General features: G+C 40.9%; 41 protein-coding genes, 2 tRNA genes and 1 pseudogene. 30 read left to right on the top strand and 14 right to left on the bottom strand.

Annotation, left to right across the window (positions count from 1 at the left end; translation table 11 throughout):
• The 14 genes from FTU12_RS13875 to FTU12_RS13810 form a co-directional block, all read left to right on the top strand.
• Window positions 1-248: phage tail tube protein (locus tag FTU12_RS13875; protein WP_306670102.1), on the top strand; the 248-nt coding region annotated here is incomplete at its 5' end.
• A complete protein-coding gene (locus tag FTU12_RS13870; RefSeq protein WP_180114612.1) occupies window positions 248-589 on the top strand; it encodes a phage tail assembly chaperone family protein, TAC in 342 nt (113 codons plus the stop codon). The genes FTU12_RS13875 and FTU12_RS13870, both read left to right, overlap by 1 nt.
• 77 nt (window positions 590-666) lie before the next feature.
• Entirely contained in the window at window positions 667-888 is a 222-nt protein-coding gene (locus FTU12_RS13865) for a hypothetical protein (protein ID WP_180114611.1), read from the top strand.
• A 73-nt stretch (window positions 889-961) separates the two neighbouring features.
• Entirely contained in the window at window positions 962-1486 is a 525-nt protein-coding gene (locus tag FTU12_RS13860; RefSeq protein ID WP_180114610.1) for a DUF4468 domain-containing protein, read from the top strand.
• A gap of 55 nt (window positions 1487-1541) precedes the next feature.
• The gene (locus FTU12_RS13855; RefSeq protein WP_180114609.1) at window positions 1542-1904 is read left to right on the top strand and encodes a hypothetical protein; all 363 of its coding nucleotides are present in this window, start codon (window positions 1542-1544) and stop codon (window positions 1902-1904) included.
• Window positions 1905-1962: 58 nt separating this feature from the next.
• Complete coding sequence (locus tag FTU12_RS13850) at window positions 1963-4857, top strand: hypothetical protein (protein WP_180114608.1); 2895 nt, start codon at window positions 1963-1965, stop codon at window positions 4855-4857.
• Window positions 4857-5336 (top strand): hypothetical protein, encoded by a 480-nt coding sequence (locus FTU12_RS13845; RefSeq protein WP_373684166.1) that lies wholly within the window; start codon window positions 4857-4859, stop codon window positions 5334-5336. The genes FTU12_RS13850 and FTU12_RS13845 overlap by 1 nt, the downstream gene beginning before the upstream one ends.
• Window positions 5333-5857, top strand: coding sequence for a DUF1833 family protein (locus FTU12_RS13840; RefSeq protein ID WP_180114607.1), 525 nt, complete (start codon window positions 5333-5335; stop codon window positions 5855-5857). The genes FTU12_RS13845 and FTU12_RS13840 overlap by 4 nt, the downstream gene beginning before the upstream one ends.
• Window positions 5854-6228 (top strand): hypothetical protein, encoded by a 375-nt coding sequence (locus FTU12_RS13835; RefSeq protein WP_180114606.1) that lies wholly within the window; start codon window positions 5854-5856, stop codon window positions 6226-6228. Before FTU12_RS13840 ends, FTU12_RS13835 begins: the two co-directional genes overlap by 4 nt.
• Window positions 6203-9079 carry a host specificity factor TipJ family phage tail protein gene (locus FTU12_RS13830; protein WP_180114605.1) on the top strand — a complete coding sequence of 959 codons (2877 nt, stop codon included), beginning with the start codon at window positions 6203-6205 and terminating at the stop codon, window positions 9077-9079. Before FTU12_RS13835 ends, FTU12_RS13830 begins: the two co-directional genes overlap by 26 nt.
• A gap of 40 nt (window positions 9080-9119) precedes the next feature.
• Entirely contained in the window at window positions 9120-11795 is a 2676-nt protein-coding gene (locus FTU12_RS13825) for a hypothetical protein (RefSeq protein ID WP_180114604.1), read from the top strand.
• Window positions 11796-11869: 74 nt separating this feature from the next.
• A complete protein-coding gene (locus FTU12_RS13820; protein ID WP_180114603.1) occupies window positions 11870-12133 on the top strand; it encodes a hypothetical protein in 264 nt (87 codons plus the stop codon).
• On the top strand, window positions 12117-12623 hold the full coding sequence (locus FTU12_RS13815; RefSeq protein ID WP_180114602.1) for a lysozyme: 507 nt from the start codon (window positions 12117-12119) through the stop codon (window positions 12621-12623). Before FTU12_RS13820 ends, FTU12_RS13815 begins: the two co-directional genes overlap by 17 nt.
• Complete coding sequence (locus FTU12_RS13810) at window positions 12623-12994, top strand: hypothetical protein (protein ID WP_373684165.1); 372 nt, start codon at window positions 12623-12625, stop codon at window positions 12992-12994. The genes FTU12_RS13815 and FTU12_RS13810 overlap by 1 nt, the downstream gene beginning before the upstream one ends.
• A 215-nt stretch (window positions 12995-13209) precedes the next feature.
• On the opposite strand, the gene FTU12_RS13805 is transcribed toward FTU12_RS13810, so the two are convergent.
• A complete protein-coding gene (locus tag FTU12_RS13805; protein WP_180114601.1) occupies window positions 13210-14196 on the bottom strand; it encodes a site-specific integrase in 987 nt (328 codons plus the stop codon).
• A gap of 662 nt (window positions 14197-14858) precedes the next feature.
• Between FTU12_RS13805 and atzF the strand changes: the two genes are divergently transcribed.
• The 5 genes and pseudogenes from atzF (at window position 14859) to FTU12_RS13780 (ending at window position 22217) form a co-directional block, all read left to right on the top strand.
• Window positions 14859-16673, top strand: a complete 1815-nt coding sequence (atzF, locus tag FTU12_RS13800) for an allophanate hydrolase (protein ID WP_180114600.1) — start codon at window positions 14859-14861, stop codon at window positions 16671-16673.
• Window positions 16674-16693: 20 nt separating this feature from the next.
• Window positions 16694-20293: an urea carboxylase gene (gene uca, locus FTU12_RS13795; RefSeq protein ID WP_180114599.1), complete on the top strand. Its 3600-nt coding sequence runs from the start codon at window positions 16694-16696 to the stop codon at window positions 20291-20293.
• Window positions 20294-20295: 2 nt separating this feature from the next.
• Window positions 20296-20985, top strand: a complete 690-nt coding sequence (locus FTU12_RS13790; protein ID WP_180114598.1) for a GntR family transcriptional regulator — start codon at window positions 20296-20298, stop codon at window positions 20983-20985.
• Between the two features lie 156 nt (window positions 20986-21141).
• A pseudogene (locus FTU12_RS16550) lies at window positions 21142-21543 on the top strand (guanosine-3',5'-bis(diphosphate) 3'-pyrophosphohydrolase); the annotation flags it as partial.
• Between the two features lie 536 nt (window positions 21544-22079).
• The gene (locus tag FTU12_RS13780) at window positions 22080-22217 is read left to right on the top strand and encodes a hypothetical protein (protein WP_180040818.1); all 138 of its coding nucleotides are present in this window, start codon (window positions 22080-22082) and stop codon (window positions 22215-22217) included.
• 29 nt (window positions 22218-22246) lie between these two features.
• Here FTU12_RS13780 and FTU12_RS13775 read toward each other — a convergent pair whose 3' ends face one another.
• Window positions 22247-22942 (bottom strand): pirin-like bicupin family protein, encoded by a 696-nt coding sequence (locus FTU12_RS13775; RefSeq protein WP_180088025.1) that lies wholly within the window; start codon window positions 22940-22942, stop codon window positions 22247-22249.
• Between the two features lie 192 nt (window positions 22943-23134).
• On the bottom strand, window positions 23135-24355 hold the full coding sequence (locus FTU12_RS13770) for a L,D-transpeptidase (protein ID WP_180066393.1): 1221 nt from the start codon (window positions 24353-24355) through the stop codon (window positions 23135-23137).
• A 205-nt stretch (window positions 24356-24560) separates the two neighbouring features.
• Here FTU12_RS13770 and hemE point away from each other — a divergent pair, with 205 nt between their 5' ends.
• From hemE to FTU12_RS13745, 5 genes are all read left to right on the top strand, one after another.
• Window positions 24561-25631 (top strand): uroporphyrinogen decarboxylase, encoded by a 1071-nt coding sequence (hemE, locus tag FTU12_RS13765; protein WP_078191978.1) that lies wholly within the window; start codon window positions 24561-24563, stop codon window positions 25629-25631.
• Window positions 25632-25671: 40 nt separating this feature from the next.
• Window positions 25672-26463 carry a DUF817 domain-containing protein gene (locus tag FTU12_RS13760; protein WP_180109405.1) on the top strand — a complete coding sequence of 264 codons (792 nt, stop codon included), beginning with the start codon at window positions 25672-25674 and terminating at the stop codon, window positions 26461-26463.
• Between the two features lie 150 nt (window positions 26464-26613).
• Window positions 26614-27084, top strand: coding sequence for a DUF3015 family protein (locus FTU12_RS13755; RefSeq protein ID WP_180114597.1), 471 nt, complete (start codon window positions 26614-26616; stop codon window positions 27082-27084).
• Window positions 27085-27193: 109 nt separating this feature from the next.
• A complete protein-coding gene (locus tag FTU12_RS13750; RefSeq protein ID WP_257227321.1) occupies window positions 27194-29068 on the top strand; it encodes a DUF4105 domain-containing protein in 1875 nt (624 codons plus the stop codon).
• Window positions 29069-29174: 106 nt separating this feature from the next.
• Window positions 29175-30551: a diguanylate cyclase gene (locus tag FTU12_RS13745; RefSeq protein ID WP_168379157.1), complete on the top strand. Its 1377-nt coding sequence runs from the start codon at window positions 29175-29177 to the stop codon at window positions 30549-30551.
• A gap of 80 nt (window positions 30552-30631) precedes the next feature.
• Here FTU12_RS13745 and FTU12_RS13740 read toward each other — a convergent pair whose 3' ends face one another.
• The 7 genes from FTU12_RS13740 to FTU12_RS13710 form a co-directional block, all read right to left on the bottom strand.
• A complete protein-coding gene (locus tag FTU12_RS13740) occupies window positions 30632-30988 on the bottom strand; it encodes a cupin domain-containing protein (protein WP_180003198.1) in 357 nt (118 codons plus the stop codon).
• A gap of 118 nt (window positions 30989-31106) precedes the next feature.
• The gene (gene folE / locus FTU12_RS13735; protein WP_171262632.1) at window positions 31107-31655 is read right to left on the bottom strand and encodes a GTP cyclohydrolase I FolE; all 549 of its coding nucleotides are present in this window, start codon (window positions 31653-31655) and stop codon (window positions 31107-31109) included.
• Window positions 31656-31750: 95 nt separating this feature from the next.
• Complete coding sequence (locus FTU12_RS13730) at window positions 31751-32440, bottom strand: Smr/MutS family protein (protein WP_078190270.1); 690 nt, start codon at window positions 32438-32440, stop codon at window positions 31751-31753.
• Between the two features lie 111 nt (window positions 32441-32551).
• Complete coding sequence (locus FTU12_RS13725) at window positions 32552-33535, bottom strand: hypothetical protein (RefSeq protein WP_180114595.1); 984 nt, start codon at window positions 33533-33535, stop codon at window positions 32552-32554.
• A 107-nt stretch (window positions 33536-33642) separates the two neighbouring features.
• Entirely contained in the window at window positions 33643-34449 is an 807-nt protein-coding gene (trpC, locus tag FTU12_RS13720) for an indole-3-glycerol phosphate synthase TrpC (RefSeq protein ID WP_180107231.1), read from the bottom strand.
• 16 nt (window positions 34450-34465) lie between these two features.
• A complete protein-coding gene (gene trpD, locus FTU12_RS13715; RefSeq protein ID WP_078191968.1) occupies window positions 34466-35512 on the bottom strand; it encodes an anthranilate phosphoribosyltransferase in 1047 nt (348 codons plus the stop codon).
• A gap of 18 nt (window positions 35513-35530) precedes the next feature.
• The gene (locus FTU12_RS13710; protein ID WP_218945838.1) at window positions 35531-36115 is read right to left on the bottom strand and encodes an aminodeoxychorismate/anthranilate synthase component II; all 585 of its coding nucleotides are present in this window, start codon (window positions 36113-36115) and stop codon (window positions 35531-35533) included.
• Between the two features lie 888 nt (window positions 36116-37003).
• Here FTU12_RS13710 and glnA point away from each other — a divergent pair.
• Both glnA and FTU12_RS13700 read left to right on the top strand, forming a co-directional pair.
• Window positions 37004-38419 (top strand): type I glutamate--ammonia ligase, encoded by a 1416-nt coding sequence (glnA, locus tag FTU12_RS13705; RefSeq protein WP_171262625.1) that lies wholly within the window; start codon window positions 37004-37006, stop codon window positions 38417-38419.
• A gap of 96 nt (window positions 38420-38515) precedes the next feature.
• Window positions 38516-38794 (top strand): hypothetical protein, encoded by a 279-nt coding sequence (locus tag FTU12_RS13700; RefSeq protein ID WP_180114594.1) that lies wholly within the window; start codon window positions 38516-38518, stop codon window positions 38792-38794.
• An 84-nt stretch (window positions 38795-38878) separates the two neighbouring features.
• Here FTU12_RS13700 and FTU12_RS13695 read toward each other — a convergent pair whose 3' ends face one another.
• Window positions 38879-39793 (bottom strand): polysaccharide deacetylase family protein, encoded by a 915-nt coding sequence (locus FTU12_RS13695; RefSeq protein ID WP_180114593.1) that lies wholly within the window; start codon window positions 39791-39793, stop codon window positions 38879-38881.
• A 203-nt stretch (window positions 39794-39996) separates the two neighbouring features.
• On the opposite strand from FTU12_RS13695, the gene FTU12_RS13690 reads away from it, so the two are divergent.
• From FTU12_RS13690 to FTU12_RS13675, 4 genes are all read left to right on the top strand, one after another.
• Complete coding sequence (locus FTU12_RS13690) at window positions 39997-40482, top strand: chorismate lyase (RefSeq protein ID WP_111884531.1); 486 nt, start codon at window positions 39997-39999, stop codon at window positions 40480-40482.
• Between the two features lie 22 nt (window positions 40483-40504).
• Entirely contained in the window at window positions 40505-41386 is an 882-nt protein-coding gene (ubiA, locus tag FTU12_RS13685; RefSeq protein WP_180114592.1) for a 4-hydroxybenzoate octaprenyltransferase, read from the top strand.
• Between the two features lie 122 nt (window positions 41387-41508).
• On the top strand, window positions 41509-42969 hold the full coding sequence (locus FTU12_RS13680; protein WP_180114591.1) for a S9 family peptidase: 1461 nt from the start codon (window positions 41509-41511) through the stop codon (window positions 42967-42969).
• A gap of 183 nt (window positions 42970-43152) precedes the next feature.
• Window positions 43153-43413, top strand: a complete 261-nt coding sequence (locus FTU12_RS13675; protein ID WP_168379169.1) for a hypothetical protein — start codon at window positions 43153-43155, stop codon at window positions 43411-43413.
• Window positions 43414-43488: 75 nt separating this feature from the next.
• Here FTU12_RS13675 and FTU12_RS13670 read toward each other — a convergent pair whose 3' ends face one another.
• From FTU12_RS13670 to FTU12_RS13660, 3 genes are all read right to left on the bottom strand, one after another.
• Window positions 43489-43971: a DUF2726 domain-containing protein gene (locus FTU12_RS13670; RefSeq protein WP_218955956.1), complete on the bottom strand. Its 483-nt coding sequence runs from the start codon at window positions 43969-43971 to the stop codon at window positions 43489-43491.
• Between the two features lie 22 nt (window positions 43972-43993).
• Window positions 43994-44069 (bottom strand) — tRNA-Asn (locus FTU12_RS13665).
• 257 nt (window positions 44070-44326) lie between these two features.
• Window positions 44327-44402: transfer RNA gene (locus FTU12_RS13660), tRNA-Asn, on the bottom strand.
• Window positions 44403-44467 lie beyond the last annotated feature (65 nt).

Below are 44467 nucleotides of genomic sequence, written 5' to 3'. Positions count from 1 at the left end.
AGCTAATTGCGCTTGCTGATTCAGGTGAAAAAGTGGATTGGTATGTAGGCTCAAGCCATTCTAAGACTGCACCAACTTATGAGACGGTTGCAGGTATCGACCTACCAAAAGATCGTATTTGGTGGTCGTTTGAAGGCTATATTAACCCAGCCGCACCAACGATTGAGCAAGACACCTTAGTTGGTTATACATTCACCCTTGTTCGTACTTCAGCAGTCGTAATTACTCCACGATCGGTGACTCCATAATGGCTAAATTAAATCTAAATGAAATCATCCAAGGCTCTTTGGTAAATTCAACCCATCCAAAGACTATTGAATTTAAGCATAATGGAAAAACTGAAACAGTCGATATTGTGATTAAGCAGCTGCCTTATGCTGTGACTGAGCCGCTATTTGCTCGTTTAAATAAGGGCGAAGATGTTGTCGCTGATTGGATTGCTGCCGCCTTGGTGGATGATGATGGGAAAACCTACTTAACAAAAAAACAGGTTGCTACCAACTTTACTCAAGCTCTTGCTGCCGCTGTGTTCAATACAATTCTGGGTATCGAAAAGGCCCCGCAAGATGATGAGGGAAAGTCCGATTAACGCCAGATGATGAATTCTGGTGTGAATTGGTTCTTAATGGGGTTGGTGGGCGCACAATTGCTGAAGCTAAATCCAATATGACTAATGCGGAGGTTTCTCAATGGGCTGCGTTTAGAAATAAGCGCGGCTCTTTTTTTACTGGCAGACGCATAGAACAAGGATTTGGCAGCCTAATGGCGACCTATTTAGGCTCTAAAGGCGCCAAAGATGTAAAAGCACAGTCATTTATGCCGCATGAGGATCAGCCCCAAGAAATGTCGCTTGAGGAATACATGCTTCAAACATACGGTGGCGAGTAAGAAATCAACTTAGGTTGGTTTCTTTTTGCTCTAAAAATTAGTATCTTGTGATTTCTTATAAGAGGGAAATCACATGAAAAAGATATTGGTTGCGGGGATGATGGGGGTTGGATTGGTTGGGTGTGCGACGACACCACAACAACCAGTAGAGCCCGTAAAATTTGAAAAAGTTTATCAGATGGGTGAATTAAAACAGGCCCAAGTCTATGATGGTGCCAGACAGTGGTTTGCAACCGCTTTTAGGTCAGCCAATGCTGTAATTCAGTATGAAGATAAGGCTACAGGATCAATTATTGGTAAGGGCAATATGCAGTACCGCTGCGCAGGATTTGCTGACTGCATGACTATGACAGGATCTGATCGTGTCGATTTTACTGTACGTGTAGATACAAAAGATGGTCGTATGCGTGTTGGCTATGACAACCTTACCCACTACAAGCCAGCGCAGGTGATTAGTGGTGTTCGGTATGCTGAAACAAATAGACCTATCACTGCTAACTATCCATCAGCCAAGGTAATTGTTGATGAGCTAAATAAATTATCTGATGAGATGGCCGAAAAGATCAAAACACAACAAAAAGTCAATAGCGACTGGTAATAGCATCAACCTCCTTCGGGAGGTTTCTTTTTACTCAGTAAATTAGTATCTTGTCTTGAATAATAAATATTTGGGGTGGGATGTGCGCGGACTATTGGCTTTATTTTTAGTAATGTTTTCAGCTATGGTTTTAGCTGGCAAAAATGTTAGCGATCTAACCGATTTGGAGAAATGCAGCATTATTGCGGATGGTTATGCGCGCATGTACCAGAATCACGTAGACGGCTGGAGCATAGGTGATCAAAAAGAGTTTTTGGACAATGTTCTTGGTAATGATGATGTAGAAACATTAAATCGCCTAAAAAGAGAAGCGGAAAATATTTATAAGCTACCTGTTCCTTTAAGTTTTGAGGATCAGAAAAGAGAAAAAATAGACTTATATATTAGAGAATCTGCAAATTGTCTCTATGACTTCTAAATAAATTAAATACAAAAGCCCTGCATTTGCGGGGTTTTTTATTGCCTGAGGAAAAGTTATGGCAGCAGCATCCCTTGGTCGGTTGACTCTAGATTTAGCAGTAAAGCTCGGTTCATACGAACAGGGCATGACGCAGGCGGAACGCAAAACCAAGCAAACCACTGATAACATGAATAAAGCTTTCGCTGGATTCAAGGATCAGGTAGCAGATGCTTTAGGTGGAACTCAACTAGGTTCGCTTGTCGATTCATTTAATACAAAAATTGGATCTTTAAAAGGCGGAGTTTTGGTTGTTGGTGCAGCACTTTCAGGCATGGCTGTTGGTGGTATAGTTGCTGCTATTGGTGGATTAACCCACTTAGCTATTGAGACAGCTAAAGCGGATAGTCAGTTGCTAGTTCTGGCAAATCGAGCCAACACAAGCGTAAAAAGTTTTCAGATTTTAGAGTACGCATCCCAAGGTTTGGGTGTGTCCCAAGATCAGCTTGGTTCTATTTTGGCTGATACTCAAGAGAAACTTGGTGAATTTAGCGCAACTCAAGGCGGTGGGGCTGCTGATTTCTTTGATGCACTAAAAAACAATACAAGATTATCTGAAGATCAGATCAAATCATTTTCCAAAACACTCCAAGGTAAAGATGGTATCGAAGCTATTCAAATGCTTAACGATAAACTGGATGAGCTTGGCGTAACATCACAAGAGCGCCGTTTTGTATTTGAGAGCTTGGCATCAGATCTGGGTAATCTTGCGCCGCTATTTGCGGAAAATGGCCGGCTTTTAGATGACTATGGAAGAGCGCTAGAAGATGCTGGCATCCTTAAAACAGAGGAAGCTATTAAACAATCGCAGCTCTTAGCAGCACAAACACAGGCTGTTAATCTGCAATTCCAAGGCTGGAAAAACCAACTAGTCTCAGGATTTATGCCAGCAATTGTGGATGTGGCAAATGCGATTTTCGGCACATCGAAAAACGGCATTCAACTTCAACAAGTTGGTGAGGGTATAGGCTCTGTACTAAGAAGTGTCACCAAAGTTGCTCTTGGGGTCTCAGCGGCTTTTAGTATTGCTGGCAAATTGATTGGTGGCGTAGCTGCTGCAATTGCTGCACTCAAGGGTGAGAAAATCAATACCATTAATATTATGTTTGATGATATTGCTGCCACTCTTGATGATTATGGAACTCGTATAAATTCCCTAAGTGAATCCAGTTCAACCGCAAGCACATCATCTAACAATCTAGTGAATGCTATTCTGGCTGTCAATTCAGCTTCTACTAAGTCTGCAACCGGACTAAAAACCGACACTAAGGCTGCGGATGAAAATGCCAAAGCAAAAGAAAAGGCCGCAGCAGCTTCAGCCAAGGCAGCAAAAGAGCAAGAAAACCTAAATAAGATGGTTGGAGCTTCCGCATTGTCTGGGTTGCGCATTAAGTCATCTGAGGCATTTGCTGGTGGTCAGGTCCGTGGCTACACGGCTAATTTTGCTCAAATGGCGCAAAAATCTTTAGGATCCGACTTAAACCGCTTTACCGCGTTCAATGACTTATATCACAAAGGCACAAATAGCAAACATGCAACAGGTAATGCTTTTGATCTCACAATTGCTGATGCCTCTAAATCAACCCAGGCTGTCAAGCAGCTTGAGGATGTTGCCAAGCGATATGGTTATGTAGTTAAGGTCTTGGATGAGTACAGAAACCCATCATCACGCGCCACTGGTGGGCATTTGCATGTTTCTGTACTTGGATTTAAAGGCAATGCTGAGGCAGCAAAACAGGCACAAGATGAACTGGGTTTAATTGACAAAACCAATGAGGAAGCGGATCGTATTCGGAGAGAATCTCAGCGGGCACAACAATCTGTTATTCGTCAGTATTTAACTGAGCGTGAAAAAATGGAAGTTGAGCATGGAGCCAAGATTCTTGAAATCCAAAAGGCATTTGCTGGTGACGATTCTGCAATCAAGGAGTACACCGATAAACAGAATGCTGCATATCAGAAAGACGTTGCCGAATATCAGGAAGCTCAGAAACGAAAAGAGCTGAGTGATAAAAGACAACTCCTCGAAGCTAAGCGCCACTGGATATCTGCTGCTGACTACGCCAAAGAATATTACGCATTAGTACGAGAAGAAATTCTTAATACTGCTGAATATTCACCTGAAATGAAGCAAAGTCTTGTTAAAGAGGCTAACTTCAATCAAGGTTTAGAATCAAACGCTGAGCGTGAACAGGTATGGGGAGACTACAAGTCCATGATGGGCTTGGATAAATCGCCATACCAAGAAGATATGGATCTGCTTGCTGAAGCGCGTGCTCAGATGCTGATTACTGAAGAAGAATATCAGAACGCAAGGTTGCAACTTCAAGCTAAATCAACTGCTAGTTATATGGAGGGTATGCTTGGAGGTTTTGCAAGCCTAGTTGATGAAAACTCTAAAACGTACGCCGTATTATTTGCTGCACAAAAAGCTTTTGCTGTTGCGCAAGCAATGCTAAACATCCCATCTGCTTATTCAAAAGCTTATGATGCTGTTGTTGGGACGCCTTATATTGGCCCGTATATTGCGCCCGCAATTGGAGCGGCAGCGGCAGCATTACAGGTTGCCCAAGCTGCAAGCATTAGGTCGGTAAATATTACAGGTATGGCCCACAACGGTATAGATAACATTCCGAAAGAAGGCACCTGGTTGCTGGATAAAGGTGAACGTGTTGTTGATAGTCGGACGAATAGCGATTTGAAGGACTTTATCGCCAATGGTGGTAATGGACCTCAAATCAATATCAATGTTCCACCAGGCTACACGGCTGAACAAAGTCGCGGTGCTGATGGTGCTGTGACGATTGATATTGTTGAGAAGCAAATTAAGCGGTCTTGGGGGAATCTTAGCAATCCAAACTCGTATGAATCAAAACAGGTACAGCGCAACACCACAGCGGGAGTTAAACGATAGTGAATAGTTTCGCATTATGCCCGTTACAAGCCGGGTATTCCTTTTCGCCTGGCAACAATATGTTGGAGCAGCAACTTCTTGGCGGGTTCGCCCGTCAACGAAGAATGTTTGTAAATAACGTGCATGTGGTCAATGTATCTGTGCTGCTTAAAACCAAAACCCATGCACAGTATTTCTGGGCATTTTGGCGATTGCACACACTCAATCCAAAGCCATTTTTATGGCGACTGATTACAGACTCAGCCGAAGCGCAGGATCATACCTGTCAGTTTGTGGTTAATTCCATATCAGTCGGTGAGCGAAGTGGCGTGATTTATCCCGTGTCTTTTCAGGTTCGATGCAAGCCGCTGAATAATGGTGATTTGGCATTTGATGAAAGTATTGCTGCGATTTGGGAGACTGGCAGTCCAGATGATGTTATGAATTTATTAGAGCATCTGGTGAATGAAAGCTTCCCGGATGCTTTGGGGGCTTTATGATTACCGTTGATGATATTAAAGGCTTTCATCTGGATAGTGCGCCTAGTGTGGTTTTACTGGAAACACTGGAAATCAGTCATTCACTTTGGCCCAATCCGATTCGACTTGTGACCAATCGCCCGGATGGTGTGTCTGTCACTCTTGAGAATGGTCGGTCAGCCACGTTTGAATTTATCCCAGTGATGATTCAGCGCGGCAATACCTCTGATGACCTGGATCAATCCCTGAAAATTACAGTAGGAGATTTGGGTGAAGTGGTGCCACCGTTGATCAAGTTGATTGAAGATTCATCGAGCGATGAAAAGCCACAGGTAATTTATCGCTCATTTGCTTTTGATGCTGCATCCATGGTTTTAACCAAGCCCACACCAATTGAATTGATCCGTGGTCTGTATGTGGCACAAATGAATCAGGATCACCAAGCCACCACCTTTGAAGCCGCAACGTCTGGGAAAAACAGTGTCAAGACAGGTCGGACCTATAACTTTAAAGACTACCCAGATTTGAGAGGGTTGATATGAAAAGTATTGATGCTTTGCTGGATCGGCAATACGACCCTAAAGAATACCATTGTGTTCACTTTCTGATTGAAGCTGCACAGTATCTCTTTGGAAAAGACTATTCAGAAAGCTTTCTTGGCTTGACTGGTGATCTAGCTAAAAGCATTCAAACTTCGCGTGACACCACAATCAAAAACAAAAAGATCGAGAGGCCGAAAGATGGCTGCATTGTCTTAATGACCAATCTTTTAAATAGCTCCCATGTGGGGCTTTTTTATTGCGGTCGTGTTTTACACCTATCCGAAATCGGTGTGCATTTTCAGGAACTTCGGTCCTTAGAGCGAAATTATTCAAGGTTTAGATTTTATGAAGCTTCGTATTTATCCCAATGAGCTTGATCCGACTGAATATAGTGAAAAAGAGTATGAGTGCCTACTTAAAGACTGGCTAAATATTCGGGAAGAATACCCAGAAGCTCGACTTTATAAAGATAGCATCTGTGCCCAAAACGATGTAACACCAAAAACCAAAGAAGAAGCGCTTCAGTTGCTGCATGCTGATGGTGATTATTTTGTGCTTTGCCGTGCGGGGGAGCCACTTACCATTTTCATGGCAGTAGTAGCCGTGCTGTCAGCGGGACTGGCGATTTACACCTACATGAACATGCCTGAAATTCCTGATCAGCAGGCATCAGGTTCAGGCAACAATAGTTTAGCATCGCGTCAGAACAAGCACCGCACCAGTGAGCGCGCTCCCGATATTTATGGAAAAGTGAAATCTATCCCCGATCTGATTGCACCTTTATATCGTTATTACGCAAACAATGTTCAGGTTGAGGAAGCATTACTTTCGATTGGCACAGGATATTTTGAAATAGATTCTGACCAAATAAAAGAAGGTGAAACCCCGATCAATACGATTGAGGGGGCGAGTTTAAGCGTTTATGAGCCAAATACGCTGACCACAGGAGTTGCACAGATTCAGATTGGCGAAGCTTTTAGTGATGCACCGATTGTAGCAAAACAGGTGAGTTCGGTTGATGGAAAGCAAAAACTGATTTCGCCAAACTCAGCAATGCTGACTTATAAAAACACAAGCTTCTCTGACAATAAAATCACTGTTTCAAGTAGCGTTCAGCGTTTTGAAAATGACATCAGTTACAGCTTTTTTGGACCAATTAGATGGAATGTGATACTACGACCAATTTACGCCAATTTCAGTGACCACTTTGTCAATGGTGAGCAGATCATTATTGAGAACGCGATCTATGGTTCAGCACCAAATTCCAATATTTCAGGCACCACGGATGTTTCGGCCGCTGGTATTTTAACAATTGCATCTTCTGTAAATATCAGTGATCCAGATAGCTATAAGAAAATTCGCATATCCTCGCTCACGGTTGATGATCCTGTAGAAGGACAATTAAATTTAGCGGGGGAATATTCTGTTTCTAGCATCACCAAGACCGGTTCAACTGGAGCATGGTTCTATGAAGTTGAATTGGCGTCCAGTTATATGGAGACCAATATTAATTTTGGTCGAATGTCAGCGGATGGTACCGGTATTTTGTCTGCTGTTTTGACAGACCATGATGAGAATATTGATCTAAGTGGCACCTACACAATTTCATCGGTTTCGGCCAACGATATAACCCTGGTGAATCCCGCATCAGTCAATCCTGATTGGCTTCTTTTATCGAGCCTTACACAGCAGCAAATCGTAGATATGTTTGGGCGAAGCGTGACTTTTAGGGGCACAGATGAGAACTATATCGGCTGGTACTATGCTGGTAACAAAGACACCGAAGGCATGATACTGAACTTTCTAGCAGCCAACGGTATCTACCAGGGAGATCGAGCCAAGCAGGTTGCGGTTGAGGTTCAATATCAGCAGGTGGTGAATGGCGTGCCTACCGGTGAAATCTATTCATCTGGCGTGGTGATGCAGGGCAAGGCCAACAACCGTGATCAGGTGGGTGCAACCATACGTGAGACATTGCCGTTTACCGGTCAATTCCGTTTCCGTGCCAAGCGTATTAACGATAATGGCAGCAGCGCAAATCTGATTGATGATGTAGTGTTTGAAAGTGCTTATAGTTTCTATGAAACGAAAAAGTTGGCTTATGAGCATGACACCACGATCAGGTTAAAACGCCTTGCCATTGGATCAGGGACCAATGCTTCAGAACTTAATCTACCGGTAACTCGAAAGCTTTATTCATATCGTGATGGTATCCAGTCTGCCGAGCGTATACCAACCAGCAACTTTGCAGACATCATTATCAATATGGCCCTCGATCCATTCATTGGTCGTTTTGATATATCTGAAATTGATGCCCAGTCGCTGTATGAACTATCAGATGAAATAGAAGCTTATTTCGGTACGCCAAAAGCATGTGAGTTTAATTACACTTTCGATAACAAGAATAGCAGTTATCAAGAGATGGCCTTTGCTGTTGCCGAAGCGGTTTTCTGTACCGCACGCCGGGAAAATGGCAAACACTTTTTCACCTTTGAGAAAGAAACACCAAACTCTTTGATTTTGTTCAACCACCGAAATATTAAGCCGGAAAGCCTAACCAAAACCAATCTGTTTGGGGCGCCAGATGAATATGAAGGTATTGAATTTAAGTGGCGTGATGCAGCTGATGATTATGTTGAAGCAGTGATTAAGCTGCCACACGATGGCTTAGCTAATTACAAAACTATTGAAAGCAATGGTGTGACTAATGCGATTCAGGCGCATTTTTTAGCACATCGAGCATGGAACAAGATGCAGTTCAATCGCAAGACCATTGAATTTACTGCATACGGTGAAGCTGATCTGGTGACACGCAATGACCGCATTGCTATCGTTGATGATGTTTTTAAGATGCTTGGCAGTGGTGAGGTTGAGGCGCAAAACAATACAGTCTTAACTTTAGATAATGATGTCAATCTTGAGGATGGTGAAAGTTATGTAATTCACCTTCAGTTAAAGGACGGATCAGTTGATGTTATTAATATTGTTAATCAACTTGATAAAAATCAGGTGCAGTTGGCGCGAATACCGCTCATGCCGCTAGTTATAGACAAAGTGGTGAATGCCACCTATAGCATCACCAAAGCAAGCGATCAGGAAAGCGAGGCATACTTAATCCAAGAGAAATCCCCAAGCGCCACCTTTGAAACAGGGGTGAGTGCGATTAAGTATGACGCCCGCTACTACAGCAACGACAAAGATCATATAAACAATTTGATTTAACAGCCACCTTCGGGTGGTTTTTTTAATGCCGGAGAGAAACATGGCTGATCAACCAGTTACGAGAGAAAAGTTAATTAATGCCGATATTGATGTGGATAATCTTGGCAAGGCGGTTAATGGGCTGGGTGTTGTTAATCCGCGTTATGGCAATTCATATAAAACAATCCCTCAGATTGCGCGTGAATATGATAAAAATAGCGGCACAAAAGGCTTTAACACGCTTGCAGAGTTTGAAGCAGTTAAAGCAACTATTCCAGCGCACACCGTTATTAATATTGGCGAAACGGGTCCGAATCAGGGGCAGAATTTTTGGAACGGCACAACACTGACAAAGAGTGCTTATGATCCATTATCGCAATCAAAATCATATACAGATGCTTTAAAAGATCAAGTTTTTAAGACATCAGGAAAGAACCTTTTTGATAAGTCAAAAGTTGTTCGTGGTGAGTATTACTATGCCACAGGCGGCAAGATCGCAGCATCTACAAGCTGGCGGAGAAGTGGTTTTATTCCAGTGATTGCTGGGAATACTTACACTCTTTCTGGAAACATATCTAGTAACTCTTTTATCGCATGGTATGCAACGAGTGACAAAAACTCTAATGCAATCAGTCACAGTACCTCTAAGGTTGCTCAGGTTGCCCCAACTGGTGCTAATTTTGCAGTTTTTAACCTTACAAATACAAGCCAAGACGATACAACGTATGACAGTACAGCCCAATTTGAGCTTGGTAGTGTAGCCACAAGCTATGAACCTTTTACAAAAAAGATTGATAAAGATGACGTATATGGTATTGATGAAATAGAGCAATCTATATCTGAAAAATTAACATCAGATGATGTTCTTGAGTTTAAATCTCATAACCTAATTGATCCGTCTAAGTGTGATTACGTACGTCGCTACTCTATAGTATCAAAAGGATTTTCTACTGACACATTGGCTATAGCAGCTTCAGCATATATCCCTGTGATTGAGGGTGAATGGTATGTGATTAGTGGTGAATATTTTGGAAATACCACAACACCACAGGGCGGTTATTTTACAAGTGCCGCAGCAACCACAGCACTCGATAATATCACATGGTCAAAACCAGTGGATAATGTTGGTCATTGCTTTAAAGTTCCTGTAGGTCTAGGCATCACTCATGTTGTTATAAACTTAAAGAAAACGGCAGTCGGCTCAACAACTTTAAATGGAAACGTGCAATTAGAATTAGGTGAGCAAGCAACTACTTATCAGCCTTATTTAGAAAAAGCACAAATTAAAACATCACTCTTACCATCGAATGGTGGTGGTAGTGAGGCAACAGTAACATTTAATGATGCTGCTTGGTATAAATACTCTAAAGCTGATGGTGCAAAAATCTACCAGGATAAACTGCCAAAGTTTAGAAAAGCAATGCTTTTGAAGAACGAAGATGTTGTTGTTGTAAATACTGGTACATCGTTGACAGCACGTACTTCTGAGCATTGCACTTTGCGATCAGATGCACCTTTTAGACCTCCGATGATGCACTCTAATGCTTTCTGTTCTCATATTTGGGATGCGTTGAAGTGGGATGGACAACAGTATCGTCGTTATGATTCATCGTATTTTACTGAAACAGGCGCATTTTTAACTTCTTCAAATCTGACTGAATGGGATGATGGTCCTTATCGAGATGGTTTAACCCGTTATTCAGAAAGCGCCAATGCTGCCGTTCAGTTCGTAATTCCTGTCAATGCATGGCAATTCAACTTTATTTATCGTACTGATTCGGTCGGTTGTGATGCAAAAGTAGTTGTTGCGGAAGGTGTAGGAAAGGTTCAGGTCTTTGATGAAGTAAGCCAAACATGGGTGGAGGCAAATAACTATACATTTAGTCAACTTGAATCCACACCGACTACACGAAGTATTAATGTCCCAAACCCATTAGGCGTTGTTACTGCAACAACATTGCAAAGCAAAGCGAATACTACATATCAAAAGCGATTAAAAATGCGTTGTAGGAATACGGATGGTACTTTCACTTCACTCGACACAACAAAAACCTTAACTATTTCACGGATTGGTGGTGGTGTACGCTTTATGTACTGGGGTGTTGAATGGTCGCCACGTCAATTCATGATTACTTACATCAATAGCGCTCGTGGATCTCATGCAACCAATGCTGCCGCAGCACTGAACCGTGGACTTCCGCTTTACCAAGATAATGAGATTTGGGGTTTCAAACCCACATTAATCCTATCAGAGCTAGGAATCCATAATGACGGTGCTGGTGGCGCAGGCAGTTATCCAGTAGGTACTTTCGAAGGTCTAGCCTATAACTATGTTGCTAATACTGATTACGAACTGTCGATGTTTAGTCGTGCTGCACACTTTGGTTTAACACCAGAATATGCATTCTTTACAGCGTCGATTACTTGGAACTTTAACGGCATTTCGGACGATGGGGCATTACTATTCGGACTGCAAAATAAATCAACCAAAGGCGAGGCTCAAATGATGACAGCTTTGGATAAAACTCAAGAAGCTATTGAGTATTTAAGAAGTGCTAATATTCCTGCAATTGATGCGACAAAACATTGGGTTGAGGCTGGTTTCGCTATCTTTGGAGACCTGAAATCAGCAACAGTTGGTAGTGGTAAAGATGGTGCAACTTTCACTAATGAAGGAAGTCATTGGAACAACACTGGATCACTGATTATGGCTAAAACTGTAATCAGCGTCATTTAACACACAACATGGCTCATCCAACCCTGACTTTTAATTAAGTCGGGGTTTTTTATTGCCAAAAATTAGGGGGCGCAATGTCGAATACGACACAAATTGTAGATGCATCTGGACCAGTAGCAACAGGCGCAGGTGCAGGGCTAACTGTTGTAAGTTGGCTTGCAACGTGGGATTGGGGTTTTTTAGTCGGTGTCATTATCGGATTGGCTGGTCTTGCGATCAGTTTTGCAAACCACTTATCAAATAAGCAATTTCAAAAGCGCAAAGATCAACGTGAGCAGGAAGAACATGAACTGAAAATTGCGAAATTGCGAGGGCAATGGGATGCAAAACAAGACTAAAATTTACGCCACATTATTAGCAGCTTCGGCTGCTTTTTTTGTGGGTTTAGAAAAGTATGAAGGTTACTCAGCAAAGCCGTATAAAGATTCAGGTGGGGTTGTAACACAGGGTATTGGATCTACAACCAAACCAGATGGTAAGCCAATCAAAATGACTGATCCACCTATCACGCGCAAGACCGCTCAAGACTGGGCAAAAGCGCACGTGTCTAAAGATGAGATTGCATTTCGAAAGTCACTTGAAGGCGTGAAACTTTCGCAAGTTGAATACGATGTGTACCTCGATTTTTCATACAACTTCGGTGCTGCGAATTGGCGCTCATCTTCAATGCTGCGCAACTTAAAGCAAGGCAAATATAAAGCGGCGTGCGATTCATTACTCAAATGGAAGTATGTGGCGAAACGTGATTGCTCGGTGCGGTCAAACAATTGCTATGGCGTTTGGACCCGACAATTAGAACGTCATCAAAAATGTATGGGAGCGCAATAGTGCCATTATTACTTTGGAAATATAAAACATGGATCGCAATTGCGGTCTTTTTTGTTTTATACGTGGGGCAAATTGCTTACACAAATCATCTAGCGGGCAAGTTGCGTATCGCTGGTGAGCAATGTAATGCAAAAATCCAAGAAATTGAGCAAAAGTACATTAAGGCTTTAGCTGAAAAACAAAATCTAATTAATCAGGTAAGTGCAGATTATGAAACACTTAAATCCGAGCAACGCATTAAAACAGAAACAGTCACACGTGAAGTTCAAAAAATTATTGAGCGGCCTGTTTTTCGCAACAACTGCTTTGACAGTGACGGCGTGCAGCAACTCAACTCACTTATCGCCAGTGGTGCCAGCAAACCTCCTTGAGCCGTGCGCAGATCTGCAACAACTTGAGTCAGGGCAGGGTAAATCCTTAATGCTTTGGTCAATTGATACGGTTGCTAAATACAATGACTGCAAGGCGCGTCATGGTGCAATTGTGAAAGCCCTTAAATGAGGCTTTTGGTGCAAACCCTACGCAACTCGGCGTGTTGGGGTTTGCTGTTTTAGAATACATTAAATTATTAAAATGTGGATGAATACTAATCCAATCGGTTTGCAATCTCGCTTGCAGTAGCATTGTAGTAAACCATCAAACTGCGTAAATCTTTGTGACCAATCATTCTAGCCAAGTCCAATACTTCTAATTTCTGAGCAAGCCTTGTACATGCTTCATGTCTTGAGTCATGAAAATGCAAATCTTCAATTTCACACTTATCCCGCAACTTTCGCCAAAGTGTATCGAAACTAGCATCTTTCACAGTAAATACATTATGGCTATCTATTCCCCTCATCAATTCAAGTAGTTCAACAGCACGCTTAGAAAGTGGAACGTGCCGTTTTGTACCGTTCTTTGTTTCTTCAAGCGTGACATATCTATCTTTTAAATAAACCCGATCCCAAGTCAGTCCCCGAATTTCACCAGCTCGCATAGCTGTTTCAAGCGCAAGCAAAAAGGAAATTATAATTTGCTGAGTAAAGTTATCGGGCGTCTGATTGTTGAAGTCAGCCGCAAGGCAAAGCCGATCAATTTCATCCTCTGTGATTCGTCTGTCACGGTGTGCGGGCGGTGGTGGCATCTTTAAATCACTCATAGGTGATTCATACACCCATTTCCATTCTGTACGCGCTACTGTAAACAAAGCTGACAGTATATTTCCTTCACGTCTAACCGAAGCAGGCTTGACTGTTTTCAGCCTAGTGTCACGCCACACCACAAAGTCATCTGTAGATATTTTAGCAATGTGCTTTTTACATAGTTTAGGAAAGTTTTTCTGAAATGCCTTGAATCGTTTAATTTCAGAATCGCAGCCTTTGTGTTTTGGGCACACTTCTGCAATGTATCTTTCAATTGCACAATTTAATGTATAATCAGGTAGCTTTCCGCGTGATAACTCTCTTAATTCAGTTTCACGTTTTGATGCCCATGCGCGAGCCTGAGTCTTAGTGTCGAATGTCGCACTTTCCCGGGTACCATTCACACTAATCTCAGCTCGCCAAGCATCACCCCTTTGTCTAAAGGTGGCCATATTTTTCTCTCAATAAGTCTTGGCGTAATTTTGGCGTAATCAATATATAGGGAATAGTAAGGAATAATAAGAAAACATTAAACTATTGAATTGAAGAGATAGACTTAAAGTTATAAAAACAAAGGAAAAATAAGAAAAAATAGTGAATAGTAAGGAAACATTAAATTTCGGAAAGTGCCCGCTGAGCGCACCATTTTTTAGTTTTGACTGTTTAACTAAATTTTGCGAATCAATAGCTTTTTTTATTACTACTTTTCTATTCAACCCGATCAATCTCAAAGCCCAATATTGCTTTAGCCATCATTGATGTATCTTTTTCTATATATAAAATTCAAAATATTTCTCAGTTCTTTTTATTCTAAGTTCAAAGTCATACAAAACATCTAAATTGAAAGCTTATAAAGAGTGAAAATAGAAAGTTCACTGTATTTATATCTGCATCTAAATGAAAAGAATCTATTGAAAACACGATTATAAAAGTCATGCACCAAAATAGTGGAGCTTGGAAACTTAATAGAACACTTATCGTTTTGTATTGCCTAAATAAAATAGGAAAACGATTGGTGTTTTAGTATTAACATACTGAAAAATAACAAAAAATTAATTTTGGCATAATGTGTGCAATACAGTATTCAAACTTGGATACAAGAATGAGCACATCAATGAACTCAATAAAAACTTTAGGCTGGACTTTAGCGGAATGGAAAGCGGGCTACACGAATAACACAATTCAACTCGAAGACTTATATGCCTTGGTCGAGCAATTTGATTTTGCAGATCCAGCATGGATTTCCATTGCATCTATAAAGCAATTAACTGCGCAGATTGAAGCCTTAAAACAAAATGAAAATGCTGCGGCCTTACCTTTATTTGGTGTGCCTATTGCAGTGAAAGACAATATTGATGTGGTGGGCTTTGCGTCAACGGCTGCGTTTAAATTATTTACGGACATAAAAACTGAAGATGCCTATGTGGTGCAACGCTTAAAACAAGCGGGTGCGATTATTGTAGGCAAAACTAATCTAGATCAATTTGCCACAGGATTGGTCGGTACACGTTCGCCATTTGGTGCAGTGCCGAATACTTTTAATTCTGACTTTGTAAGCGGTGGTTCAAGTTCAGGTTCAGGTAGTGTGGTGGCGCGCGGTTTAGTCCCGATTGCACTCGGTACAGATACTGCAGGTTCAGGACGAATCCCTGCAGCTTTCAATAATATTGTCGGTTTAAAGCCGACCAAAGGTCGCTTTTCAAATACAGGCTTATTGCCTGCCTGTAAGAGCTTAGATTGTATTTCAATTTTTGCCTTAACCGTCGCTGATGCAACTGCAGTGGCAGAAGTTATAGAAGGTTTTGATGTAACCGACAGCTATTCACGTGTGAACCCAGCAACAGCGCCTGCAAAGTTCAGCGCACAATTAAAGTTAGCCATTCCAAAACAGTTAGAATTTTTTGGCGATGCTCAATCTGCTGATGCATTTCAGCAAGCACTAACTGAATTAAAAAACTTAGGTGCAGTACTAACTGAAATTGATTTCAGTCCTTTTGCAAAATTGGCTGCACAACTGTATCAAGGGTCATGGGTAGCAGAGCGTACGGCAGCCGTAGCTGAAATTTTAGACAGCCATGCAGATGACTTTGATCCAACAGTTTTAGAAATTATTCAAAAAGGCCAGCAGTACACTGCGGTGGATGCTTATAACGCCGAATATTTAAAGCAAGATTTGGCACGCCAAATTCAGCAAACCTTAGCGCAATTTGATGCCTTAGTGGTGCCAAGCTCGCCAACCATACACACGCTTGCTGAAATGGCTGAAGCGCCAATTGAAAATAATAGCCACTTTGGCACCTATACCAACTTTACTAATTTAGCTGACCTCAGTGCCATCGCTGTACCTACAGGCTTTCGTGCCGACGGGCTGCCTTTTGGAATCACATTCATTGCGCCGGCTTGGCACGATACGGCTCTAGCAGACTTTGCAGAAAAATGGCAAAACCACCTGAAATTACCACTTGGTGCAGTAGGCAAAACATTGCCTGAAGTAGCTTCAGTCATTTCTGCACCATCAGCACAGCATTTTCGAGTTGCGGTTGTAGGGGCACATCTCACAGGTATGCCACTCAATTTCCAACTGACAACACGCCAAGCCGTGCATGTCGAAACCACAACCACTTCTGCCGATTACGCCCTCTATGCACTGCCGGGCACAGTACCGCCGAAACCAGGTTTAGCGCGTCAGGAAGCGGGGCAAAAAATTATTGTCGAGCTTTGGGATATTCCAAAAGCACGCTTTGGTGAATTTGTCGCAGAAATTCCAACACCACTGGGTATGGGCAATGTCGAGCTTGCCGATGGACGTTGGGTGAAAGGCTTTATTTGTGAACCTTATGGCCTAGACGGTGCAAAAAATATTAGTGAATTTGGTGGCTGGCGCGCCTATATCCAATCACTGCAAGCAACAACAGCAAAATCAAATTAAAAAAATTCGGGGAAATAATCATGTTTAAAACAGTTTTAATTGCAAACCGTGGTGAAATTGCTGTTCGTGCAATTCGTACATTAAAGAAACTCGGTGTTCAGTCAGTTGCCGTGTATTCAGAGACCGACCGTTATGCACAGCATGTGTTAGATGCAGATGTAGCGGTTTCACTTGAAGGTGTTAAACCTGCAGAAACTTATTTAAGTATTGAAAAATTGATTCAAGCAGCCAAACAAACTGGCGCTGAAGCAATATTTCCCGGTTATGGTTTTTTATCTGAAAGTGCCGACTTTGCCCGTGCATGTGAGGAAAATAACATTGCTTTTATGGGGCCAACGGCTGAACAAATTTTAGAGTTTGGTTTGAAGCATCGTGCACGTGAATTGGCTGCGGCCGCCAATGTACCCATGACACCAGGCACAGGTTTATTGGCAAGTTTGGATGAAGCACTCGCATCTGCTGCAGAGATTGGCTATCCAATCATGCTGAAAAGCACCGCAGGTGGTGGCGGAATTGGTTTAACCCGCTGTGATGATGAACAATCATTAAAAGATGCGTATGAAAGTGTAAAGCGTCTAGGCGAGCAATTCTTTAAGGATGCAGGGGTGTTTCTCGAACGTTTTGTCGATAAAGCCCGTCACGTAGAAGTACAAATTTTTGGTGATGGTTTAGGTCAAGTCGTTGCCTTTGGGGAGCGCGATTGTTCATTGCAGCGCCGTAACCAAAAAGTCGTTGAGGAAACACCTGCACCGCACTTACCAGAAGCAACCCGTCAAAAATTGCACCGTGCTGCTGTAGAGCTTGGTCAATTGGTGAAATACCGCAGCGCAGGTACGGTTGAGTTTATCTATGATGCTGCCCGTGATGAAGTGTATTTCCTTGAAGTGAATACCCGTTTGCAGGTTGAACACCCAGTCACTGAAATGGTGACGGGTTTAGATCTGATTGAATGCATGCTGAAAGTGGCGGCAGGTGATGCTTTAGATTGGGAAAAACTCAGCAATATTCAGCCCAATGGCGCTGCCATTGAAGTGCGAATTTATGCGGAAGATCCAGTGAAAAACTTCCAGCCAAGTCCGGGTGTGTTGATGGATGTGTATTTCCCTGAAGATATTCGTGTGGATACTTGGGTGTCTACAGGGACTGAAATTTCACAATATTTTGACCCGATGATTGCCAAAATTATTGTGCATGCTGCAGACCGAGACAGTGCGATTGCTAAGTTAAAAATAGCCTTGGCGGAAACCCGCTTGAATGGCATCAGCACCAACTTAGACTATGCACATACCGTAGTATCAGATGCACGCTTTGAAAATATGCAAATCTGGACACGTCTACTGGATGATTTTAAATACGTGCCAAATGTAATTGAAGTGCTACAACCGGGCACGCAAAGTTCGATTCAAGACTATCCGGGGCGTGTAGGCTATTGGGATATCGGCGTACCGCCATCAGGCCCGATGGATGATTATGCATTTCAGTTGGCCAATCAAGTTGTCGGTAATCCAAAATCGGCAGCAGGTTTTGAGTTTACCTTACAAGGACCAAGCCTGAAATTTCATGCCGATAGCATTGTAGCCATTGCAGGTGCGCCATGTAGCGCGACTCTAGATGGTGTGAATGTCGATTTTTGGCAGCCGATCAGTATTAAAGCCGGGCAAACTTTGGCACTCGGACAAGTTGAGTCGGGTTGCCGTACTTATCTTGCGATCCGTAACGGGCTAAATGTACCTGAATATCTAGGCAGCTGCTCAACCTTTGCATTGGGTAATTTTGGCGGTCATGCAGGGCGAGTGCTGCGTGCAGGTGACATGATTAAAATGGTCAATCCAAGCTTGCCTTTAGATGGACTGGAAATTGCTACAGCAGCACCACAAGCTTTGGCAGCAGAGCGTATTCCAAGCTATGGCAAAGAATGGAAAATTGGCGTGTTGTATGGTCCGCATGGTGCACCAGATTTCTTTAAACCTGAATATATTGAAGAATTCTTTGCTTCAACATGGAATGTGCACTTTAACTCAAACCGTTTAGGTATTCGCCTAACAGGCCCGACACCATGCTGGGCACGTGAAAATGGCGGTGAAGCAGGTTTGCATCCATCCAATGTGCATGACTGTGAATATGCTATTGGGGCGATTAACTTCACTGGTGATTTTCCCGTGATTTTGGCTAAAGATGGCCCAAGCCTCGGTGGCTTTGTTTGCCCAGTCACCATTGCCAAAGCAGAACTTTGGAAGATTGGTCAACTGAAGGCAGATGACAGCATCAGTTTCTATCCAATGAGTGTGGAACAAGCCAATGCCTTGGAAGTTCAGCAAATTGCCGATATTCAAAACTTTGCTCAAGCACCTGAAAAGTCAGCGTTGGTCAATTTTGAATGCAAGCCTGAAGGGATATTGGCTGTGCGTGAAGCGGATGCACATGCGCCAAAAGCGGTCTATCGTCAGGCAGGTGACAGTTATATCTTGTTGGAATATGGCGAAAATGTCCTCGATCTTGCATTACGCTTACGTGTTTATCGACTGATGCAGCTCATTCGTGAAGCGAACATTGATGGCATTTTAGAGCTTTCACCAGGTGTACGTTCACTGCAAATTAAATATGATGGATTACGTTTCAGCCAAGCGAATTTGATTCAGTTCTTATTGGGTCTGGAAAATGAAATGGGCGATTTGAGCCAAATCAAAATTCCATCCCGTATTATTCACCTACCGATGGCATTTGAGGACACAGCAACTTTAGGTGCTGTAGAACGCTATCAAGAAAGTGTTTGTGCCAAAGCGCCGTGGTTACCAAATAACGTCGATTTCATTCAGCGTATTAATGGTTTAGATAGCCGTGAGCAAGTCAAAGACATTATTTTTGATGCCAATTACCTGATTTTAGGTTTGGGCGATGTGTATTTAACTGCACCTTGTGCCGTGCCAATTGATCCGCGTCATCGTTTGCTCAGCTCGAAATATAATCCTGCACGTACCTTTACTGCAGAAGGGACTGTCGGTATTGGTGGTATGTACATGTGTATTTATGGCATGGACTCACCGGGCGGGTATCAGTTGATTGGCCGTACATTGCCTATTTGGAATAAGTTTAAAAAGAACAAGCAGTTTGGTGATCAGCAATGGTTCTTACGCTTCTTTGATCAAATTAAATATTATGAAGTAACCGAAGCTGAACTGGATCAATTCCGTGCTGACTTTGCCAATGGTGTGGCGGAAATCAAAATTGAAGAAACTGAATTTGATTTTGCAGCCTATCAAGCCTTTTTGGAAACAGAGAAGGACAGTATTGCCGAATTTAAAGCGCAGCAGCAGCAGGCATTTACAACTGAAGTTGAACGCTGGAAAGATGAGTTCGATGCGCCTGCGGAAATAGAAATCCTGCAAGATGATACTGACTATAGCCAATTTGCAGCCTTGAATGCATCGATGACCGGCAACATTTGGAAAATTTTTGTCGAAGCTGGACAGTCTGTGAAGAAAGGTGAGACTGTAGCCATTATTGAAGCGATGAAAATGGAGCTTCCAGTCTATGCCGATGATGACGGCATAGTGAAAGCGATTATCTGCCGTGCAGGACAAACGGTACATAGCGGTGAACCGCTGGTTTATATGGAATAAACATGACCACAACCACCATTGTTGGGAAAAGCTCAGACAACTTGTCTGAGCTGGTTTTCCAAAAAATAAAAAACGATATTTTTGATTTCCAGCTCAAACCGGGCGCACGTTTTACCGAATCTGAAATTGCTGAATTATATGAAGTAAGCCGTACACCCGTACGGCAGGCTTTATACCGTTTACAGCAAGATGGCTATGTAAGGGTGCATTTTCGTAGCGGTTGGGAGGTGAAGCCGCTGAACTTTAAAGCTTATGAAGAACTGTATGATTTGCGGATTTTGCTGGAATGCTATGCCATTGAGCAGCTCTGCAAAATGGATTCAGACCAGCTTAAACAGGCTTTACAGGACTTGGTGAATCTGTGGTGTATTCCGCCGGAACAGTATTTGCATGATTTGAAAACGGTATCGATGCAAGATGAAGCATTTCACTGCCAATTGGTTGAAGCAATTGGCAATAGTGAAATGGCAAAGGTGCATCGGGATGTGAGTGAAAAAATCCGTATTATTCGCCGTTTAGATTTTTCTAAAGATTATCGTATTGAAGCCACTTATGCAGAGCATCAACAGATTTTGCTGTTGATACTCGCACATGATGTGACAGCTGCACTGGAGAAGATGCGCAGCCATATTCAGCAAAGTAAAGAAGAGGTGAAAAAAATTACTTTGGAAATGTTGGCGCGAATGGCATAGAAGTATTTTCAAAAGATCTAGCTCACGATAAGCCACGGTAGTGTATTTTACGAGTCAATCTGTGTCGTTCAAGTAGCGCTTAGAGCTACAAATATCTGTATTCATTGGTTAATATGATGGAGAAAAATAAAAAAGACCACGAAGGGGAGATTCTTTATTTCAACTTTAGAAAACGCGATTTCTTTGGCGACTGAACGCCATTTCGGACAAGTCGATAAAGCGGAACAAGCCTATATTCAACATCCACTTCGTGTGATGCAAAATGTGCAACATCCCGATGCTAAAATCGTCGCTGTATTACATGACATTTTAGAAGATACAGAGACAACGACGGATGAGCTTCGCGCTATGGGTTTTCAAACGCATATTATTGATGCGATACAGGCACTGACAAAAGCAGCAGGTGAGAACCGATTTCAAGCTGCGCAGCGTACTGCTAAAAATGCAATTGCTTGTGAAGTAAAACTCAGTGATTTGTATGACAATATGGATTTATCCCGCCTAACAACGGTCACAGCAAAAGATCGACGTCGTTATCAACAATATGTAAAAGTTAAACATCGATTAGAGCATGCTCGGAACGTCCATTTACATCTGATCGAATTAAATCTAACAACAGATTATCCGAGATTTCAATTTCAAAGTTCAAAGCAAAATTTTCAATATTTGCTTAATGCGATGTTTGATCTAGAGCATTCATTAGGTGGCGTTCAGATTGGAAGTCCACATGAGTGGTGGATTTTATTTGAAGATGTCAGCGCATATTTTGCATATTGCCAAAGAAAGGGTGCCGTTCCCAAGCAGGCAACATTCTTAGATTTAATTTTAACCACAGATCGGGACTATTTCGGTGGCATCTTTCAATCTGAACAAGATCGGCAATTATTTTTCTCTATGTTTAACGTCTTTATGCAAAATCATTTTTATCGCGTGGAAACTGAAGGCTGATTAGATAGATTGCATCAGCAATAGAATAAAATCACCTTTGATTGATGAATTTTATCTAGATAATTAGATGCTGAGTGTCATTTAAGAATATCTCGAAATGCTTGATTTCGAGACGTTTAAAGTGATTCCATCCATTGACATCTCCAATGAAACATGTGGCCATGCTTGCTGAACCTTATGCCTCAATCCTACATGGCATCATGGTGGCTGCAGGATTTATTATTCCGTCTTTAGTGTTGATGTGGTTGTATAAACGCAGTGAACGCCTTAGCCAAGCTGCATAAAAAAAGCCCTCACATTTGAGGGCTTTTAATTATTTTACTTCGGGTAAATCAAACCAAATCACTTGAGCATCTTCAAGCGCTTCAATTTTGCTAGCTTCTAGAAAGGCGATTGCGCCACCAGCTTCAACGGTATGTTCAGCAATTTTCACTGAGCCTGAAATGACATGCACATAGTTGATGTGTTGTGTTGCTTCAATGTCTAAAGATTGACCTTTAGAAATGACTGCTGTTTTCACTTCAGCTTGTTGGCGAATATGCATCGGTGCATTGTCATTCGGTCCAACAATTAAATGCCATTGATCTGGTTGATCACGTGGATCGCATTTAATTTGCTGATATGTCGGCTCTGCATCACGTTCGTTTGGAATGATCCAAATTTGTAGTAAATGTACATCTTCATCACCTTGGTTCATTTCGCTATGGCGCACACCTGTACCTGCGCTCATGAGCTGCCATTCACCCGCAGAAATGCCACCATGGTTGCCCATGCTGTCTTTATGCGTAATGGTGCCTTTTAACACACAGGTCAAAATTTCCATGTTGTCATGTGGGTGTTGACCAAAACCTTCATGTGCTGCAATTAAGTCATCATTAATTACACGAAGCGCACTAACGCCCATGTATTTCGGGTCATACCAGTTACCAAAAGAAAAGCTGTGTTTAGACTCAAGCCAGCCCATTTTTACGTGACCACGGTTTTCACTTGGATGTAAAAAAGCATTCATGGCATTCATCCTTATCTTAATTATTGAACATATGCCTATTTTAGGATTGAACTAAATAGTGATATATAGTTTTTTAGCGACAATTCATCCTATTTTTGCAACGCTCAGCCAAGATAGAGTTTTTTGTTATACATAAAGGCGCAACTATAAAAAAAGCCTGCACGAAGCAGGCTTTTTTAAATATGACTAAAATTATTCTAAGAATTTAACAGTCACACCAGATTTCACTTTCTTACCTAAGTCATTTGCATCCCAGTTAGTCAAACGAATACAACCGTGTGATGCTGTTTTAGAGATAGCAGATGGGTTCGGTGTACCGTGAATACCGAATGATTTTTTGCTCAAGCCAATCCAGATATTACCAACAGGACCATTTGGACCAGGTGGTAAAGACAATGGTTTTTTGTTGTTGCCTTGCACAAAGTTAGACGGTGAGTAGCTGTACCATGGGTTTGGTGCAACACCTGTGACTTTGTATGTGCCTGTAGGCGATGGAGTATCTGAACTACCAATCGTTGCAGGGAATGAACCGATCATTTGGTTGCGGCTATTAAACAAGTAAAGTTGTTTCGCGCCTTTATGTGCAACGATCAGGTGAATATCTTCAGGAACTTCGTTACGAATATTCGCTACTAAGATTTTTTCGCCGGCTTTTTTAAATGTCGCTTTTGGATTCAACTTTTTCAAAAAGTCTTCGTCCATGTGGAATTTTTCACCCAACATTTCAGTTACACGTGTGTAGTACAAGCCTTTCATTTTTGCTTGTAATGCATAGTCGTGTGGAATTGATGCTGCATAAGGACCTTTCAAGTCTGCGTCAGTCAACGTATATTCAATAAATGCAGGTTTAGAACCTTGTTTTGCAATCAGCGCATCCCAAGTTTCTTTAGTTAAAGTCCCTGTAGGTTTCAACCCATTCATTTGTTGGAATGAAGCGATCGCCTTTAGGGTATTTTTACCACTGGTACCATCAATTGCACCCGGTGAAGCATGTGCATTATTGAGCATGACATGCGCACGTGCATAAACAGGGAATTGACCTTTACCAATGTTGTCATACCACTGAGCATTATTTAGGTCATTTAAACCCCAAGCAACTTTGGCAGCAGGCGAAGTTGGTGTTGGAGTTGTAGCAGTCGCTGTAGCAGGTGCAGCACCGATGTCGGCTTTAACATCTTCTGATTGTTGCAAGCTGTCTAAAGTTTGCGATGCTTGGTTCAGATCTTCTTGTTCTTGAGCGCTAATCTGGCTAGTTGCAGATGAAGCTTCAGTCGCTAACGGATCAATGGGATCCTGAACTGCAACATTAGTCACTTTTTTTGGCGTTAATGGTTGTTCAGCAGTAGATGCGGCAATAGCTGTACCAGCAAATATGCAACTTAGGCTCAGTGCGAGCATGGTGCGAACGAACATGTAATTCAACCTTAAGAATTATTCATTTACTGTGTATTAAAAACTGGCTAAGTATTACAGAAAAAAAGTGGAGATGCAGTAGTTGTTTTGTGTAAATATCATTTTTGGCACTCAACATGATCGGTTTTTAAATGCTTGAGAAGTTATTATATTTACAACCTTTTTGATATGATGATGCGAATATCGAATTAAGTTGGGAAAGTGAATGACGACCTTAAAAAATGATCGTTTCTTGCGTGCCTTATTACGTGAACCGGTAGATGCAACTCCGGTTTGGATGATGCGTCAGGCTGGCCGTTATTTACCAGAGTATCGTGAAACACGTGCAAAAGCGGGTGATTTCCTATCTCTTTGTAAAAATACAGAATTTGCTTGTGAAGTTACTTTACAACCTTTGCGTCGTTATGACTTAGACGCAGCTATTTTATTTTCAGACATTTTGACAGTACCTGATGCGTTGGGTTTGGGACTGTATTTTGAAGCAGGTGAAGGTCCGAAGTTTCATAAAACTGTACGTACCGAACAAGATGTACTGAATTTACCTAAGTTTAATGCCAAATCTGACTTAGATTATGTCATGAATGCAGTGACTACGATTCGTTCAGCATTGGGCGGACAAGTTCCTTTGATTGGTTTCTCAGGCAGTCCTTGGACACTGGCAACCTATATGGTGGAAGGCGGTTCAAGCAAAGATTTCCGTTTTACGAAACAAATGATGTATGCACAACCTGAAGTACTGCATGCTTTATTAGACCGTTTGGCTGTGGCGGTGACTGAATATCTCAATGCGCAGATTGATGCAGGTGCCCAAGCTGTACAAATCTTTGATAGTTGGGGTGGGGCATTAGCACACCGTGAATACATTGAATTTTCACTAAACTACATGCAAAAAATCGTGGCAGGATTACAGCGTGAAAAAGATGGACGCAAAGTTCCTGTGATTTTGTTTACCAAAGGTGGTGGTCAATGGTTAGAGCCAATGATTGCAACGGGTGCAGATGCCTTTGGTTTAGATTGGACTACGCCATTAAATGTGGCGCGTCAAACAGTCGCAGGCCGTGCAGCATTGCAAGGCAACTTAGATCCAGCAACATTATATGGTTCGCCTGAAGCGATTGCGAAAGCGACGCGTGCCATGTTAGATGATGCATATGCCAACGGTGAAAAAACCGGTTATGTGGCGAACTTAGGTCATGGTATTACTCAGTGGGTAGATCCAGCCAATCCAAAAGCCTTTATTGATACGGTACACGAATATAGTGCCAAGTATTTATAAGGCTTCAAGGAAATAGGTTTAGGATTCAACCGTGGTCAAGATGATAAAATCATGTTTTGAGTTCTCTTATAAGGCAGCTTCGGCTGCCTTATTTGGGATATTACTGTTGATCGCTTTTGCATTAACAGCAGCAATGGGAAGTCAGGAATATTTTGGCTTTTTCCGTTATGACTATTTATTGTTTTATGCACTGATCATTCAAGTGTGTTTACTCTGCTTAAAACTTGAGTCTTGGGCGGAAGCCAAAGTCATAGCACTGTTTCATATCCTTGCAATGGGGATGGAAATATTTCTGACCCATCCACACATTGCCTCATGGCAATATCCGCAGCCTGCCGTTTTCAAACTGCTGACCGTGCCATTATTTGCAGGTTTCATGTACTCGGCAGTAGGAAGTTTTTTTGCACGTTCGTTACGTCTATATCAGGTGTCGTTCAGTAACTTACCGCGTTTTGGCAATATGCTGTGCTTAGCCGTTTTGTCATATCTTAATTTTATGACCAAATTTTTTGTGCCAGATATTCGTATGCTTTTGTTTGCTTGGAGTGTGGTAATCTTTTGGAAAACCAAGCTCAGTTTTCAATTACAAAATCATGTGATTCAGTTGCCCATGTTACCAGTACTGTTGATTTTGGCATTTTTGATTTGGATTGCAGAAAATATCAGTACCTTCTATCAAATTTGGTTATATCCAAGTCAGGTCGATGCATGGCATATGGTCGGTTGGGGGAAACTTGGTTCTTGGTATTTGTTGCTATTACTCAGTCTGGTTTTAGTACTCAAAATCCTTGGAAAACGTGACGAAAATGGTACTTGGTTGCTCAAAAAATAGTGAAAAAGAACGTATTATCTTTAGCCCAAAGTTTTAGATGAAAATGTTTTGCCTTATCTGAAAGATCAAGTTAATCTACAGGTGTGTAATCAAAATTACACATGTTTTAATAATTAAAAACAATGGAATAAAATTCCCTGGAGAAGTGCTATGTTAAAAAAATTAGCTTTAGTTGCAGTCGTTGCACTAGGTTCTACAGCTGCTTTTGCTGACCGTGACGTAGGTTGTGGTGTTGGTTCTCAAGTTTGGGCTGGTCAATCAGGTAAAATTCCTAAAATTTTAGCTGCGACTACCAACGGTATTTTTACTAACCAGTTACTTGGTATCACCTTTGGTACTTTAGGTTGTAGCGGTACAGGTACAGTGACTGCTCAAGCAGTAACATTTACCAATGAAAATGCTGAATCACTTGCTCGTGATATGGCGGTTGGTCAAGGTGAGAGCCTGAATGTTTTGGCTGAGCTTTTAAACATCCAATCAACAGATAAAGCACGTTTCTTTGCTGTGTCTAAAGCAAATTTTGCTGAAATCTATTCAGCTGAAAACCAGTCTTCTCTACAAGTACTTACTTCATTACAAAGCGTAATGGCGAAAGACGAAGTACTTAAAGCTTACGTTTAATCGATGCTTTTAAAACCCTGTCTCTCGGCAGGGTTTTTTATTATCTAAAATATATAAAAATGGATTTGAATATAACTGAATGAAATCAATTGCTTTATTTTGTACTTTTATGATTCCGAGCATTTTATATGCACAACAAGTTGTAGATCCAAACCTCTCTAAAACCGCTGAGGTACAACGATATATTGAACTTGCACAATCAAAAAAACTGTCTGAACACATCAGTTGGCAGCGACTTTTATATACAGATCATAAAGGACAAAGTGAAGTTGCCTATAAAGGTTACTTTTTGGCCGAAGATGGCCGTCAAAATGCCCAAGCCGAATTAGAGGCAGATGTTGCTGCACTGTTTCAACCCGCCGAACCTAATCAAGCCTTTCGTTGTCGTTTCCCTGCGCGTAGTCAGTGGCTGATGCAAGAATTATCCATCCGTTCAGAGCAGTTACCAGTGGTGAGTTGCCCTGAGTTTGATGAATGGTTTGGGAAAATTAAGCCGTATAAAGCGACATTAATTTACGCCACAGACTTTATGGGTAATCCAAGTTCTATGTTTGGACATACCTTATTGCGTCTCGATCCGAAAGATCAAAAAGAGCTAAATTTGGTGTCCTATGCCATTAACTATGCAGCGACAGTTGCAGGTGAAGATAACTGGTCTTATGCATGGAAAGGCTTAACAGGACAGTATCCTGGTGAATATTCCTTGATGCCGTACTACCGAAAGGTGAAAGAATATGGTGATTTTGAAAGTCGTGATTTGTGGGAATATGAGCTAGCACTGACCGAGCAAGAAACCAGTTATTTGGTTAAACATCTTTGGGAAATGCAAAATGTAAGTTTTCCCTATTATTTTGCCAGTGATAACTGTGCATATCGATTATTGGGCCTAATGGATTTGGTTCGCCCGACACTGAATTTAACCGAAAAATTTAAAGTCGCTTCCATTCCTGTTGAAACGATTAAAGCGATCAATGATGAACAACTGATTCAAGCAGCGGTGTATCGTCCTGCATTAGAAACGCAGCTTTTATCACAAGCGCAGCAACATGGATATCGTTTAGCACGTGAAGCGCATAAGCTCGCTGAAATTGAACCTGCGATGATGTCGACAGCACTCGCTCAGTTTAATGAAGCAGAGCAAGCGAAAATATTAGAAATGGCGTATGACCATCTGTATTTATTGCTGATTGGTCGAAAAGTGAGTGCGGAAGAAACGCAGCCTAAATTGCGTCAAATCTTGGCCTTACGTAGCCAATCTTCACAACCCAAACAACGGACTGAACCTAAGCAGCCAAGTCTAGATCCAGTCAATGGACATCATGCGCGAAATTTTTCAGCCGCAGTAGGTGAAGTTCAAGGTGAAAAATATATCGAACTCGGGCATCGTCAGGCATATCATGACTTGATCGATCCGCAAGGTGGCTTTCGGATTGGTACGCAGTTGATGTTTTGGGATGGCTCGATCCAATATCGAGACGACCAACTCAAACTCAATCATTTTGATTTTTTATCGGTCAATTCTTACAACCCGATCACGCCATTTAAAACACCGCTAAGCTGGGGTTTTAATTTTGGCTGGCAGCAAGTGTCAGTAGATGCAGGTCAATTTAGCGAAACGAAACAACATGGTGTAGCTGAATTAAAAGCTCAATCCGGTTATAGCTGGGCCAATCAGGAACGCACACATTTGTGTTATGTGCAGTCTCAAATGCAGGTGCAGGGCGGCAAGTCACTAGATGATGGATGGCGAGTGGGCCTTGGGCCGACATTGGGTTGCCAAAATATTTGGTCGGAAAAATTCAATAGTTTGGTTCAGGCAGAGCTTCCGTATTGGGAAGACACACATCAATGGAATCTGAAACTCGATGCTGAATTACAATATATCGTCAACCAACAAAATGCTTTAAGACTAGGCTATGAATACCAGCAGCAAGATGATCAAGATTGGAATAAATTGAAATTGAGTTATGTATTTTTCTATTAATTTTTAAGATAGATAAAATATGAAATATCAAATAAATTTGTTTTTTTATGTAAGTAAAGCAAGGTATGATTGCTAGCTTTGTAATAGCTGTGGTTTGTGTCACCGAATGAATCAAGAATGTATTACAGGTCTAAGTCAGGCTTGGAAAGATATTTGTGATCAATATACTGAAAATGAACATCTTGCAGCATTGCAATTTATCCAAAGGCATGTTGAACATTTAGTTACTGTTTTTTATGAACAAATGTCACGTGAGCCAGAGTCAGCTGAATTTTTTAAAGACGATATCATTCAAAAAAGGCTCATCGACACTTTAAGAAAATGGTTGTTAGAAACGTTTAATGTCGCACTGAATGGTGAATTTGAAAGCTCAGTCAAAAGACAGCAGAAAGTTGGAATGGTACACGCGCGTGTTGGTATTCCGTCATGGTTCATCATGCGTGGTGTACGTGAAATAGAACGTAAAATATTTGAAATTTTAGAGTTAAACCAAACGCAAAATATTCTCCATATGTGCAGTTATATTGTACAAATTATGGGGTTCAGCACAGAAATTATGTGCCGCTCTTATGAGATCAATACGGAAAAAAACCAAGAAACAAAACACAATTATCGCTTATTTTCAGCGATGCAAGATGTAGCAGTGCATAAAGATAAACAACGGGGTTCATTGCTCGACTGGGAAAATGAACTGATGTTTAAAATCTTTTCGGGCAATGTTGGTTTTTATCATCCCTTATTTTCAAAATCAGAGTTTGGGCTATGGTTCATTCATAAAGCGGCATATGCTTTTTCTGGTTCAGATCAGGTTCAACTGATTATTGACCGAATTTATGAAGTGGATCAATTAACCCAGCAAACGATGCAGATGACGGAAAAAGATCAGCTGCAACAGTTGATTCAACAGATTCGTGAATTGAACCGTGAAATTCAGCATTTAGTCGATCAACTATTTCAAGTGGCTGAATATATTGAGTCTGGCAACGATTCTTTGACTCAACTTCTAAACCGCCGCTATCTCAGTACGATTATTTCACGTGAAATTACCTTTGCGCGGCAAAATGAAACGCCATTGTCTTTGCTCGCCTTTGACGCGGATTATTTTAAAATGATCAATGATAAGTTTGGTCATGCAGCAGGTGATCTCGCACTCAAATTTATTGCTGAAGCCTTGCAGCGTTATAGTCAAGGTAGCGATTATGCATTCCGTATCGGTGGTGAAGAGTTCTTATTACTCTTGGTCGATACTGGTGTAAACCGTGCGATGAAAATTGCAGAAAATATTCGCCAATATATTGAAAAGGGCTTGATCCGAACGGCACAAGGTCAGCAATTTAGTTTTACCGTAAGCATTGGTTGTGTGCAGTATGATGGCCATCCTGATTATCAGCGTTTCTTAGATGCCGCAGATCATGCGCTGTATGCGGCAAAAAATAATGGTCGAAACTGTATCCAAGTCACTAAGCATTTGTCGTATATCTAATTCATTCTGAGAATAAAAAACTCCCTTATGTGGGAGTTTTTTTATGGGTAAAGAAGTTTAATGGCGAGATGTGCCGTAATTTAAACTTCAACAACCACATAGTATTTTTTGACGGCTTCGACAACTTCAAACTTGCCCTGAAACGATGGGGGAATAATGCCCGCATGGCCAGCGGAAACCTCGATATATCCACCTTGTTGATCATGAATACGTACTAAACCTTCAAGGATTGTAAAAAATTCTTGTTTATTGGGTGCAAAGACAATATTCCATGCGCCAATTTCACATTGCCAAATCCCGCAGTCCATATTGGGGTGTACATACAGGCTTGCAGTTTCACGTTTAGGATTGCCCTGAACCAAACGGTCTGGGCGAGGGAAGTCTATGCTGTGTTTGGCTTGCGCTAAACCCTGACCGGCAATATATACATCTGACATGATTCATCCTGAAAATAGTGCTTTGCTATCAAAGCAAATGATTTGGGACATTAAAACACAAATAAAAAAAGCCTCAAAAGTTTGAGGCTTTTTTAAAGAGCTGACGCTGAATGTTCTATTAATAGCTTTCAGGCACAGCACTTAAGAATTCACGGCGTTCTTCTTTATTGGTTTTAAAGTCACCGACAAAAGAAACGGTACGCGTTGTAGACTCTTGTTTACCCACACCACGCATCATCATGCACATGTGAGCTGAATCAATAACCACAGCAACACCACGTGCACCAGTCACCTCAGCCACAGCTTCAGCAATCTGCTGAGTAAGGTTTTCCTGAATTTGTAAGCGACGGGCAAACATTTCTGTAATACGTGCGAATTTTGATAAACCTAAAACATTGCCTTCTGGGAGATAAGCAATATGTACACGGCCATAAAAAGGCAATAAATGGTGCTCACACAAAGAATAGAATTCGATATTCTTAACTAAGACCATTTCACGGTTATCGGATGGGAAAACCGCATTGTTGGTCACTTCTTCAAGTGTCTGGCTATAACCAGAAGTAAGATATGAAAAAGCTTTAGCAGCACGCATAGGCGTATCTTTAAGACCTGGGCGATTCAGATCTTCACCAACGGCAGTTAGGATATTTGCGTAGGATTGCTGCATAGACATAAGACGTGTTCACTTACACTGAGAGATTGAACAAGGACGGCATTGTAGCAGAAAACTATTACAATGCCTTCTTTTGGAGTTAAATCCGATTATTGTTTAAACTGTGGGTTCTTTTCTGCACGTTTAAGCAGAACCAGTACAGCACCTGTACCGCCTTGTTTTTCTGGGGCGCTCACAAATGCCAATACATCACGATGTTGACGTAACCAACTATTTACATAAGTTTTTAAAATTGCTTCTGGTCCTTTGCCATGCACAATTTTAATGACGTTTTGATTGTCATCTTTCGCCATTTGAATGATTTGCAGCACAGCCGAACGAGCTTCTTCTACAGTGCAACCGTGTAAGTCGACTGCTTCGAACCAACGTAGATTACCGGCTTTTAAATCTTCAAAAACTTTATGTTGTAAGGTTGCAATGCGATAGCTTAAAGCAGCTTGACTGGCAACAGGGTTGAGCATCGCTTGCGTATCAGAAAGTAATGCATCATCTGTTTCCATAGGACCAATTGCAGCAGCACGTTTAGCCAACGTTTGCGCATCAGGTTTTTTACGACCCACTTTTTCCATTTTTGCAGTATTTCCTGCATTCATTTTTTGAACACCTTGCATTTGCTTTTGGAAAAGCGCGAAGTCTTCTTCCTGCTCTTGTTCAACAGTCTTTGGCGTTGGCTCAGGCTGTTTAGCAATCGTAGAGGAATGTGGATTCGTAATTTGCTTTTTAAAAGATTTCAGTAGGTTGTACTGATCTTTTGAAAGCGAAGAATCGTGTTTGCTCATAATGAAAAAACGGGAAATATACAAAAATTTAGAGCAATTATAGCCTTAAATGGCACTGATTTGAACTGGAAAGACTTTATATCAAGAAGATCTCTTAATTCATTACAAGTCCTATTTGGGCTTCAAAGTTGAATTAATTAATTTAATAACTTTTTTATTTTTATATTGTTCTGCAAGAGCTAATGCTGATTGTTCTTCATTAAATTTAGAAAGACACACGATTTCGGTTGAAGCGCCTTTTTCAAGTAAATAAGAAATTATCTGATATTGATTTAGGCGAATAGCTTTACCTAATGGGGAGCATCTAGTGAAATAATATGTTTGTGGTTCAACTTCATCTACTACAAGTTCATTTATTTTTCTCAGCTTCATTTTTTTGATGAAAGAAATATCTGTGTGCTCGATTGCCGCCATAATTAAGGTGGTATCATAAAATTCATTGTTTTCACCTAAATTTAAATATTCAAGATACAAATTTTTGGCTTTTTCATAATTATCAATATCATTTTTCTGTGTCAGGTTCTTTATCGCATTTTGGAAAAAATCATTCATATCATCAAAATCATTTATTGCTGCATGGAATATGAATAGATTTATTAAATATGGCTCATCAGCTAAATTCTTTTTCAATAAATGAGGGTTATCTTTATAAAAAATCTGTTCAAAATGATATAATTTTTCCATGGAAAAAGGGTGCGGTTTAATATTGATTGGTTTTGATAAAGAATTTTTATGTTCTTTAGAAATAGAAAAATAGGTTGAATTTTCAATATTCTTGTTTTTAGTATTGATTGAGAAATTAATGACTATTGGTAAGCCTTGATAACTAATGATTTCAATTTGATTCTTATTGAAATCATAATTTTTGCCCTTTAGCACGTTAGTATTTATATTTGGAAAAATTTGATTTAGGTCAATCTGCGCAGCAATGATGCCTTCGGGCATATTGGAAATATTAAAGTAGAGGATATGATTTTGGTCAATATGATACGGTGAGCCAGTATAAAGAGTTATATTTTTTGCCCAACTTATCTGGTGTAGTGAAACCAAGATTAATGAAATGAATAGAAGAGTAGAAGAAATAATCGACTTCATTATTTTTTAATTCTCAAATGAATAAAAATTATAAAAAGGATGTGTAATTTTTTTAATATGGATGCAAAGGAGGAAAAGGGTGAGCGAACTCACCCTACATATTTCATTTATATTTTATCAGGCACACCAAACAGCTCCTTAAACGCCTGATCAGGACGTGGCTGCTTCATAAAACTCTCACCGACCAAGAAGGCATGAATGTCATGTTCTTGCATCATGGCAACATCTGTGGGTGTGGCAATACCGCTTTCTGTCACGAGTAGGCGAGAAGGCTCAAGTAACTTCTTCAAACGTAATGATGTATTGAGGTCAACTTCAAAGGTTTTTAAATTACGATTATTGACGCCAAGTAGACAGTTGTCAGAAAGACGCATTGCACGCTCAAGTTCTTCTTCGTCATGTACTTCAACCAATACGTCGAGATTGTGCTCAAAAGCAGTTTTCGACATTTCTTCGAGTTGTTGATCTGACAAACAAGCCACGATTAATAAAATACAGTCTGCATGTAAAGCGCGCGCTTCAATCACACCATATGGATCAATCAAAAAATCTTTACGTAGCGCAGGTAAGTCGCAATGCGTGCGAGCAATTTGAATGTTTTCATCTGCACCTTGGAAAAAGTCGACATCAGTTAAAACAGACAAACACGCTGCACCAGCATCTTGATACTGCTGCGCAATTTCAGCAGGTTTAAAGTTTTCACGAATGATGCCTTTCGATGGTGATGCCTTTTTAATTTCAGCAATCACCCCCGGACGTTTAGAGCCGAGGTTTTGTGCAAAACCTCGAACGGGTGTAGCTGCTTGAGCTAGCTCTTCGACATCTTTATAGCTACGTTGTTTAAGACGGGCTGCAAATTCTTCTTTTTTACGGTCAACAATTTTACCTAAAATTGTATTGGCGATATCTACCATGATTTGAGTCCTAATCTTAAGCTTCGTATTCTTTTAAAGTTTTCGTAAATTCAGACAAAATGCCCATTTTCTCTAGTGCTTGACCGCCATAGATAATGTCATGTGCTAATGCAACACCTTGTTTATAGCTATTGGTTAAGCCTGAAACATAGATACCGGCACCTGCATTTAGGGCAATCATATTCGCGGCTTTATCACCGAGTGCAGATTTATTTTTACCTAAAGCATCTTTAATTAATTTTAGACTTTCCGCAGCACTATCTACAGATAGACCTGTTAAGGTTTGCGACTCGATATCTACAGCTTCAGGTTGAATTTCCCATTCAGTGACCTCGCCATCTTTAAGTTCTGCAACATAAGTACTTGATGCAAGGCTAATTTCATCTAAACCGTCTTTTGAATGCACCACCAAGACATGTTCTGCACCGAGTTGTTTTAAAACTTCAGCCATAGGACGACATAATTCTGTAGAGAAAACACCAATCACAAAACGTTTTACGCCGGCCGGATTCGTAAGCGGGCCAAGTAGGTTGAAAATACTACGGAAGCCCAATTCTTTACGTGGACCAGCAGCATATTTCATGGCTTTATGATGATTAGGTGCAAAGAGGAAACCAACGCCCATTTCACGAATACAACGTTCAGTTTGCTGCATGTTCAGGTCAAGGTTAATTCCAGCTTGTTCTAAAAGATCAGAAGAGCCTGATTTTGATGAAACACCACGACCGCCATGTTTAGCAATGGTTGCACCTGCTGCTGCAATGACAAAACTAGACGCAGTAGAAACGTTAAATAAGTTTTGACCATCACCACCTGTACCAACGATATCCACCAAATGTGGCAGATCACTGACATCGATTTTGATTGCAAACTCACGCATTACACGTGCTGCGGCAGTGATTTCATCAATACTTTCACCTTTTTGGCGTAAGCCCATCATCAGTGCGCCAATTTGAGCATCGGTCGCTTCACCTTGCATGATGGTACGCATCACTTCTTCCATTTGAGGTTGAGTGAGTTCAATATTTTTCGTGATGTTATTTAAAGCTTGTTGAATATTCATAATATTTTTTGCACTCGATTAAGCGTAAATTTCTAAGAAGTTTTTAAAGATTTGATGGCCATGTTCACTAAGAATTGATTCAGGGTGAAACTGCACGCCTTCGACAGGCAATGTCTTATGTTTTACGCCCATGATTTCTTCCATCGTGCCATCTTCTTCATTGGTCCAGCAGGTCACTTCTAAACATTCAGGCAAAGTCGCTTGATCAATCACCAAAGAGTGATAACGCGTTGCTGAAAATGGCGAAGGGAGGTTGCTGAAAATGCCTTGATCGCTGTGATACATGTCAGATAAACGACCGTGCATCACTTTTTTAGCGCGAATAATATCGCCGCCAAAAGCTTGTCCTATGGCTTGGTGGCCTAAACACACACCGAGTAAAGGAATTTTTCCCGCAAAGTGTTGAATCGCAGGAATTGAAATACCTGCTTCACTTGGCGAACAAGGGCCAGGACCAATGACTAAATACTTCGGTTGCCATCGATCGATATCTTCCAATGTCACGGCATCGTTACGTACAACTTTTACTTCCTGATTTAACTCGCCAAAATATTGGACGATGTTGTAGGTAAAAGAGTCATAATTGTCGATCATCAAAAGCATGAGCGTATTAACCTTTGAAATTTATGCACTTAACTGTGCTTAGAATAGTCCGAAATGATTCTAAATAGTTGTATATTGACCCAAATATCGTGTGGATATTTTAAATAGAAAAATAGTGAAATATTTAGAATGCAGCCAATCATAGCAAATATTATTCAATTTCTGCTGAACAATTTCGCCAAAGTTCATCGCAACTGAAATCATTTCAGCAAATTATCGACTTATAAATTTAGGATTTAAGTTGAACAAAGCAATAGGCTGAATTTAAGTGTTTAAAATGTGTTCAATTGATATTTTAAAAAGATCTGCTTACTGTCGTTAAAAATTGCAATTCAGGCTCTAGCTGGAAAAATATGAACCGTTTTGAAGCAAAATCACCAAAATGGAGCACAATTAATGCAAAGGTAGATTGATCAAAATTAAAACAAAATGGTTAAATCTACTTCAAAAAAAGAGTGCTTTAAGGGCTCAAAAAACCTAAATATCGATCATGAATATAGTTATCACGCTGGTATTTTTCCATCTAGAACTAGCTAAACCATTAGTTTCTATCGTATTTAAATTCGACCTTAAAGCTTTAATAAAATCCTAATAATTTTATCGTTGAAAGCGATTAATCATTTTGGTGCATACTGGTGCAAAACCAAGTTGCACTATTTTGATACACCTGCGAGAAGTTTTTAAACAAAAGTGATGAAGAGTGGCTGAATATGGTGCATTTACTGTTACACACAGTATAATAGTCGAAAAGCAAGGAGCTAAAATCTTCTATTCTGATAAGGAATTCAGTATTTTAGCTTAGCTTTTAAAAGTTGGTACGGTAATTGCTTAATAACTACCAACTACTAACACGCACTTCAGTGTGCACAAAAAAATCATCGGAGCAAAATGAGCATGGCGAACAAGGTCCTTCAACTCATCCAAGAAAGTGGCGCAAAATGGGTCGATTTTCGCTTTACTGATACTAAGGGTAAAGAACAACACGTAACTTACCCAGCAGATTCAATCGACGAAGATACGTTTGAAGATGGCAAAATGTTTGATGGTTCTTCAATTGCTGGTTGGAAAGGCATTGAAGCATCTGACATGATCTTACGTCCAGATGCAGAAACTGGTTTTATCGACCCGTTCTTTGCAGAAGCTACAGTTGTTGTGACTTGTGACGTTATCGAACCTTCAACTGGTCAAGGTTATGAACGTGACCCACGCTCTATTGCTCGCCGTGCGGAAGAATACCTAAAATCAACGGGTATTGGTGATACTGCTTTCTTTGGTCCAGAACCAGAATTCTTCGTTTTTGATGAAGTAAAATGGGACATCGATATGTCTGGCGCGCGTCACACATTAATCGCTGAAGAAGCTGCTTGGTCTACTGGTAAAGATTACGAAGCGGGTAACTCTGGTCACCGTCCACGTGTGAAAGGTGGTTACTTCCCAGTTCCTCCTGTAGATTCTTCACAAGATATGCGTGCAGATATGTGTGCAAAAATTGAAGACATCATGGGCCCAGGTCGTGTAGAAGTACATCACCACGAAGTTGCATCTTGCCAGCTTGAAATCGGTGTAAGCTTCAACACTATGGTTCGTAAAGCGGACGAAGTACAACAGTTCAAATATGCTGTTTGGAACGTTGCTCACCAATATGCTAAAACTGCTACGTTTATGCCTAAACCAATGGTTGGCGATAACGGTTCTGGTATGCACGTTCACATGTCGATCTCTAAAGACGGCAAGAACTTGTTTGCTGGTGATGAATACGCTGGTCTTTCAGAAATGGCGTTATACTTCATTGGTGGTGTGATCAAACATGCTCGTTCATTGAACGCAATCACAAACCCTTCGACTAACTCGTACAAACGTTTAGTTCCACATTTTGAAGCACCGATTATGCTTGCTTACTCAGCACGTAACCGTTCAGCTTCTATTCGTATTCCTTACGTTTCAAGCCCTAAAGGCAAACGTATCGAAGCACGTTTCCCAGATCCAATGATGAACCCGTACTTAGGTTTCGCTGCACTTCTTATGGCTGGTCTTGATGGTATTCAAAACAAGATCCACCCAGGTGAAGCTGCTGACAAGAACTTGTACGACCTTCCTCCTGAAGAAGAAGCTAAAATCCCTACAGTGGCTCATAGCCTAGATATGGCGCTTGAAGCGCTTGCTGCGGATCATGATTACCTTCTTAAAGGTGGTGTGTTCACTAAAGAAATGCTTGATGCCTACATCGAACTTAAAACTGAAGAAGTTCGTCGTCTTAACACGACTACTCACCCAGTTGAATTCGACATGTACTACAGCTTGTAATTCTGTACAGAATTTCACTGTAAAAAGACCCGCCTTGTGCGGGTTTTTTTATGGAATGGGTTAAGATAAAGCAAAGAGTTGAATGAATATCTAAACATGGCAAAACCACGTAAAAAACATACCGGTTTTTTTCCTTGGATTGATCCATCGGATCAGGCAAAGGGATTTAAACTCAACTTTTCAGAAGTGACTTATTTGGAAGTGGGACGGACAGTTGAAGGTTATAAGCAGGCTCAATTTGTCGAACTGAAAAACCCAGAGTTGGCATTGGAGTTTGATTACCCTGAAAGTTTTTATATTACGACCGAAGGGCTGGTGCTGATTAAAACGCCGCAAGGCAAGTTTGAAGCCATTGCCAAGACAGATAACTTTTAATTCAACACGATAATATTGAACTGAAAAAATGACCTACAACGTTGCAGGTCATTTTTTATTGAATATCTAGAAATTTGCCAAACGTCATTTCAAACCATGCTGTTTTAAATTGTCGCCTTCATAAGGCGCATCTTCGGCGGGGTAGCGCAGCTGTGTAATTCCTTGAGTTTTGGCAATCGACCAAATCACACTTTCACCCGCAGGAATGTTTTGACTGCGCTGCGCATATAAGGGGTCTTGTAGGGCGTTTGCTGCTGAAATAAAAGTCCAGCCATGTTGCTGAAATGCGGTAATGACATCCTTTAAAAATGCAGCATTAATGGCATTTACATGTAAAAGTAAAACATGTTGTGGCGAACGATTTATGGTGAGCTGTGCAAGTTGGTCATAATAATCTGCTCGGTGAAGCAGGTGAGCAATATAAGCTTGTTTTAGTCGGTCTAATTTGTCCTGATCTTGCTGTTTGGCATTGTCGAGATATTTTCGGTTATAAAACCAGTCACTGGCATCAATACTCACACCGCCAATGCGGTATTGATGTTGCTCTAACCACTGATAGACAGCATCACGTTTTTCAGCGTTATTACCTTCTTTTAAAAATGGATAACGGTAAATACGGATGTAATTCGGCAGCGTTTTTAGCACTGTATCTGCCTGTTCAATGCTGTGCAGATAATCGTGTACAGTGACATTTTCTTTATTCAGATTTTGGTGCAGTGCACTATGATTGCCAATCAGATGGCCAGATTGTCCCCACGCTTGAATCAGTTGTTTACCTTGATAATCGCCAATTTTAATCAGGCTAGGGAAGACAATAGTTTTGATTTGTTGATCATGCAGATATTTTAAAATTTGGGCATTGATTTGTTCCGCTTGTGCGTTAAACGCTGGATTTAATCCATCATCAAAACTGAGCGCAATAGATTTTGCTTGAGCCGTGATATTGGCACAAAGTAAAACGAAAAAAATAAAAACATATAGCGGCTTATATGGAAACATTATGCTTGTGTAATTTGGTGGTTATCCACGACATCATACTGGGTAAGTGAGGTTTGTGTTGATTACATATGTAATGAAGTGCTTAAGCTGTTTTAGTTTTGCTCATTTTACTGAAAACAAGCTATGGGTCATGAAAAACGATGTTGAGTTGGTTACACTAAGGATTCGCTATACTCAGCAAATGCTTATAAGGGAAAGGAAATATGCAGCGTCAAGCATGCGAAATGCGGGATAAAAGAATGTCTCCTGAATTAAGAACATGGTTGTATGCTTCGGGTTCATTAACCCAACAATTAACAGATTTTGCCCAAGGCGTATTTAAGGTTGAGCCGAGTATTGAGCAATTTCAACGTATGACGCTTCAAGATGCACGGTGGCTACAAATGCCAATACAGCACACAGCTTGGGTACGTGAAAGTTATTTATATGGCTGTGAAGCTGAGCCGTGGGTCAAGGCAAAAAGTATATTTCCAATCCTCAGTATACAAGGCCGTGCGCGGATTTTTCAGCATATTGGAAAAAAACCCATCGGACATTTTTTATTTCAACGGACCAATCCGAAGTGTGAGCGGCGTGTACTGTGGCTAGACGATGGTTGGACACGTCAGAGCTGTTATACTTGGCATGGTTGTAAATTTATAGTTCAGGAAACTTTTTTAGCGAGTTTTGAGCAATATTTGCAGAAATAACATTACCAGATGAAGGACAGTCATGGCCGTGGTGCAAAAGATTACTTGGCAGCAGCGTTTAGAAGCTTATTACTATTTATGTCGCTTCGATAAGCCAATTGGCACGGAACTGGTTTTTTGGCCAACTATGTGGGCACTGTGGATTGCCAATCAAGGAACACCGCAATTCAGTATTTTGATTCCTATGATTTTGGGTACGATATTTATGCGTGCAGCAGGTTGTGCGATTAATGACTTTGCTGACCGTAAAGTCGATGGTGCTGTGGAAAGAACCAAGCATCGTCCTCTAGCGACAGGCGTAATTAGCGCTAAAGAAGCCATATATGTATTCTTGATCTTGGTGCTTGCTAGCGCATGTATGTTGTTCTTTTTACCGATAGAAACTTTTTATTGGTCCTTTGGTGCATTGTTTTTAGCGTTCATTTATCCCTTTATGAAACGCTACACGCATCTGCCACAAGTATTTTTAGGCGCGGCATTTTCATGGTCGATTCCTATGGCTTATACCGCTGTGGGGCAAACACCTGATTTAACGTGTTGGTTATTGTACTTTGGTAATTTGGCATGGACTGTTGCGTATGACACACAATATGCCATTACTGACCGTGAATATGATTTGAAAATTGGCGTGAAATCGACTGCGATTTTATTTGGTAAATACGATATTGAAATCATTTCTTTATTACAGGCGCTAAGTATTGTACTGATTGGTTCTGCGTTGTATTTAGAAGATCTCTTGATGCCATTTGGTTTAGTTGCAATGTTGGCTGTGGCTGCCGATTTTATTTACCAATGGACTAAAACCAGAGGCCGTGATCCGCAGTTATGTTTTTGGTCGTTTCGCCATAACCGTTGGGTAGGGCTTATGATTTTTATTGGAATTTTCATGGCACTGACGCTTTAATGTCATTGATCTGAAACTGTTTAAAATGAGCTAAAGCATCCTATTTGGGTGCTTTTTTTTATGTATTAATAAAAAGGCATGTAGTTTCATGCTTAAAGAATAATGATTAAAAAGGATATTTTATGAAAAGTTCAAAAATAGCATTAGCTCTGACAGTTGCAGTTTCTATGCTGTCTTTAACCGCGTGTAATGACGATGATAATGACTCATCATCTTCGAATCAAAAATCAACATTTGTGTCTGAAGCAAATTATGCTTTAGATACTGTAGACAATACATCGTCCATTAAAGTCATGACGTATAACATGACCAATGTGCAGGGGAAAGCAGCAACAGCAACAGCCTTAGTATTATTTCCAAAAGCTACACAACCTAAAGATGGGTATCGTGTTGTGGTATGGGAGCATGGAACAGTCGGGGCTGGAGATGAATGTGCGCCAAGTAAAAATCTAATTCATCCACGTTTTAAAATTCTAGCTAATACGCTTATGGCGGCAGGTTATGTAATTGTGGCACCAGACTATGAAGGTTTAGGAACCAAGGGAGTTCATCCATACCTCAATTTATCGAGTGCGGCAAATTCGGCGCTTACTGCGGTTAAAGCGGCAAAAGAACATTATGGTAAGCAACTCAATGGTCAGTGGATGTCGATCGGTCAATCGCAAGGTGGTCATGCATCCTTAGGGACGGCGGAATTTGCAAATACGGATGCAAACTATAAAGGGGCAGTGGCAGCCGCACCTGCGTCGAGTTTGGGCACGATTATTAAGATCTATTTAGATCCAAAACTAAATGTTGATGCAAATGGTCAACCTAAAGCCCATGGATTGAATAGATTGGATGAACAGTTGGCACAAGTGCGTTATGCACTTGGTATGGGGCAGCTTTCGGAGGTTCAAGCACAAGCGTTAATTGATCAAATTGCAGATGGCTATGCTGAGCTTTTGGCATATGCTGCATTGACCAGTTCGGGTATTAAAGCCTATGAGCCAAATTATGATTTAAAAAATATTTTTACTGCTGATGCCGGTGTTATTGCAGAAAAAGCCTATGGACGTACAGGGGATGACGGTGCATGTTTAAGTTATGCCGATCCAAATGGCGCAAATGGTTTGCAAGAACAGTTTAAAGCAGCTGTGATTGAATTCTTAAAAGATCCAACGCATACGGTTTCACAGTACGGAATTGATTTGAATAAAATCGATACCGATCCTGTTGTTCAGAAATTTTTAAATGATAATCAGCCAGCGACAAATATAACTGCAGCTAAAGTGATTAAAGCCCCTGTTTATATTATTCAAGGTGCAAATGATCAGGCAGTTATTCCTGTGGTTACGCAAGCGCTATTTGCAAATATGAAATTGCAAGCGGTGAAATACTTCCCACAGGCAAAATATGAGGATGGATATTTATTGGATATTGTGCCAAAAGCAAGTCATACACAGGCGATTATCTGTAGAAATGCGCAAGCGGTCGAATTTATTCAAGCTAAAATGTCCGCAGGTACAGGTATTGATTTAACCAATGAGCAAAAAGATGCGAGCCAAAGTCCACATTGTACGGGTATAGTTGCTTCAAGCTAAGTTTTTAAATAATAAAAAAGGAGCATGTCTCCTTTTTTTATTGAATATTGGATTGTTAATCATTCAATCCGTGAAAATGAGGGGGTATAGTTGGTTAGAGTAAAGAATGATATGAAGGCTTGAGCGAATTTTGTTTTTTGCTATATTGGGCGTCGAATTATTTATGTAAATGAAAGAATCGTTATGTCTGAAGTTAAGCCAAAGCCCAATACCAAAAAGATGATCATTTTGATGGCACTTGGGCTATTGATTCCTATATTTTTGGTCAGTATGGCTTTTCTTGCAGTCAATAGTGATGCCAAAAACCAAGAAAAATATAAGCAACAACAAGCTGAAATGATTGAGCGCATTAAAGCTAAAGAAGCCCAAGATGAGGCTTTGGCTGCTGAGGCTGACCAAGCAGTATCAGAAGTGCTGGCTGCTCAAGAGTCAAATGCTCAATAAAATTCTGCTTACGTTATGGATGTGAATGCAATGCGCATTCACTCAATGTTCGATTGTACTTTAGGTATTTAACAACTATTTATTTACATCATGCCTGAGCGTCTGAACTGTTGGAATACTGGTATAGCGGATTACACGGTAGCCCGCTTCTTCAAGCATTGCATCACGTTCAGCATCTTCTTGCTCTTTGCCTATATGACTAGGGTCATCCAGTTCGATAATCACAAGCACATTATAAGTTTGGTCAAGTATGACAAAATCAGTGACTTTTCGATTAAATCTATTTCTGATTTTATAATTTTGATTGGTGATCAGTGCACTAAAAGCCACTTGGGCTAAAATGTGGTAGTTCGGAAATGCTTCATTTAAACGATGAAACATCTTACTTTCAAAGGCAGTGATTACACGACGTGGGAAATACTTTTGTCTGCTTCTAAACAGTCTGGGAAAGACTAAGCAGACAAGGGCAAAAGTTGCCAAGCAACCAATAATAAAAAATATGAACTGACTGAGATCTGGCACGGAATAAACTACATATATGAAAAAAGCCCACGTCATAATGCGTGGGCTTTTTAGAATTTGGCTCTCCAACCTGGGCTCGAACCAGGGACCTGCGGATTAACAGTCCGTCGCTCTACCGACTGAGCTATTGGAGAATCTGCACGCATTCTATGGGGCAAATGCAGAGAGGTCAAGTCAGAATTGCAAAAAATAAAGAAATTTAGGCTGAATGTATTAAATATAAACACCTTTAATATAAAGCGTTTTTAAAACTTAAGCTTTGACTATTCTTTCTAATGTAGATGGAGAGGTGGGTGAATAGTTTTTGTTATTGAGTAAGTTATTCTTATTTTAAAAAGAAAAGTCAGAGCATAAAAAAAGCCCACGACATAATGCGTGGGCTTTTAGAATTTGGCTCTCCAACCTGGGCTCGAACCAGGGACCTGCGGATTAACAGTCCGTCGCTCTACCGACTGAGCTATTGGAGAATCTGAAACGGATTCTAAAGATGTATGGCAGGGTGGTCAAGCCTGATTTAAATAAAATACAGAAA

The organism is Acinetobacter sp. YH12063, from assembly GCF_013419715.1.
GTDB lineage: Bacteria > Pseudomonadota > Gammaproteobacteria > Pseudomonadales > Moraxellaceae > Acinetobacter > Acinetobacter amyesii.
This window is presented reverse-complemented; position numbering and strand designations above follow the sequence as displayed.

What these genes read in the sequence shown, in the direction of transcription:
- atzF (WP_180114600.1), top strand. Translation starts at nt 14,859, where the DNA reads ATGAACTCAATAAAAACTTTAGGCTGGACTTTAGCGGAATGGAAAGCG.
- FTU12_RS13675 (WP_168379169.1), top strand. Translation starts at nt 43,153, where the DNA reads ATGTCTGAAGTTAAGCCAAAGCCCAATACCAAAAAGATGATCATTTTG.
- FTU12_RS13865 (WP_180114611.1), top strand. Translation starts at nt 667, where the DNA reads ATGACTAATGCGGAGGTTTCTCAATGGGCTGCGTTTAGAAATAAGCGC.
- hemE (WP_078191978.1), top strand. Translation starts at nt 24,561, where the DNA reads ATGACGACCTTAAAAAATGATCGTTTCTTGCGTGCCTTATTACGTGAA.
- FTU12_RS13870 (WP_180114612.1), top strand. Translation starts at nt 248, where the DNA reads ATGGCTAAATTAAATCTAAATGAAATCATCCAAGGCTCTTTGGTAAAT.
- FTU12_RS13750 (WP_257227321.1), top strand. Translation starts at nt 27,194, where the DNA reads ATGATTCCGAGCATTTTATATGCACAACAAGTTGTAGATCCAAACCTC.
- FTU12_RS13700 (WP_180114594.1), top strand. Translation starts at nt 38,516, where the DNA reads ATGGCAAAACCACGTAAAAAACATACCGGTTTTTTTCCTTGGATTGAT.
- FTU12_RS13860 (WP_180114610.1), top strand. Translation starts at nt 962, where the DNA reads ATGAAAAAGATATTGGTTGCGGGGATGATGGGGGTTGGATTGGTTGGG.
- FTU12_RS13820 (WP_180114603.1), top strand. Translation starts at nt 11,870, where the DNA reads ATGTCGAATACGACACAAATTGTAGATGCATCTGGACCAGTAGCAACA.
- folE (WP_171262632.1), bottom strand. Translation starts at nt 31,655, where the DNA reads ATGCAGCAATCCTACGCAAATATCCTAACTGCCGTTGGTGAAGATCTG.
- FTU12_RS13790 (WP_180114598.1), top strand. Translation starts at nt 20,296, where the DNA reads ATGACCACAACCACCATTGTTGGGAAAAGCTCAGACAACTTGTCTGAG.
- FTU12_RS13740 (WP_180003198.1), bottom strand. Translation starts at nt 30,988, where the DNA reads ATGTCAGATGTATATATTGCCGGTCAGGGTTTAGCGCAAGCCAAACAC.
- FTU12_RS13760 (WP_180109405.1), top strand. Translation starts at nt 25,672, where the DNA reads ATGATAAAATCATGTTTTGAGTTCTCTTATAAGGCAGCTTCGGCTGCC.
- FTU12_RS13840 (WP_180114607.1), top strand. Translation starts at nt 5,333, where the DNA reads ATGATTACCGTTGATGATATTAAAGGCTTTCATCTGGATAGTGCGCCT.
- FTU12_RS13680 (WP_180114591.1), top strand. Translation starts at nt 41,509, where the DNA reads ATGAAAAGTTCAAAAATAGCATTAGCTCTGACAGTTGCAGTTTCTATG.
- FTU12_RS13755 (WP_180114597.1), top strand. Translation starts at nt 26,614, where the DNA reads ATGTTAAAAAAATTAGCTTTAGTTGCAGTCGTTGCACTAGGTTCTACA.
- uca (WP_180114599.1), top strand. Translation starts at nt 16,694, where the DNA reads ATGTTTAAAACAGTTTTAATTGCAAACCGTGGTGAAATTGCTGTTCGT.
- FTU12_RS13775 (WP_180088025.1), bottom strand. Translation starts at nt 22,942, where the DNA reads ATGAATGCTTTTTTACATCCAAGTGAAAACCGTGGTCACGTAAAAATG.
- FTU12_RS13770 (WP_180066393.1), bottom strand. Translation starts at nt 24,355, where the DNA reads ATGTTCGTTCGCACCATGCTCGCACTGAGCCTAAGTTGCATATTTGCT.
- FTU12_RS13780 (WP_180040818.1), top strand. Translation starts at nt 22,080, where the DNA reads ATGAAACATGTGGCCATGCTTGCTGAACCTTATGCCTCAATCCTACAT.
- ubiA (WP_180114592.1), top strand. Translation starts at nt 40,505, where the DNA reads ATGGCCGTGGTGCAAAAGATTACTTGGCAGCAGCGTTTAGAAGCTTAT.
- FTU12_RS13745 (WP_168379157.1), top strand. Translation starts at nt 29,175, where the DNA reads ATGAATCAAGAATGTATTACAGGTCTAAGTCAGGCTTGGAAAGATATT.
- FTU12_RS13670 (WP_218955956.1), bottom strand. Translation starts at nt 43,971, where the DNA reads ATGACGTGGGCTTTTTTCATATATGTAGTTTATTCCGTGCCAGATCTC.
- FTU12_RS13710 (WP_218945838.1), bottom strand. Translation starts at nt 36,115, where the DNA reads ATGCTTTTGATGATCGACAATTATGACTCTTTTACCTACAACATCGTC.
- FTU12_RS13690 (WP_111884531.1), top strand. Translation starts at nt 39,997, where the DNA reads ATGCAGCGTCAAGCATGCGAAATGCGGGATAAAAGAATGTCTCCTGAA.
- FTU12_RS13850 (WP_180114608.1), top strand. Translation starts at nt 1,963, where the DNA reads ATGGCAGCAGCATCCCTTGGTCGGTTGACTCTAGATTTAGCAGTAAAG.
- trpC (WP_180107231.1), bottom strand. Translation starts at nt 34,449, where the DNA reads ATGGTAGATATCGCCAATACAATTTTAGGTAAAATTGTTGACCGTAAA.
- FTU12_RS13830 (WP_180114605.1), top strand. Translation starts at nt 6,203, where the DNA reads ATGAAGCTTCGTATTTATCCCAATGAGCTTGATCCGACTGAATATAGT.
- FTU12_RS13815 (WP_180114602.1), top strand. Translation starts at nt 12,117, where the DNA reads ATGCAAAACAAGACTAAAATTTACGCCACATTATTAGCAGCTTCGGCT.
- FTU12_RS13825 (WP_180114604.1), top strand. Translation starts at nt 9,120, where the DNA reads ATGGCTGATCAACCAGTTACGAGAGAAAAGTTAATTAATGCCGATATT.
- FTU12_RS13835 (WP_180114606.1), top strand. Translation starts at nt 5,854, where the DNA reads ATGAAAAGTATTGATGCTTTGCTGGATCGGCAATACGACCCTAAAGAA.
- FTU12_RS13805 (WP_180114601.1), bottom strand. Translation starts at nt 14,196, where the DNA reads ATGGCCACCTTTAGACAAAGGGGTGATGCTTGGCGAGCTGAGATTAGT.
- glnA (WP_171262625.1), top strand. Translation starts at nt 37,004, where the DNA reads ATGAGCATGGCGAACAAGGTCCTTCAACTCATCCAAGAAAGTGGCGCA.
- FTU12_RS13730 (WP_078190270.1), bottom strand. Translation starts at nt 32,440, where the DNA reads ATGAGCAAACACGATTCTTCGCTTTCAAAAGATCAGTACAACCTACTG.
- FTU12_RS13695 (WP_180114593.1), bottom strand. Translation starts at nt 39,793, where the DNA reads ATGTTTCCATATAAGCCGCTATATGTTTTTATTTTTTTCGTTTTACTT.
- trpD (WP_078191968.1), bottom strand. Translation starts at nt 35,512, where the DNA reads ATGAATATTCAACAAGCTTTAAATAACATCACGAAAAATATTGAACTC.
- FTU12_RS13725 (WP_180114595.1), bottom strand. Translation starts at nt 33,535, where the DNA reads ATGAAGTCGATTATTTCTTCTACTCTTCTATTCATTTCATTAATCTTG.